The 57,455-nt window shown below is 72.1% G+C and carries 47 protein-coding genes and 1 tRNA gene (1 of these 48 running past the window's edge); 27 read left to right on the top strand and 21 right to left on the bottom strand.

Annotated features, from left to right (window positions below; translation table 11 throughout):
- The 4 genes from ACFXOA_RS26775 to ACFXOA_RS26760 all read right to left on the bottom strand — a co-directional run.
- Positions 1-1,194: the 5' end (the start) of an AAA family ATPase gene (locus ACFXOA_RS26775; protein ID WP_385033597.1), read on the bottom strand. 1,722 nt of this gene lie to the left of the window's left edge; the window shows 1,194 of its 2,916 coding nt (coding positions 1-1,194); its start codon is at positions 1,192-1,194; its stop codon lies off the left edge, out of view.
- 79 nt (positions 1,195-1,273) lie between these two features.
- On the bottom strand, positions 1,274-1,468 hold the full coding sequence (locus tag ACFXOA_RS26770) for a hypothetical protein (RefSeq protein WP_385033595.1): 195 nt from the start codon (positions 1,466-1,468) through the stop codon (positions 1,274-1,276).
- An 11-nt stretch (positions 1,469-1,479) separates the two neighbouring features.
- Positions 1,480-4,623 carry a type 2 lanthipeptide synthetase LanM family protein gene (locus ACFXOA_RS26765; RefSeq protein WP_385033592.1) on the bottom strand — a complete coding sequence of 1,048 codons (3,144 nt, stop codon included), beginning with the start codon at positions 4,621-4,623 and terminating at the stop codon, positions 1,480-1,482.
- Positions 4,624-4,683: 60 nt separating this feature from the next.
- Entirely contained in the window at positions 4,684-5,748 is a 1,065-nt protein-coding gene (locus tag ACFXOA_RS26760) for a LacI family DNA-binding transcriptional regulator (protein WP_385033589.1), read from the bottom strand.
- A 110-nt stretch (positions 5,749-5,858) separates the two neighbouring features.
- Here ACFXOA_RS26760 and ACFXOA_RS26755 point away from each other — a divergent pair, with 110 nt between their 5' ends.
- The 3 genes from ACFXOA_RS26755 to ACFXOA_RS26745 are packed head-to-tail and all read left to right on the top strand — an operon-like array spanning position 5,859 to position 8,979.
- A complete protein-coding gene (locus ACFXOA_RS26755; RefSeq protein ID WP_385033586.1) occupies positions 5,859-7,010 on the top strand; it encodes a Gfo/Idh/MocA family protein in 1,152 nt (383 codons plus the stop codon).
- Entirely contained in the window at positions 7,007-8,149 is a 1,143-nt protein-coding gene (locus ACFXOA_RS26750) for a dihydrodipicolinate synthase family protein (RefSeq protein ID WP_385033583.1), read from the top strand. Before ACFXOA_RS26755 ends, ACFXOA_RS26750 begins: the two co-directional genes overlap by 4 nt.
- Positions 8,146-8,979 (top strand): sugar phosphate isomerase/epimerase family protein, encoded by an 834-nt coding sequence (locus ACFXOA_RS26745; protein WP_385033580.1) that lies wholly within the window; start codon positions 8,146-8,148, stop codon positions 8,977-8,979. The genes ACFXOA_RS26750 and ACFXOA_RS26745 overlap by 4 nt, the downstream gene beginning before the upstream one ends.
- A gap of 251 nt (positions 8,980-9,230) precedes the next feature.
- On the opposite strand, the gene ACFXOA_RS26740 is transcribed toward ACFXOA_RS26745, so the two are convergent.
- The 4 genes from ACFXOA_RS26740 to ACFXOA_RS26725 form a co-directional block, all read right to left on the bottom strand.
- Positions 9,231-10,166, bottom strand: a complete 936-nt coding sequence (locus ACFXOA_RS26740) for an SRPBCC family protein (RefSeq protein WP_385033577.1) — start codon at positions 10,164-10,166, stop codon at positions 9,231-9,233.
- Between the two features lie 6 nt (positions 10,167-10,172).
- Complete coding sequence (locus ACFXOA_RS26735) at positions 10,173-10,832, bottom strand: histone protein (protein WP_385033574.1); 660 nt, start codon at positions 10,830-10,832, stop codon at positions 10,173-10,175.
- A 386-nt stretch (positions 10,833-11,218) separates the two neighbouring features.
- Positions 11,219-12,388, bottom strand: a complete 1,170-nt coding sequence (locus tag ACFXOA_RS26730; RefSeq protein WP_385033571.1) for a hypothetical protein — start codon at positions 12,386-12,388, stop codon at positions 11,219-11,221.
- A gap of 232 nt (positions 12,389-12,620) precedes the next feature.
- On the bottom strand, positions 12,621-13,028 hold the full coding sequence (locus ACFXOA_RS26725; RefSeq protein WP_385033568.1) for a winged helix-turn-helix transcriptional regulator: 408 nt from the start codon (positions 13,026-13,028) through the stop codon (positions 12,621-12,623).
- Positions 13,029-13,150: 122 nt separating this feature from the next.
- On the opposite strand from ACFXOA_RS26725, the gene ACFXOA_RS26720 reads away from it, so the two are divergent.
- Complete coding sequence (locus ACFXOA_RS26720) at positions 13,151-13,558, top strand: RidA family protein (protein ID WP_385033565.1); 408 nt, start codon at positions 13,151-13,153, stop codon at positions 13,556-13,558.
- 80 nt (positions 13,559-13,638) lie between these two features.
- Here ACFXOA_RS26720 and ACFXOA_RS26715 read toward each other — a convergent pair whose 3' ends face one another.
- A complete protein-coding gene (locus ACFXOA_RS26715) occupies positions 13,639-13,974 on the bottom strand; it encodes a hypothetical protein (protein WP_385033563.1) in 336 nt (111 codons plus the stop codon).
- Positions 13,975-14,274: 300 nt separating this feature from the next.
- On the opposite strand from ACFXOA_RS26715, the gene ACFXOA_RS26710 reads away from it, so the two are divergent.
- The 3 genes from ACFXOA_RS26710 to ACFXOA_RS26700 all read left to right on the top strand — a co-directional run bounded on the left by ACFXOA_RS26710 (position 14,275) and on the right by ACFXOA_RS26700 (position 19,260).
- On the top strand, positions 14,275-15,429 hold the full coding sequence (locus ACFXOA_RS26710) for a serine hydrolase domain-containing protein (protein ID WP_385033560.1): 1,155 nt from the start codon (positions 14,275-14,277) through the stop codon (positions 15,427-15,429).
- Between the two features lie 104 nt (positions 15,430-15,533).
- Positions 15,534-17,765, top strand: a complete 2,232-nt coding sequence (locus tag ACFXOA_RS26705) for an ATP-dependent RecD-like DNA helicase (protein WP_385033557.1) — start codon at positions 15,534-15,536, stop codon at positions 17,763-17,765.
- Positions 17,766-17,964: 199 nt separating this feature from the next.
- On the top strand, positions 17,965-19,260 hold the full coding sequence (locus ACFXOA_RS26700) for a citrate synthase (protein ID WP_362549545.1): 1,296 nt from the start codon (positions 17,965-17,967) through the stop codon (positions 19,258-19,260).
- Between the two features lie 557 nt (positions 19,261-19,817).
- On the opposite strand, the gene ACFXOA_RS26695 is transcribed toward ACFXOA_RS26700, so the two are convergent.
- Together ACFXOA_RS26695 and ACFXOA_RS26690 are read right to left on the bottom strand one after the other, a co-directional pair.
- Complete coding sequence (locus tag ACFXOA_RS26695) at positions 19,818-22,211, bottom strand: heavy metal translocating P-type ATPase (RefSeq protein ID WP_385033553.1); 2,394 nt, start codon at positions 22,209-22,211, stop codon at positions 19,818-19,820.
- A gap of 70 nt (positions 22,212-22,281) precedes the next feature.
- The gene (locus ACFXOA_RS26690; RefSeq protein ID WP_385033550.1) at positions 22,282-22,587 is read right to left on the bottom strand and encodes a heavy-metal-associated domain-containing protein; all 306 of its coding nucleotides are present in this window, start codon (positions 22,585-22,587) and stop codon (positions 22,282-22,284) included.
- Positions 22,588-22,905: 318 nt separating this feature from the next.
- On the opposite strand from ACFXOA_RS26690, the gene ACFXOA_RS26685 reads away from it, so the two are divergent.
- On the top strand, positions 22,906-23,958 hold the full coding sequence (locus tag ACFXOA_RS26685; RefSeq protein WP_385033547.1) for an alcohol dehydrogenase catalytic domain-containing protein: 1,053 nt from the start codon (positions 22,906-22,908) through the stop codon (positions 23,956-23,958).
- Between the two features lie 181 nt (positions 23,959-24,139).
- Here ACFXOA_RS26685 and ACFXOA_RS26680 read toward each other — a convergent pair whose 3' ends face one another.
- Positions 24,140-25,066 carry a sugar phosphate isomerase/epimerase family protein gene (locus ACFXOA_RS26680; protein ID WP_385033544.1) on the bottom strand — a complete coding sequence of 309 codons (927 nt, stop codon included), beginning with the start codon at positions 25,064-25,066 and terminating at the stop codon, positions 24,140-24,142.
- A 304-nt stretch (positions 25,067-25,370) separates the two neighbouring features.
- Between ACFXOA_RS26680 and iolC the strand changes: the two genes are divergently transcribed.
- From iolC to ACFXOA_RS26655, 5 genes are read left to right on the top strand one after another with little or no spacing between them, the layout of a single operon-like run.
- Positions 25,371-26,423 carry a 5-dehydro-2-deoxygluconokinase gene (iolC, locus tag ACFXOA_RS26675; protein WP_385033541.1) on the top strand — a complete coding sequence of 351 codons (1,053 nt, stop codon included), beginning with the start codon at positions 25,371-25,373 and terminating at the stop codon, positions 26,421-26,423.
- 57 nt (positions 26,424-26,480) lie between these two features.
- Complete coding sequence (locus ACFXOA_RS26670) at positions 26,481-27,371, top strand: deoxyribose-phosphate aldolase (RefSeq protein ID WP_385033538.1); 891 nt, start codon at positions 26,481-26,483, stop codon at positions 27,369-27,371.
- A 31-nt stretch (positions 27,372-27,402) separates the two neighbouring features.
- The gene (iolB, locus tag ACFXOA_RS26665) at positions 27,403-28,320 is read left to right on the top strand and encodes a 5-deoxy-glucuronate isomerase (RefSeq protein WP_385033534.1); all 918 of its coding nucleotides are present in this window, start codon (positions 27,403-27,405) and stop codon (positions 28,318-28,320) included.
- Positions 28,317-30,230, top strand: coding sequence for a 3D-(3,5/4)-trihydroxycyclohexane-1,2-dione acylhydrolase (decyclizing) (gene iolD, locus ACFXOA_RS26660; protein ID WP_385033531.1), 1,914 nt, complete (start codon positions 28,317-28,319; stop codon positions 30,228-30,230). Before iolB ends, iolD begins: the two co-directional genes overlap by 4 nt.
- 13 nt (positions 30,231-30,243) lie before the next feature.
- Entirely contained in the window at positions 30,244-31,743 is a 1,500-nt protein-coding gene (locus tag ACFXOA_RS26655) for a CoA-acylating methylmalonate-semialdehyde dehydrogenase (RefSeq protein ID WP_385033528.1), read from the top strand.
- 138 nt (positions 31,744-31,881) lie between these two features.
- Here the strand turns inward: ACFXOA_RS26655 and ACFXOA_RS26650 are convergent, their stop codons facing one another.
- On the bottom strand, positions 31,882-32,196 hold the full coding sequence (locus ACFXOA_RS26650; RefSeq protein ID WP_385033525.1) for a hypothetical protein: 315 nt from the start codon (positions 32,194-32,196) through the stop codon (positions 31,882-31,884).
- A gap of 355 nt (positions 32,197-32,551) precedes the next feature.
- On the opposite strand from ACFXOA_RS26650, the gene ACFXOA_RS26645 reads away from it, so the two are divergent.
- Positions 32,552-33,142, top strand: coding sequence for a DUF4291 domain-containing protein (locus tag ACFXOA_RS26645; protein ID WP_385033522.1), 591 nt, complete (start codon positions 32,552-32,554; stop codon positions 33,140-33,142).
- A gap of 17 nt (positions 33,143-33,159) precedes the next feature.
- Here the strand turns inward: ACFXOA_RS26645 and ACFXOA_RS26640 are convergent, their stop codons facing one another.
- Together ACFXOA_RS26640 and ACFXOA_RS26635 are read right to left on the bottom strand one after the other, a co-directional pair.
- Positions 33,160-35,226: a restriction endonuclease gene (locus ACFXOA_RS26640; RefSeq protein WP_385033519.1), complete on the bottom strand. Its 2,067-nt coding sequence runs from the start codon at positions 35,224-35,226 to the stop codon at positions 33,160-33,162.
- Positions 35,227-35,382: 156 nt separating this feature from the next.
- Entirely contained in the window at positions 35,383-35,802 is a 420-nt protein-coding gene (locus ACFXOA_RS26635; RefSeq protein WP_385033516.1) for a GNAT family N-acetyltransferase, read from the bottom strand.
- 130 nt (positions 35,803-35,932) lie between these two features.
- Here ACFXOA_RS26635 and ACFXOA_RS26630 point away from each other — a divergent pair, with 130 nt between their 5' ends.
- The 3 genes from ACFXOA_RS26630 (at position 35,933) to ACFXOA_RS26620 (ending at position 41,355) form a co-directional block, all read left to right on the top strand.
- Entirely contained in the window at positions 35,933-38,755 is a 2,823-nt protein-coding gene (locus tag ACFXOA_RS26630; RefSeq protein WP_385033513.1) for an alpha/beta fold hydrolase, read from the top strand.
- The gene (locus ACFXOA_RS26625) at positions 38,752-39,645 is read left to right on the top strand and encodes an ABC transporter permease (RefSeq protein WP_385033510.1); all 894 of its coding nucleotides are present in this window, start codon (positions 38,752-38,754) and stop codon (positions 39,643-39,645) included. Before ACFXOA_RS26630 ends, ACFXOA_RS26625 begins: the two co-directional genes overlap by 4 nt.
- Before the next feature lie 126 nt (positions 39,646-39,771).
- The gene (locus ACFXOA_RS26620; RefSeq protein WP_385033615.1) at positions 39,772-41,355 is read left to right on the top strand and encodes a von Willebrand factor type A domain-containing protein; all 1,584 of its coding nucleotides are present in this window, start codon (positions 39,772-39,774) and stop codon (positions 41,353-41,355) included.
- Positions 41,356-41,423: 68 nt separating this feature from the next.
- On the opposite strand, the gene ACFXOA_RS26615 is transcribed toward ACFXOA_RS26620, so the two are convergent.
- Both ACFXOA_RS26615 and ACFXOA_RS26610 read right to left on the bottom strand, forming a co-directional pair.
- Positions 41,424-41,738, bottom strand: a complete 315-nt coding sequence (locus ACFXOA_RS26615; protein ID WP_385033507.1) for an L-rhamnose mutarotase — start codon at positions 41,736-41,738, stop codon at positions 41,424-41,426.
- 252 nt (positions 41,739-41,990) lie between these two features.
- Positions 41,991-43,289 (bottom strand): phosphoribosyltransferase family protein, encoded by a 1,299-nt coding sequence (locus ACFXOA_RS26610; protein WP_385033504.1) that lies wholly within the window; start codon positions 43,287-43,289, stop codon positions 41,991-41,993.
- Positions 43,290-43,689: 400 nt separating this feature from the next.
- Between ACFXOA_RS26610 and manD the strand changes: the two genes are divergently transcribed.
- Positions 43,690-44,904 carry a D-mannonate dehydratase ManD gene (manD, locus tag ACFXOA_RS26605; protein ID WP_385033501.1) on the top strand — a complete coding sequence of 405 codons (1,215 nt, stop codon included), beginning with the start codon at positions 43,690-43,692 and terminating at the stop codon, positions 44,902-44,904.
- 27 nt (positions 44,905-44,931) lie between these two features.
- Here manD and ACFXOA_RS26600 read toward each other — a convergent pair whose 3' ends face one another.
- A complete protein-coding gene (locus ACFXOA_RS26600) occupies positions 44,932-45,792 on the bottom strand; it encodes an SDR family oxidoreductase (RefSeq protein ID WP_385033498.1) in 861 nt (286 codons plus the stop codon).
- A gap of 122 nt (positions 45,793-45,914) precedes the next feature.
- Between ACFXOA_RS26600 and ACFXOA_RS26595 the strand changes: the two genes are divergently transcribed.
- On the top strand, positions 45,915-46,652 hold the full coding sequence (locus ACFXOA_RS26595; protein ID WP_385033495.1) for a TetR/AcrR family transcriptional regulator: 738 nt from the start codon (positions 45,915-45,917) through the stop codon (positions 46,650-46,652).
- A gap of 75 nt (positions 46,653-46,727) precedes the next feature.
- Here the strand turns inward: ACFXOA_RS26595 and ACFXOA_RS26590 are convergent, their stop codons facing one another.
- Both ACFXOA_RS26590 and ACFXOA_RS26585 read right to left on the bottom strand, forming a co-directional pair.
- Positions 46,728-46,874 (bottom strand): hypothetical protein, encoded by a 147-nt coding sequence (locus tag ACFXOA_RS26590; RefSeq protein WP_385033492.1) that lies wholly within the window; start codon positions 46,872-46,874, stop codon positions 46,728-46,730.
- Between the two features lie 447 nt (positions 46,875-47,321).
- Positions 47,322-47,394: transfer RNA gene (locus ACFXOA_RS26585), tRNA-Arg, on the bottom strand.
- Between the two features lie 318 nt (positions 47,395-47,712).
- Between ACFXOA_RS26585 and ACFXOA_RS26580 the strand changes: the two genes are divergently transcribed.
- The 7 genes from ACFXOA_RS26580 to ACFXOA_RS26550 all read left to right on the top strand — a co-directional run bounded on the left by ACFXOA_RS26580 (position 47,713) and on the right by ACFXOA_RS26550 (position 56,645).
- A complete protein-coding gene (locus tag ACFXOA_RS26580) occupies positions 47,713-49,356 on the top strand; it encodes a dynamin family protein (RefSeq protein WP_385033489.1) in 1,644 nt (547 codons plus the stop codon).
- Positions 49,353-51,299 (top strand): GTPase, encoded by a 1,947-nt coding sequence (locus ACFXOA_RS26575; protein ID WP_385033486.1) that lies wholly within the window; start codon positions 49,353-49,355, stop codon positions 51,297-51,299. The genes ACFXOA_RS26580 and ACFXOA_RS26575 overlap by 4 nt, the downstream gene beginning before the upstream one ends.
- 151 nt (positions 51,300-51,450) lie before the next feature.
- Positions 51,451-51,876, top strand: coding sequence for a single-stranded DNA-binding protein (locus tag ACFXOA_RS26570; RefSeq protein WP_385033483.1), 426 nt, complete (start codon positions 51,451-51,453; stop codon positions 51,874-51,876).
- A 188-nt stretch (positions 51,877-52,064) separates the two neighbouring features.
- Positions 52,065-53,588 carry an LAETG motif-containing sortase-dependent surface protein gene (locus ACFXOA_RS26565; protein WP_385033481.1) on the top strand — a complete coding sequence of 508 codons (1,524 nt, stop codon included), beginning with the start codon at positions 52,065-52,067 and terminating at the stop codon, positions 53,586-53,588.
- A 266-nt stretch (positions 53,589-53,854) separates the two neighbouring features.
- A complete protein-coding gene (ettA, locus tag ACFXOA_RS26560; protein ID WP_385033478.1) occupies positions 53,855-55,519 on the top strand; it encodes an energy-dependent translational throttle protein EttA in 1,665 nt (554 codons plus the stop codon).
- A 5-nt stretch (positions 55,520-55,524) separates the two neighbouring features.
- Complete coding sequence (locus ACFXOA_RS26555; RefSeq protein ID WP_362549642.1) at positions 55,525-55,950, top strand: thioesterase family protein; 426 nt, start codon at positions 55,525-55,527, stop codon at positions 55,948-55,950.
- Positions 55,947-56,645, top strand: a complete 699-nt coding sequence (locus tag ACFXOA_RS26550; protein WP_385033475.1) for a hypothetical protein — start codon at positions 55,947-55,949, stop codon at positions 56,643-56,645. The genes ACFXOA_RS26555 and ACFXOA_RS26550 overlap by 4 nt, the downstream gene beginning before the upstream one ends.
- Positions 56,646-56,870: 225 nt before the next feature.
- On the opposite strand, the gene tnpA is transcribed toward ACFXOA_RS26550, so the two are convergent.
- On the bottom strand, positions 56,871-57,308 hold the full coding sequence (gene tnpA / locus ACFXOA_RS26545; protein WP_385033612.1) for an IS200/IS605 family transposase: 438 nt from the start codon (positions 57,306-57,308) through the stop codon (positions 56,871-56,873).
- 3 nt (positions 57,309-57,311) lie between these two features.
- Here tnpA and ACFXOA_RS26540 point away from each other — a divergent pair.
- The coding region (locus tag ACFXOA_RS26540; protein WP_385033609.1) for a helix-turn-helix domain-containing protein at positions 57,312-57,455 on the top strand (144 nt) is incomplete at its 3' end.

Here is a 57,455-nt window from a genome sequence, read left to right as displayed (position 1 = left end):
TTCCAGCGACGCCACGAGCTGGCGCCGGTCCTCGTCCAGCGGTTCACCGGACCGCTCCACGGCAGAGGCGGCGCGGCGGGCCAGGGCCGCGCGCTCCGCAGGCGCGAGTGAGGAGACCAGGGCCTCCGCGGTGAGTGTGTGCCGGAAGGTGTAGCGGTCGGGCGCCGCGCCGTCGGGGGCGATGACACCGGTCTCGACCGCGGACCGCAGATGGGTGAAGAGTGCCCGGTCCTCCAGACCGGTGACGGTCTGCAGAACGCTGACGGAGAACTGCCCGCCCAGCGTCGCCGCCGTCAGCAGGAGGTCCCTGACCGGTTCGTCCATCCTGTCGAGCCGGTGGGTCCAGCTGCGCAGGATGCGTGACGGAAGGGCCCCGTCCGGCTGGGCCGCCGCCTCCCAGCCGTCCTCGGTGCGCCGCAGCCTGCCCGTTTCGAGCAGGTCGTCCAGCAGTACCTCGACCAGATACGGGTTTCCCGCCGCGCGTTCGATCAGCCTCCGCTGGACCGCCTCGGGTATCTGCTCGGGGGGCGTCTCCAGACAGGCCCCGGTCAGCGCCCGCACCTCGGCGTCGCCGAGCCCGCGTAAGTCCACCACCGCGGCGGTGTGCCGCTGTTCGGCGGAGCGTACGAGGTCCAGCGCGGCCCCGGGCTCGGGGCGCAGGGTGCCGAGCAGCAGGACCGGCAGGCCGGCCAGGTTGTCGACGACGTACTCCACGACCGCGACGGTCTCCCGGTCGCAGTCGTGCAGGTCCTCCAGCAGCATCACGCAGCCCGACTCCCGGCCGAGCACCGACAGCAGCCGCAGCAGGGCCTCCGCCAGCTCGACCACGGTCTCGGAGTGGCCGGGGTGGGTCGCACCCCGCCACTCGGGCACCAGACGGGCCAACGCCGGGTGATAGGGCACGAGTTCGGGATCGGTCGGGGTGCCCGCCGCCCGGAAGTGGGACGACAGCGCCTCCATCAGCGGCCGGAACGGCACGATCAGGCCGGTCGAGCCGGCCCGCCCGCGCAGCACGGGCAGGCCCAGCCCGTAGGCCTGGTACGCGCATTCACCCACCAGCCGGGACTTGCCGACACCCGCTTCGCCGACCAGGAACAGCGCGCGCCCCGAACGCCGTCGTGCGGCGTCCAGGGCGCTGCTCAGCAGGCCGATCTCCGCGTCCCGGCCCACGACGACCGGCGAATTCGCACGCATGGCCGCAGGCTACTCGAGCGGGACAGAGTGCGGGAGTGGGCACATTCCCCCGCAGGACGGTGCGCCCTGTCCGAAAGTGCTACATCGGAACGGTGAAGGTGGTCCAGGGGAGTTCGGGGCCGTTCATCTCCCCGTCCGACGCGCTGAGCAGCCTGCTGCGCAGCCCGAGCCCTCCGACCGCCCCGAGGGAGATCCTGCCGGCGGGGTGCTCCAGGGCCCCCTCGCGTGCCGTGGTGACGTCCGCGTACCCGGCCGAATCGCTGATCTGCGTCATCTCTGCCTCATCTACTGGTGGTGGGTGGTCATCACGGGACGTGCGGGGGACCGGTCGGCCCCCGTGGAGTGGCGCATGAGCAGTGCGGAGCCGATGCGGTCGGGGAACCCCGCGCGCAGCAGCCCGTGTCCGATGCCCGACAGGCCGGTGAGCAGCCCCGGGTGAGGCGTGTGTCCGGGTGTCCCGCAACGCGACCGCGCCCGGTCGGCGGCGGCCAGCAGGGTGCCGGTCCTGCGGAGCCAGTGCGGGCGCAGCCCGGGAAGGGCGGCGTGACCCAGCAGTTCGAGTACGCCCAGCTCGCCGTGGCAGAGGCTGTCGTCCCCGGGCGGTACGTCCCGGGCCACCTCGCCGGCCCGGGAGGCCAGCCATCCGGAGAGTTCCGGGTCGGCCAGCGCCTGAGGGCTGTCCGCGACGGCGAGCGCGACGCCCGCCACACCCTCGCACCAGGTCCGGGCCCCGTCCGTGCCGCGCACCGCGGTGCGCAGCGCGTCCAGCCCGGCGTCCCGGCAGGGCGAACGGTCGTCGTCCGCGGAGAGGCGCAGCAGCGCCCACCCGATCCCGGCCGCGCCGTCCGCGAAGCCCGCTCGGGCGGGCAGCGGCGCGGCGACGATCCGGGCGGCGCACTGAGCGGCGCCGCCGAGGGCCTCCGCCCTGCCGGTGGCGCGGTGCACGGCGAGCAGTGCGGCCAGTCCGCCGGCCGCCCCGCCGCGTACCCCGAGCTCCGCCTCGGCGGTGCTGGCCGCACGGCACAGCCGGGTGGCGGGCCCCGCCAGGTCGCTGATCCGCGTGTCGTCCAGCAGCGCCCCGACCTCGGCCACGGCGTACGCGATCCCGCCGAGTCCGGCGAAGGCGCCGGAGCCCAGCGCCCCGAGCTCCTCGTCACGCCGGTGCAGGGCGTCCAGCAGGCCCGGCACGGGAGCGAGCGCGGCGCGCGCCGCGTCGGCGTACCGGGCGGCGCCGGTCAGTGACGCCAGCTGGGCGAGGAACAGCGCCGGTCCGGTGTAGCCGCCCGCGAGGTCCGCCGCCAGCGGGGTGAGCCGCCAGTAGCGCTCGCCCAGGAGCTCCAGACCGATCCAGTTCGCCCGGCCGCCACCGTGGTAGGCGAGCGAGACGAGCTGGTCACCGACCGACCGTGCGGCGGCGAGCAGCCGCTCCGGCTCCGGTGCGCTCGCCTCGGTCCGCGGCCTGCCGTCCCCGGAGGCGCGGTGCGGGTGCCCGGCCGATGTGCTGACCATGGCGGTACGGATGATCCGCTCCTGGTCCTGCCGGTCGACGGTGTCCAGTGCGCGGATCTTCGTCTCCACCCGTGCCAGGCCGGTGGGCCCGGTGACGCCGGGCACCGGCCGCCCGGTTCCGCTCCACACGTCAGCGGTGCCCGGCCGGGTGGTGAACACCGGTACGTCGCCCCGCCACAGCTCGGCGATCTCCTCGTCCTCCAGCCCCGGCAGCGCGGGGACGCCGAGGACCCCGGTGCGCAGCAGCGCGAACACCTGCTGCCGCTCCGCGGCGTCCCGCATCAGGTCCGGGTGGGTCGACTCGTGCAGCAGCGTGGCGTACGTGAAGGTCGGGCGGGGCACGAAGCGGATCTCGTCCCCCGCGAACAGGCGCAGCAGACCCTTCGGGCCGAGCAGATCCCCGCGTGCGTCGCCGACGGCCGTGTAGCCGGCGCGGAATCCCTCGCACAGCGCGTCGGTGAAACGGAACGGATCGGCCCGGACCCCGTCCACGGTGGGGGCGTTGGCCGACTCGCCGAACCGTCCCGCCGCCCGCACCAGGCGCATGGTGTCGGTGCCCGCCGCAGCCCAGGACGCGGTCTCCAGGGGCGAGGGAGCCGCCCGTCCGCCGCCCACGGCGGACATGTCGAGCGCGGTCGTGTCACCGACCAGCAACTGGGGGAGCAGACCGACGCGGTGGACGGACGACTGCAGGGCCCGCGCGGCCGGATCGGCGGGCGGGACGGGTGACAGGGGCCGGTGGAACAGCGTCTCCACGTCGACCAGGACCGGATGGGGTCCGCAGGCGATGAGGTTCTCGTGATGCAGGTCCGTGCCGTCCAGCACGTGCAGCAGTGCCAGCAGCGCCCCCAGGCGCCGGTAGAAGAGCGCGGTCGCGGCCGTCGAGCGGCAGGGGCCGTCCTCGATGAACTCCACCCATCCGTACGTCCCGCGGTCGTGGACCTCGGGTGCTCGCAGGCCGGGCGTGCCGGGAAGGGAGTTGAACCACTCCACGAGTGTGCCGAAGTGCTGTTCGGCGGCGAGCGGGCGCGGCTTGTAGACGAGCCGGGCGCCGTCGGCGAACCGCAGCAGCATCACCGACCGGCCCCCGCGGTGGCTGTCGCCCGTGCCGGCCGTGACCCCGGTCAGCGTGTGCGGCCCCCGGGCGGCGGGACCGCCGCCCGCCGCCCCGGAGCCGGACACGGTCGAGGAGGACAGGAGTTCGCCGTCGGCCGCGAGCCTGTCGAGCATCTCGGCGAACGCGTCGGCCGAGTTCATCGCCGACTGCGCGAGGACCCGGGCGAGGACGGGATACCTGGTGACCAGCGCGGCGAGGCCCGTACGGCCCCCGGTCAGCCGCAGGAAGTCCCGGAAGCGGTCACGCGGTCCCGCCCCTTCGAGCCTGCCGTCGTTCCGGGCCTCGTGCAGTTCCGAGACGAGGGTCCGCGCGGCCAGCCGGGCCAGATCGCGGGTGACGTGGTGCAGGAAGCCCTCCAGTACGGCGGCGCAGGGGGTCCGGTGCCGGAGCGAGGCCCCCGGACCGGACGGCTCCGGGGACAGCGGGCCCGTCAGCCGTGCCGCTGCCCGGGCCGCGAAGGGCGCCATGACGACCTCGAAGCCGGTCAGCTCCGGATAGTCCCGGTCCGCGACGCGCGCCTCCTCAGGCGCGTCCGCCACGGTCTCCCGGACGAACAGGGCCCAAGCGGGTTCCGTGTTGGGGTGCGGTCCGGCCGTGCCGGGCACCCACCAGGAGGCGTCGAGTCCGGGACCGCCGGATTCCCGGGAGCGCGCACCGGCGCCGGCCGCCGATCCCTGCGGGACGCCCGGACGGTCCACGCCGCCGGCCGTGTCCTTGATGACCACCGCGTCCACCTCCCCCGGCCGGGGAAGCCCGGTGGCTCCCCCGCGCCCATCCTGTGGGGAGGCCACCGTCCGGCACATGGGGGAGTGGCCCCCATCTTTCCGCCGGCGGCGACGCGTCCGTGCGGGGGCGTTCCCGCCTCAGCGCGAGGGCGCGGCCGTCGATCCCCGCTCCATCAGCTCCGCGGCGATGATCGCCGTACCGCCCGGAGGCGGCGTCTCCTTGCCCATCGCCAGCCGCCCGGCCCGCGCACCGGCCTCGAACAGGGGGAGGCGTACGGTCGTCAGGGCGGGTACGGCGTCGACCGAGAAGGGCAGGTCGTCGAAGCCCGCGACCGAGACGTCCTCCGGGATGCGCAGCCCCTGGTCCCTGACCGCCGCGCAGGCTCCCAGTGCCACCGTGTCGTTCGCCGCGACGATCGCCGTCACCTCCGGTTCACGGCGCAGGAGTTCGAGCGTGGCGTCGTAGCCGGAGCGCCGGTCGTAGTGGCCGTGCAGGGTGACGTTCTCCTCACCCCCGTGGAGCCCCGCCGCCTTCATCGCCTCGCGGTGCCCCTCCAGCCGGTGCCGGGTCGTGGTGCGTTCGACCGGCCCGGCGACGTAACCGATCCGCCGGTGCCCGAGCCCGATCAGGTGCTCGGTCAGGCGCCGGGCGCCGCCCCGGTTGTCGAACGCCAGCGCCGCGACCACCGCGTCGCTCTCCGGCAGGGGAGGGCGGCCGCAGAAGACGATCCGGGTGCCGGCGTCGGCGAGCCTGCCCAGTTTCACCGCCATCGCCGCCTGGTGCGCCGGGTCCTCCAGGGCGCCTCCGGTCAGGACGACGGCAGCCGCGCGCTGGCGCTGGAGCAGTGTGAGATAGGTGAGCTCCCGCTCGGGGGAGCCGCCGGTGTTGCAGACCACGGCGAGCTTCTCGCCGCCCCCTCGGCCCGATCCGTCACCCGGGCCCCCGATCTCGGTCTGCGCGGCCCCGGCCATGATGCCGAAGAACGGGTCGGCGATGTCGTTGACGAGGATGCCCACCAGATCCGATGTGGCGGCGGCGAGCGAACTCGCGGGCCCGTTCAGCACGTAGTCCAGGTCGTCGACAGCGCGCAGGACCCGCTCCCGGGTGGACGCGGCCACCGGGTAGTTGCCGTTCAGGACGCGGGACACGGTGGCCGGGGACACCCGGGCGCGGGCCGCGACGTCCGCCAGGGTGACTGTCATGGCTGTCCTCCGAGGAGTTCTGGAGCGGCACCCCTTGTCCGGGCCGCTGTCGGCAGGCTAGCGTCATACCGCATAGAAAGCGCTTGCTACGGCTGTATGGAGGGAACTTCGTGACACGCAGGACAGTGCGCATCGCCATGAACGGCGTCACGGGACGCATGGGGTACCGGCAGCACCTGGTGCGCTCGATCCTCGCGATCCGCGAGCAGGGCGGCATCGATCTCGGTGGCGGGGAGGTGCTGTGGCCCGAACCCGTGCTCGTCGGCCGCCGCGCCCACGCGCTGGAGGCACTCGCGGCGCAGCACGGCCTCACCGAGTGGTCGACCGACCTGGACGCCGTCCTCGCCGACGAGTCCGTCGAGATCTACTTCGACGCCCAGGTCACCTCGGCCCGCGTCGAGGCGATCAAGAAGGCGATCGCCGCCGGCAAGCACATCTACACCGAGAAGCCGACCGCCACCGACGTGGAGGGCGCGCTCGAACTGGCCCGCCTCGCCCGCGACGCCGGAATCAAGCACGGCGTCGTCCAGGACAAGATCTTCCTCCCCGGCCTGCTCAAGCTGAAGCGCCTCATCGACGGCGGCTTCTTCGGCGAGATCCTCTCCGTCCGGGGCGAGTTCGGCTACTGGGTCTTCGAGGGTGACTGGCAGGAGGCCCAGCGCCCGTCCTGGAACTACCGCGCGGAGGACGGCGGCGGCATCGTCGTCGACATGTTCCCGCACTGGGAGTACGTCCTGCACGAGCTGTTCGGCAAGGTCACGAGCGTCTCCGCACACGTGCAGACGCACATCCCGCAGCGCTGGGACGAGCAGGGCAAGCCCTACCCGGCCACCGCCGACGACGCCGCCTACGGCATCTTCCAGCTGGAGGGCGGCGCCGTCGCCCAGATCAACTCCTCCTGGGCGGTCCGCGTCAACCGCGACGAACTCGTCGAGTTCCAGGTCGACGGCACGCACGGATCCGCCGTCGCCGGGCTGCGCAACTGCCGTGTGCAGCACCGCTCGGCCACCCCCAAGCCCGTCTGGAACCCGGACCTCCCCGTCACCGAGTCCTTCCGCGACCAGTGGCAGGAAGTCCCCGACAACGCCGAGTTCGACAACGGCTTCAAGGCCCAGTGGGAGCTCTTCCTGCGCCACATCGTCCTCGACGAGCCCTACACCTGGGACCTGATGGCCGGTGCCCGCGGCGTCCAGCTCGCCGAGCTCGGCCTCAAGTCCGCCGCCGAGGGCCGGCGCTTCGACGTACCGGAGCTGGGCCTGTGACCATCCACCTGCCGCAGGGTCCGTACGAGCCCCGCGCCACCCCGCTCGACCTGGCGCCGGACGGGGCGCCGCTCGCCTCCCGTACGGTCTTCTCCGCCGCCCACGTCGTCGCCGACCCGTACGCCGACGTCAGCCCCGACGACCCCGTCGCCGTGGACTGGGACGCCACCCTCGCCTTCCGCCGCCACCTGTGGTCGCACGGGCTGGGCGTGGCCGAGGCCATGGACACCGCCCAGCGCGGCATGGGCCTGGACTGGGCCGGTGCCGCCGAGCTGATCCGCCGCTCGGCCGCCGAGGCGAAGGCCGTGGGCGGCCGGATCGCCTGCGGTGTCGGCACCGACCAGCTCACCGGACCCGCGACCCTGGCCGAGGTGCGCGCCGCGTACGAGGAGCAGCTCGCCCTCGTCGAGGCGAGCGGCGCGCAGGCCATCCTGATGGCCTCCCGCGCCCTCGCCGCCGCGGCCAGGGGCCCCGAGGACTACCTGGAGACCTACGCGCACCTCCTGCGCCAGGCCACCGAGCCGGTCGTCCTGCACTGGCTCGGCCCGATGTTCGACCCGGCTCTGGACGGCTACTGGGGCAGCGCGGACCTCGACGAGGCCACCGACACCTTCCTGAAGGTCATCGCCGAGCACCCGGACAAGGTCGACGGCATCAAGATCTCGCTCCTGGACGCCGAGCGCGAGATCGACGTACGGCGCCGCCTCCCCAGCGGGGTGCGCTGCTACACCGGCGACGACTTCAACTACCCGGAACTGATCGCCGGCGACGACCGCGGCTTCAGTCACGCGCTGCTCGGCATCTTCGACCCGCTCGGCCCTCTCGCGGCCCACGCCGTGCGGGTCCTGGACACGGGTGACGTGGCCGGCTTCCGCGAACTGCTCGACCCCACGGTGGAGTTGTCGCGCCATCTCTTCCAGGCGCCGACCCGCTTCTACAAGACCGGCGTGGTCTTCCTGGCCTGGCTGGCCGGCCACCAGGACCACTTCACGATGGTCGGCGGACTGCAGTCCGCCCGCTCGCTGCCGCACCTGGCGAAGGCGTACGAACTGGCCGACCGCCTCGGGCTGTTCCCCGACCCGGAGCTGGCGGAGTCCCGGATGCGCGCGCTGCTGACCGTCCACGGAGGAAGCCGATGAGCGCCGACCTCTCCCGTCTCTCCATCAACCAGGAGACCGTCCGGCAGCTCTCGCTCCCCGAGCTCGTCGAAGGGTGCGCCAAGGCCGGCATCGGCCAGGTCGGCCTCTGGCGGGCGCCCGTGCAGGCGTACGGGGTCGAGCGCGCCGGGCAGTTGATGAAGGACGCCGGGCTCACCGTCACCAGCCTGTGCCGCGGCGGATTCCTCACCGCGTCGGACCCGGCGGAGCGCGCCCGCGCCCTCGACGACAACCGGGCCGCCGTCGACGAGGCCGCAGGAGTGCGCACCGACACCCTGGTCCTCGTCTCCGGCGGACTCCCCGAAGGGGACAAGGACCTGCACGGCGCCCGCGAGCGGATCGCCGACGCGCTGGGCGAGCTCGCCCCGTACGCACGCGAGCGGGGCGTACGCCTCGCGATCGAGCCGCTGCACCCGATGTACGCCTCGGACCGCTGTGTCGTCTCCACGCTGTCCCAGGCGCTGGACCTCGCCGAACGCTTCCCCGCCGAGGAGGTCGGCGTGGTCGTGGACAGCTACCACATCTGGTGGGACGACCGGGTGGCAGCCGACATCGCACGGGCGGGCGCGGGCGGCCGGATCCACTCCTTCCAGCTGGCCGACTGGATCACCCCGCTCCCGGCGGGAGTTCTTGTGGGCCGGGGTCAACTCGGCGACGGCAGCGTCGACTTCCGCGCGATGCGCCGCGAGGTCGAGGCGACGGGCTTCGACGGACCGATCGAGGTGGAGATCTTCAACGAGGGTCTCTGGGCCAGGGACGGCGTCGAAGTGATCGCCGAGGTCGCCGCGCGCTACCTGGAACACGCCTGCTGAGAGCGCCCGGCCGGGGCTGAGTAAAGAGATCGCAAAGGCGTGCAACCTTTGCGTACCTTCCCCGGTCGTACTCTGCGTCGGGACTTCCGGGGAGGGGTCCGGGGGGATCGGGAAGCCCGACGGAGGGGGAAAGCGAGGGGGGTCCGGCCTGTGGGCCGGGCCCCATTCCGCGTTCCGGGGCCTGGGCCGCACCCGTGCGGACCGCAGCCGCCAGGGCGCGCCGGCCGTCGGGTCGGCAGCCGGCCCGGGGCCTACCGTCCCTCGCTCCCGTCCTCCTCCTCCACTTCCTCGGCGTCCTCGTCCGCGCCGGTCTCGTCGGCAGCGGGTTCGGTTTCGTCCCCGGTCTCCTCGCCGTCCTCCCCGCCCTCTTCCTCCTCCATGGCCTCCTCGTGCGTGCGGACGACCTCACCGTCGCGGATCTCGCCGCGCCAGCCCTCGACCTCCTCGTCGGTGAGCGTCACATGACGCTGGAAGTTCTTGAAGTCCAGGCGCAGGCGGCGGCCTTGGGCGCGCCAGAGGTTGCCGGTCTTCTCGAAGAAGCCGGACGGGTAGTACTCCACGACGAGGACGATGCGGGTCAGGTTGGGAGCCAGTTCGTGGAAGCTGACCGCACCCTGCGTGGTGCCCTTGGAGCCGTCGGAGGTCCAGACGATGCGGTCGTCAGGGATCTGCTCCTGGATGGTCGCCTCGAAACTCCGCGTGGAGGGGCCGACCTTGGTCTTCCAGGTGGTCGTCGCGTCGTCCTCCGTGGACACGCTCTGCACACCCTTGGCGAAGCCGCTGAAGTCCTCGTACTGCGTCCACTTGTCGTAGGCCACGCGCAGGGGCACCCCGACGTCCAGCACCTCGATCATGTTGGTGACCTTGGGGCCGCCGGGCTTGCCTCCGCCACCGCCGCCGAAGGCGTCCTTCACCTTGTCCGCGACTCCGCTCGCCGCCGACTTCGCCTTCTCCGAGACGAGAGCCCGCACCGGTGACTCGCCCTGCAGCAGACGAGATCCGATTCCGGGCAACTCGCCACCGTTCTCGGTGACATCGGTGAGCCGGCCGGTGAGGTCGGTGACCTTCTGTCCCACCGTCTCGGCGGCCCGATCGAGACGCGCGCCCATGTAGTTGGCCATCTCCTCGCGGAGATGGTCGATCGCTGACTTCTCGTCCTGCTTCGGGGCGTCATCTGTCTTCGTCATGACGTGCTACCTCCGGCCCTGGGCGCGGCTGGACGTGTTCTTCGAAGCCCTGCCGGACGACGGCTCGTCCGCCGTCTTCTTCTGGGCGGTCGTACGCCTTGCTCCCGCTTTCCTGGCCGGAGCCTGGGAGGCCTTCTTCTTCGCCGGTGCGGTCTTCTTGGCGGGAGGAGCCTTCCGGCGGCCGGCGGACTCGGTGGAGTCCTTCCCCGGCCCTCGGCGTCCACGGCCTGCCGGCGAAGCTCCCTCGTCCTCGGCTTCCTCTTCCTCGTCCTCGCCCTGCTCGGCGTCTTCAACGTCTTCGGTGTCCTCGGCGCCGGCCTCCGCGTCGTCCGCGGAGCCGTCCTCCTCGCCCTTGCTCCTGAGGTCGAGGGCACGCTTGCCGATGGCGTCGGCCAACGAGCCGACACCGCGGTTGGCGACGGCGGTCACGGCACCGCGGGCCGCGTCCACCCCCTCGGCGCGGATCTGCTTCTGAACTCCGGCGACCTGAGGCATCTCCCCGAGGCGCCGGACCGCCTGAGCGGCCAGCTGCCGCGGCTCCAGGCTGATGTTCCTGCCCGCCAGGAACATCGCGACGCTCAACGCCAGCTTGCCCTTCTTGGTCCGTCCCAGTACGTAGCCGCCTGCCAGCCCTGAGGCCAGTGCGGCTTTCGTCTTCTCATCCATGGGTCCACCACCTCGACGGCTCGTCCGCGGATCAGCTGACGCCGGGGCCGTCAGGACCCGCCGACGGCCGAGGAGCTTCACTCCACGATCACCGCTGTCCGGTGACGACCGAGGAAACCAGCCGTCTCACTTGGAGTTCTTCCCCCGGGAAGGCTTTCGCGCGAGCGCCGGGCGCTGGTTCCAGAAACGGGATACCCGGGGTCCCGGAGCGCCTCGCCGCCCTTCGTTACCCACTCTCCGCCCCTTGCCCCGGCTACGCCATTCGAGTGGGCGCGCCGCCCACGGAGGGTGACGGAAGGGCACTTCCAGGTGCCGCCCCCGGGGCGCCGGCCGGCGAGAGCCCTTCCGGCCCGGCAACCCCGACGCCGCACCCGTACCTGGCGGCGTCAGCCCTTCCGGCGACGCACCGGGCGACGGGCCTTGACCGGCTCCCGCCCGTGGTGCGCGCGCCCGCTTCCCGACCTGACCTCCGGCGCGCGGGCGGACTTCCTCCCGCCCCTGTGCGGGTCGGACGTATCCTCGCGCTTCGCCCTCGGGGTGCCCTCGGCCCCTTCCAGCTCTTCCGTATCGTCCTTCGCGCCGGTCCCCGCCCGGTCCCCGCCGTCGCCGTCCTGCTCGACGCCCTCGACGCCCTCGTCGAGCGCTTCCCCCGCGGCGTCCGCCGCACCGCCCGACACCTCACCGGCGCTCCGGGAGGCCTTCCGCGCGACGTCTCCCACGTTCTCGCCCGCTCCACCGGTCGCCTCCCCGGCGCCTTCGCCCACCGTCTCCGTCGCCTCGCCGGCGCCTTCGCCGAGCTGCTTCGCCGCGTCTGCCGCGCCCTCGCCCACGTCCCCGGCAGCCTTTCCCGCACCCTGACCGACCTGTTTCGCAGCCTCGCCGGTGCCCTGCCCGACCTGTTCGGTGGCGGCTCCCGCGCCCCGGCCGACCTGTTCGGTGGCGGCTCCCGCGCCCTCCCCGACGTCCTCCACGGCGGCACCGGCACCCCGGCCGACATCCTCGACGGCTCCGCCCGCACCCTCGCCCACGTCCTCCACCGCGGAGCCCGCGCCCTCGCCCACGTCCTCCACCGCGGAGCCCGCGCCCCTGCCGACGTCCTCCACCGCCGCACTCGCGCCCTCACCGAGCTCTCCGACGGCCTTGCCCGCGCCGCCGCCGATCTCCTCGGCCGCCGAGCCCAGCCCGCGAGTCAGCTGTTCGAGGATCTGAGGATTCCGGTCGACGGTCTCCAGCACCCGCGCGAGAATCCTCGCCACGTTCTGCAGCCTCACCTTCAGCTGCGCCTGGACGTCGACCCCCTTGATGTCCAGTTGCACGCGCCCGAGTTGGACGTCGGCTCCCACATTGAGCTTCAGCAGATCGAGCACTTCGGCCTGCAGCGAGACCCGAGCCCGGAGATCCTCGACCTCCAGGCCGAGCTCGTCGAGATGCAGTGCGGGAACATCGAGAAAGACGTCCGACGGCCCCTCGGGGCTCCCGGCTTCCTCCGGGAGGGCCGGTCCGTCGTACCGGTCCTGCTCAGGTTCCTGGTCGTTCGTGCTGTCGGTGTCGGCCATTCCGGGTGCACATCCTCGATCGGCACGTCACCCCCCACACAGCCCCCTGACCAGTGTTGAACGGGGGAAGCGGCTCCGCAATCGCCGAGAAGGCCCGCCGGGCCGCAGGACCGGCCGGGGCCGGGGCGAACGGAAGGGCGCCGGGCCCGTACGCCTCGCCCGGTGTCCCGGCCGGGCCCACGGGCGCGGGCAGCGATCGCAGGACGGCCGAGCCCGCTCCGGGGCCCGGCGCTCACGCCTCGAGATCGGCCGCCCGGATGCCGAATCCGCGTCGCGAGGACTCGACATGGCGGATGTGCCGCCGGGTCCAGTCGCACATCATGTCGACCGTCCGCCGCAGATCCCTGGCCGGTTCGGTGAGCCGGTACTCCACGCGCGGAGGCACCGTCGGATACACGGTCCGCTCGACCAGCCCGTTGCGCTCCAGCATGCGCAGGTTCTGCGTGAGCATCTTGTGGCTGATGCCCTCGACCGCGTCACGGACCTGGCTGAAGCGCAGGGTGCGGTCACCCACGGCCTCGATGATCAGCAGCGTCCACTTGTTGGCCACGTCCGAGAAGATCTCCCGCGCGAGTGAATCCGCGCGTCGCAGATCGTCGTTCTCCTCGCCGGACGCACCACTGACCTGCTTGGTCACCATCGGGTTCCCCCGTCACCGAAAAGTGCCTTCTTCCACGTCAGGCCTCACTCTCCTACGGTTCCCCGGTGACCACAAGAGAGCCGGAGCCCGGGCCGTGGGCCCGCGGCAAGGAGGCGAACAGCATGCCCGTCACACTGATCGACCCCGAGGGACTACCGGTGGTCGGCGCCTACCGTCAGGTGTCGATCGCCACCGGAACGAGGACCGTCCACGTCGCGGGGCAGGTCTCCTGGGACGCCGACGGTGCCACGGTCGGCGAAGGCGATCTGGCGGCCCAGGTCGAACAGTCCTACCTGAACGTCGCCACCGCCCTGGCCGGAGCAGGGGCGTCCTTCGACGACGTCGTGAGACTGACCGTGTACGTCGTCGACTGGACCCCCGACAGGATGCCCCAACTGCTGGACGGCATCGCCCGGGCCTCGGCCCGCCTGGGCACCACCCCGGTACCGCCCGCCACGCTGCTGGGCGTCGCCGCACTGGACATCCCGGAACACCTGGTCGAGGTCGAGGCGACCGCGGTCACCGGCTGAGCGTTCGCGGTCCGGCCGGCGCTCTTCACCGGGAGCCGAGGAGGAGCCCACCTCTCACGACGCCAACGGGGCGCCCCCACTCACCACTTGTCGCCGACGCGCACCTTGTCCCACTTGCTCTTCGCGATGCACAGCTCGTGCGCGTCGTCGTCGAGTTCGATCTGCCAGCACTCCGGCTCCCGGTGGGAGACGCGCTTGGTGCCGGTCTTCACCGACCGGCACGACTGCTTGGACTTGCCGTCCTTCCTGGTCGTGGTGCACTGCCGTTTCGTGACCGGCTCGGTGGACCAGGTGGTGCGGGCGGCCTTGTGCTCCTTCTCCGTGATCGTCCCGTGCACCTCGTCGCTGCCGCAGGCGGTCAGCAGAAGAGCGGCGACGGGTATGGCGACGAGGGCGGAGACGCGGTGTGCGGACATGGACTTCCCCTTGGGGCACGGTGCGGTGCCGGGCCGGACGGGGGCTGGGCGACGGCGTGGACGACTCGCAGCATAGATACCGGGCCCGGCGTACGCCAGGGGTTCGGGGCGGTGGCGCCGAACGGCCCCTGCGGCAGGGCTCGGTGAGGGTCCCCGGAAGCGCTTCGACAGCGTCCCACCTGCTAGCCTCCGCGCTCAGCGGGACCGACGATGTGCAGGTGTCGAGGCGTCGGCAATGCCTCCGCGACCACCCGGCAGAGCCGAGCGACCGCATCCGCATGGTGACGACAGGGGAGAGACATGTTGGCGAGCGACCGCGAGACCGGCGAGGCCACGGTGCACGGGGAGGTGCGCCCCGGTTTCGAAGGCGTACGGGAGGCCTTCGAGCAGGTGGTGCGGCAGCAGCCGCGGCCGACCGGATTGCAGGTGGCCGTCCACCACGACGGGGCGCGTGTCGTGGACCTCTGGGCAGGACCGGGGGTCGAGGGCGACACCGTGACCGGTGTGTTCTCGATCAGCAAGGGCGCCGCCTACATCGTCGTGGCCCTGCTCGTCCAGGACGGGATACTCGACCTCGACCGTACGGTCGCCTCGTACTGGCCGGAGTTCGCCCAGGCGGGCAAGGAGGCCGTCACGCTGCGGCAGTTGCTCGCCCACCAGGCGGGCGTGATCGGTGTCGACGAAGCCCTCACGATCGAGGAGCTGGCCGACGAAGCGGTCATCGCGGAGCGCCTCGCCGCACAGGCCCCGTACTGGACCCCCGGCGAGGGGTTCGGCTACCACGGGCTCGTGATCTCCGCCCTCCTCTGCGAGGTCGTCCGCAGGGCCACCGGGCGGAGCCTGCAGGACTGGTGGGAGCAGCGGGTGCGCGGACCGCGTGACCTCGGCTTCTACCTCGGGCTCCCCGAGGAACTGGACTCCCTGTACCTGGACGTCACCCCCGCGGTGCCCGGCCCGGACGACGAAGTGCCGCCGGAGCCGGGGAAGCTGGAGGCGATAGCGTTCAGCAGGACCCATATGCCGGACCTCTCCGTCTTCCCCAACTTCCGGCTCACCAGGGCTCTGGGCCAGGGCTCGGCCGGCGGAGTGGCCTCCGCCAGGGGCGCGGCGGCCGCCTACGCCGCCGTCATCGGAGTCCTGGACGGCAGTCCCGCACTGCTCGACCCGGACACGACCGAGGAGTTCACCCGGATCCATTCGGAGGGCATCGACCTGGTCGGCAACTGCGAGAGCCGGTTCGCCCTGGGGTTCCAGACCCTCGACAACCGTTACTCGGCGCTCGGCCCGGACGCCTTCGGCCACGGGGGCGCCGCGGGCGCCATGGCGTTCGCCAGCCCCTCCGACCGCCTGGCCTATGCCTACATCCGCAGCCGGTTCGCGCTGGGGGACAGCGCGGACAGGGAGAACACCCTGCTGATCGAGGCGATGCTCGCCGCGGTACGCGGCAGCCGTTAGCCGGAGAGAGCCCGGGAGCGCGGAGGGCAGGCACACGGCCCTCCCGCCCCGGTTCTCCCGCACCGGCCCGCGCGGTGTCGGTGCCACCCGATAGCGTCTGCCCCATGTCCCACACCGCCGTGCTCGAAGGCGTCCTGGAGCGGATCACCTACGCCAACGAGGAGAACGGCTACACCGTCGCCCGTGTCGACACCGGCAGAGGCGCGGGCGATCTGCTCACCGTCGTCGGCTCGCTGCTGGGTGCCCAGCCCGGCGAGTCCCTGCGGATGGAGGGGCGGTGGGGCTCGCACCCGCAGTTCGGCAGGCAGTTCCTCGTCGACAACTACACGACGGTGCTCCCCGCGACCATCCAGGGCATCCGCCGCTACCTCGGCTCCGGCCTGATCAAGGGCATCGGCCCGGTGATGGCCGACCGCATCACCACCCACTTCGGTGTGGACACCCTCGACATCATCGAGCAGCACCCGAAGCGGCTCGTCGAGGTGCCCGGTCTCGGTCCCAAGCGGACGAAGATGATCGCCGCGGCCTGGGAGGAGCAGAAGGCGATCAAGGAGGTCATGGTCTTCCTCCAGAGCGTCGGGGTCTCCACCTCCATCGCCGTGCGGATCTACAAGAAGTACGAGGACGCCTCGATCTCCGTCGTGAGGAACCAGCCCTACCGGCTCGCCGCCGACGTCTGGGGCATCGGGTTCCTCACCGCCGACCGCATCGCCCAGGCCGTCGGCATCCCGCACGACAGCCCGGAACGGGTCAAGGCCGGTCTCCAGTACGCGCTGTCGCAGTCGACCGACCAGGGCCACTGCTTCCTCCCCGAGGAGCGGCTGATCGCCGACGGGGTGAAGCTCCTCCAGGTCGACACCGGGCTGGTGATCGAGTGCCTGGCCGAGCTCGCCGAGGACCCGGAGGGCGTCGTACGGGAGAAGGTGCCCGGGCCCGAGGGCGGGCAGCCCGTCACCGCCGTGTACCTGGTCCCCTTCCACCGTGCGGAGATCTCCCTGGCCTCCCAGGTCCAGCGGCTGCTGCGTACGCCGGAGGACCGGCTGCCCGGCTTCCAGGACGTCGACTGGGACAAGGCGCTCGCCTGGCTCGCGCGGCGTACCGGGGCGACCCTGGCGCCCGAGCAGGAGGCCGCGGTCCGGCTGGCGCTCACCAGGAAGGTCGCCGTCCTCACCGGTGGCCCCGGCTGCGGGAAGTCCTTCACCGTCCGCTCCGTGGTCGAGCTGGCCCGTGCGCGCGACGCGAAGGTGGTCCTGGCCGCTCCGACCGGGCGCGCCGCGAAGCGCCTCGCCGAGCTGACGGGCGCGGAGGCGTCCACCGTGCACCGCCTCCTGGAGCTGAAGCCCGGGGGAGACGCGGCCTGGGACCGCGAACGCCCCCTGGACGCCGATCTGGTCGTCGTCGACGAGGCGTCGATGCTCGATCTGCTGCTCGCCAACAAGCTGGTCAAGGCGGTGGCCCCCGGGGCGCACCTCCTGCTGGTGGGGGACGTGGACCAACTCCCGTCGGTCGGTGCCGGAGAGGTGCTGGGAGATCTGCTCGCCGAAGGCGGCCCCGTGCCGGCGGTGCGGCTGACGACCATCTTCCGGCAGGCCCGGAAGTCCGGGGTGGTCACCAACGCCCACCGGATCAACTCGGGTGTTCCGCCGGTGACCCAGGGCCTGGACGACTTCTTCCTCTTCGTGGAGGACGAGACGGAGGACGCCGGTGTGCTCGCCGTGGACGTCGCGTCCCGCCGCATCCCCGCGAAGTTCGGCATGGACCCGCGCCGCGACGTGCAGGTGCTCGCCCCCATGCACCGCGGTCCGGCGGGCGCCGGACACCTCAACGGGCTGCTCCAGCAGGCCATCACGCCCGGCCGCCCCGGTCTTCCCGAGAAGCGGTTCGGGGGCAGGGTCTTCCGGGTAGGCGACAAGGTGACACAGATCCGTAACAACTACGAAAAAGGGGAGAACGGGGTCTTCAACGGTACGGTCGGCGTCGTCACCGCTCTCGATCCGGACGAGCAGACGCTGACGGTCCTGACCGACGAGGACGAGGAGATCGGCTACGACTTCGACGAACTCGACGAACTGGCGCACGCCTACGCGATGACCATCCACCGCTCCCAGGGCAGCGAGTATCCGGCGGTCGTCATCCCCGTCACCACCAGTGCGTGGATGATGCTGCAGCGCAACCTGCTGTACACGGCGGTGACGAGGGCCAAGAAGCTGGTCGTCCTGGTCGGTTCACGCAAGGCCATCGGGCAGGCGGTGCGCACGGTTTCCGCAGGCAGGCGCTGTACCGGGCTTGATTTCCGGTTGCGTGGAGGCGGCCTCGAAGGCGGTCCGGAAAAATGATCGATCAAAACGGTGGGAAACATCACTGTGCCCTTCCGGAACCGCTGTGCAGGGGGCAGGATGAGAAAGTTGACGGCACTCAGTGCCGCCAGTCGGCCCAATGGGCGACCCCGAGTGCACTCTCCTGAGCCAAATGGGGGAGGGTGGAGTACAAGTCAGGGCACCTCGAAGAAGAGGCACTACGTCGGTGAGGGATGACGTGAGCGAGAGCGACAACTCTGTAGTACTGCGGTACGGCGATGGCGAGTACACCTACCCGGTGATCGACAGCACCGTCGGCGACAAGGGCTTCGACATCGGGAAGCTCCGGGCTCATACGGGCCTGGTGACGCTGGACAGCGGGTACGGCAACACGGCCGCCTACAAATCCGCCATCACCTATCTCGACGGCGAGCAGGGCATCCTGCGGTACCGCGGCTACCCGATCGAGCAGCTCGCCGAGAGCTCCACGTTCCTCGAGGTCGCCTACACGCTGATCAACGGTGACCTTCCCAAGGTCGACGAGCTGTCGGCCTTCAAGAACGAGATCACCCAGCACACGCTGCTGCACGAGGACGTCAAGCGCTTCTTCGACGGCTTCCCGCGCGACGCCCACCCGATGGCCATGCTCTCCTCGGTCGTCAGCGCGCTGTCCACGTTCTACCAGGACAGCCACAACCCGTTCGACGAGGAGCAGCGCCACCTCTCGACGATCCGCCTGCTCGCCAAGCTGCCGACGATCGCGGCGTACGCCTACAAGAAGTCGATCGGGCACCCGTTCGTCTACCCGCGCAACGACCTCGGCTACGTCGAGAACTTCCTGCGCATGACGTTCTCCGTCCCGGCCCAGGAGTACGTGCCGGACCCGGTCGTCGTCTCCGCGCTCGAGAAGCTGCTCATCCTCCACGCGGACCACGAGCAGAACTGTTCGACCTCCACCGTGCGCCTGGTGGGCTCCTCGCAGGCGAACATGTTCGCCTCGATCTCCGCCGGCATCTCGGCCCTGTGGGGCCCGCTGCACGGTGGCGCCAACCAGTCGGTGCTGGAGATGCTCGAAGGCATCCAGGCCAACGGCGGCGACGTCGACTCCTTCATCCAGAAGGTGAAGAACAAGGAGGACGGCGTCCGCCTGATGGGCTTCGGCCACCGGGTGTACAAGTCCTTCGACCCCCGCGCCAAGATCATCAAGGCCGCGGCGCACGATGTGCTCTCCTCGCTCGGCAAGTCCGACGAGCTGCTCGACATCGCGCTCAAGCTGGAGGAGCACGCACTCTCCGACGAGTACTTCGTCTCGCGCAACCTCTACCCCAACGTGGACTTCTACACGGGCCTGATCTACCGCGCCATGGGCTTCCCGACGGAGATGTTCACCGTGCTGTTCGCGCTCGGCCGCCTCCCCGGCTGGATCGCCCAGTGGCACGAGATGATCAAGGAGCCGGGATCCCGCATCGGCCGCCCGCGCCAGATCTACACCGGCGAGGTCCTGCGCGACTTCGTCCCGGTCGAGGGCCGCTGACGCCCGAGGACCGCTGACACACCCCGACCCTCCTTCCGGTCGGCATCCTTCGCCCCGCGTACCGCGCTCGCCCCTGTGGGGGCGCGGTGTCCGGGGCGATTCGGCGTCACGGGGCCTGTGGAGGCGCCCCGGCGCCCCGGGCGCCGGCTGTGGCGCCGCCCGCGCTCCGGCGCGCGCCGGGGGGCCGGGGGGAACGCGAGAAACGCCCCGCCGTCGATCCCCCCACGGGTCGACGGACAGGGCGTTTCCCATATCCCGGAGCGGATTCCCCCCACGGGATCCGGCCGGGCGTCTGAAGGGAGCCTGAACTCCCGTTGTTCTGCGGTGGTGCGTATTCAGTTCGGTACTGCTGTGTGCGGCTCGCCGGGGTACGTACGTACGGGAGGGCCGCTCAAAGCTCCCCGGTGCACGTGCCCCGGCCAACACTTGCCATGGAGCGTCCCCCAAGACACTCCATCGGACGTCCCCCAAGACATCCTTGGCATCGCACTCTTAGACTCACCAACCCATCAGATGGTTACCCTCGAATCGGTGTGATCTAAGTCTCTTTGTAGAAATTATGTGAAGGAGCGCAACCTCAGGCTGTTCGTCACGACGAAGACCGACGAAAACGCCATCGCCGCACCCGCGATCATGGGGCTGAGCAGCCCGAACGCAGCCAAAGGCAGTGCGGCCACGTTGTAGCCGAAGGCCCAGAAGAGGTTGCTTCTGATGGTGGACAGAGTACGCCTTGAGAGGCGGATCGCGTCAGCTGTCACCTTGAGATCTCCACGAACCAGCGTGATGTCCGCCGCTTCGATCGCCGCGTCGGCCCCGGAGCCCATCGAAAGACCCAGATCGGCCGCCGCGAGCGCCGCCGCGTCGTTGACGCCGTCACCGGCCATCGCGACGGACCGGCCCCCGGCCTGGAGACGCCGTACGACCTCGGCCTTCCCCTCCGGGAGGACCTCCGCGTGGATCTCCGTGATGCCCACCGCGCGGGCCACGCTCTCCGCCGCCGCCCGGTTGTCCCCGGTCAGCAGGATCGGTTCGAGCCCCAGGGCGCGGAGCTCGGCGACGGCCTCCGCGCTGCTCTCCTTCACCGTGTCCGCCACCTCCAGCACCCCGTGCGCGGCACCGTCCCAGGCCACGGTCACCGTCGTGGCACCCCGGGCCGCGGCCTCGGCGAGGGCGGTGGCCAGCTGGGGCGGCAGCGCGATCCCGGCGTCGGTGACGAGCCGGTCCCGGCCGGCCAGTACGTCGTGCCCGTCCACGGTGCCCCGCACCCCCAGGCCGGGCAGGTCGGTGAAGCCGTCGGGGGCGGGCAGCGCCCCGCCCGCGCGGGCCGCGGCCCCGGCGGCGACCGCACGCGCCACCGGGTGCCCGGAGGCGTTCTCCAGGGCGCCCGCGAGGCGCAGCACCTCCGCCTCGGTGGAACCGGGCGCGGTGTGCACGCGTACCAGCGTCATCCGGCCGGTGGTGACCGTGCCGGTCTTGTCGAGTACGACCGTGTCGATCCGCCGGGCCGTCTCCAGCACCTCGGGCCCCCTGACGAGGATGCCCAGCTGGGCGCCGCGCCCCGTGCCCGCGAGGAGGGCGGTCGGTGTGGCGAGACCCAGAGCGCAGGGGCAGGCGATGATCAGCACGGCGACGGCCGCGGTGAAGGAGGCGGTGATGTCGTCGGTCGCGAGCAACTGGCCGACCAGCGTCGCGAGGGCGAGCAGCAGCACCACGGGGACGAAGACCGAGGAGATCCGGTCCGCGAGGCGCTGGGCGGCGGCCTTGCCGCTCTGGGCCTCCTCCACGAGGGCGGCGATGCGCGCCAGCTGGGTGTCGGCGCCGACCCTGGTCGCCTCGACGACCAGCCGCCCGGACGTGTTGAGCGTCGCCCCGGCGACGGAGTCCCCGGGGGCGGCGTCCACCGGGACGGACTCCCCGGTGAGCATCGAGGCGTCGACGGCCGAGCGGCCCTCGATCACGACACCGTCCGTGGCGATCTTCTCGCCGGGCCGCACCACGAAGCGGTCGCCCACGAGGAGCCGCTGGACGGGGAGGCGTACCTCCTCGGGCTCCCGACCGGGCGCGGTGGCCGGGCGGAGGACCGAGACGTCCTTCGCGCCGAGGCCGAGCAGGGCCCGCAGGGCCGCGCCGGCCTTCCGCCGGGCCCGTGCCTCCAGGTAACGGCCCAGCAGGATGAAGGCGACGACCCCTGCCGCCACCTCCAGGTAGATGGTGGACGCGGGGGTGGAGCCTGCCGCCGTGACCTCGAACCCGTGCCGCATCGCGGGTGTGCCCGCGTCGCCGAGGAACAGGGCCCACAGCGACCAGCCGAAGGCCGCGAGGGTGCCGATGGACACCAGGGTGTCCATCGTCGCCGCCCCGTGGCGCAGGTTCGTCCACGCGGCCCGATGGAAGGGCAGGCCGCCCCAGACGACGACCGGGGCGGCCAGGGTGAGCGACAGCCACTGCCAGTTGTCGAACTGGAGCGCGGGCACCATGGCCAGAAGGACCACCGGAAGTGCCAGCACCGCCGAGACGGTGAGGCGCCGGCGCAGCGCGGCAAGGGCCTCTTCCGCCGCACGGTCCGCCGCCCCGTGGGAGGTGCCCGGCTCCAGGACTGGGGCGTCCGCGTCCTGGGGCGGGGCGGGGCCGGTGCCCCCCGGGGTCGCGGCCGGTCCGCCCGGCGCCGGGATGTCCTCGGGTGCCCGGGCCGGGGGTGCGGGGCGGACGACGGGCTCGGCCGTGTAGCCCGTTCTCTCCACCGTGGCCACGAGGTCGTCGAGCGTGGTGCCGGCGCCGTAGGAGACGCGGGCCTTCTCGGTCGCGTAGTTGACGGTGGCGGTGACGCCGTCCATCCGGTTGAGCTTCTTCTCCACGCGGGCCGCGCAGGAGGCGCAGGTCATCCCGCCGATCGTCAACTCGGCATCGGAGGTCTCCGCCGCCGGAGCCTCGGCTGCCGTGGTGCTGGCCATGTGTGCGGACTCCTGGGTCGAGCGGTCGGGCTTTCCCCCACCAGTATCGGCGCCCCGGCGGCGGTGCGGGTCAGGCGTGACGGCCGACGAGTTCGTAACCCGCCTCGTCCACGGCGGCCCGGACGGCGTCCTCGGGTAGGGCGGCGGCCGAGCCGACGGTCACCAGGCCAGTGGCGGCCTCCGCCCTCACCGAGGTGACCCCCTCGATCTCCGAGATCTCCTCGGAGACGGCCCCCTCGCAGTGGCCGCAGGTCATGCCCTTCACCTCGTACACGGTGGTCACACCGGCGGCACGCGTCCCGGCGGTCGTGTCCTGGGCGCCGGTGGACGAGCAGCAGGTACCCGCGGCCCGGGGCGTGTCGGTCTCGGCGGTCATGGCGTTCTCCTCTTCGGTGGTGCGAGTGGGCGCGGTGGGCCGTCCGGGAAGCCCGGAGGGTGGCCCGCCCTGATGACAGTATACCCCTAGGGGGTATTGAGGCTCCCGTGCGTCCGCCGGGCGGGCGTGTCGCGGGCCAGGCGCTCCGGGTGGCCGTCCGTCACTGCCCTCGGCTCCCGGTCCTCGGCGACAGGACCCCACCCGGAGCGTAGATTCACCGGACCGAGGGCGAGAACGAGGAAGCCGGGTACGGCCGGGGTGTCCGGCCCGTACCCGGCTTCGAGGGCCGGGGTGCGCCCCGGGCGGAGAGGCGGAGCCGTGCGGGCAGTGGTGTTCGAGGAGTTCGGCCGGGAGGCACGGGTACGCGACCTCCCGGATCCGGCTCCCCCGGCCGGAGGCGTCGTGGTCCGGGTGGAGGCCACCGGTCTCTGCCGGAGCGACTGGCACGGCTGGATGGGGCACGATCCGGGCATCGTCCTCCCGCACGTACCGGGCCACGAGCTCGCGGGAGTGGTCGAGGGCGTGGGATCCGGCGTGCGGAACTGGCGGGCCGGTGACCGGGTCACGGTGCCCTTCGTCTGTGCCTGCGGCCGGTGTGCGGCCTGTGCCTCCGGCGCCCAGCAGGTGTGCGAACGCCAGACCCAGCCCGGCTTCACCCACTGGGGCTCGTTCGCCGAGTACGTGGCGTTGGAGGAGGCCGACGTCAACCTCGTACATGTTCCCGAGGGGCTGTCTCCGGCGACGGCCGCCGCGCTCGGCTGCCGCTTCGCCACGGCGTTCCGCGCCGTGGTGGGGCAGGGCCGGGTCGCGGCGGGGGAGTGGGTCGCCGTCCACGGCTGCGGCGGTGTCGGGCTGTCGGCCGTCATGATCGCGGTGGCGTGCGGTGCCCGGGTGGTGGCCGTGGACGTGTCGCCGCGGGCCCTGGAACTGGCGCGCGCCTTCGGGGCGTACGCGTGCGTGGACGCCTCGGAGCACCCGGACGGCGCGGACGAGGCCGTGCGCGAGCTGACCGGTGGCGGGGCGCACCTGTCGCTCGACGCCCTGGGCTCCCCCGTCACCTGCGCCGCCTCGGTGCGCGGCCTGAGATGGCGGGGCCGGCACGTCCAGGTGGGGCTGCTGCCGTCGGCGGCCGGTGACCCCGTGGTTCCCATGGCGAGGGTGATCGGGCTGGAGCTGGAGATCCTCGGCAGCCATGGGATGGCCGCCCACGACTACCCGCGGATGATGGGCATGGTCCGGGACGGCACGCTGCGGCCGGACCGTCTGGTGACCTCCCTCATCGGCCTGGACGCCGCGCCCGCCGCACTCGCGGCGATGGGCGCCGCACCGGGAGCGGGTGTCACCGTGATCGAACCGTCGAAGCGCGCCTGAGCGCCCGGGGCGGACCGCACGCCCCGCCGAGGGGCGCGCCCGTACTCGACGGCCCCTGTCGCCGGGGCGGGAGGCGATCCGGGCGAGGGCCGTGTGCCGGTCGGGCGTGCGTGGCCGGGGAGGGGCCGGCGGCCCGAGGGGCGGCCGTCTCGCGGCCGCCGGGCGGATCGGGAGGCCGGGTTCAGGAGGCGGGCCGCGCGGGCCCGCAGATGCGGAGGAACTCCCGGGTGCGGCGGGCGATGGGGAGAGGCCTGTCGGGCGGGCAGGGATACATGTCCTGCTCGACGACGGCGAACAGATCCCTGCCCAGGGCTCGCGCGGCGTCCAGCACGGGCTCCAGCGCCGGTACGCCGCCCGGCGGCTCGCACATCACCCCGCGTGCGACCGCCGGACCGAACGGCACCTCGTTCGCGACGACATCGGCGAGCACCTCGGGGTCGACCTGCTTCAGGTGCAGGTAACCGATCCGCTCCCCGTACGTCCTGATGAGCTTCACGCTGTCCCCGCCGCAGTACGCGTAGTGGCCGGTGTCGAGGCAGAGGGATACGAGATCCGGGTCGGTGGCGTCGAGGAAGCGTTCGACGTTCTCCTCGCTGTCGATGTGCGTGTCGGCATGCGGATGTACGACGATCCCGAGCCCGTAGCGGTCACGGACCTCCCGTGCCAGGCGCTCCGTCTGCGAGGTCAGGTCGCGCCACTGCTCCGCGGTGAGCGTGCGGTCCTCCAGGACCTCGCCCGTCCTGTCGTCCCGCCAGAAGGACGGGATGACCACCAGATGCCCGGCGCCCATCGCCCGGGTGAGTGCCGCGATGTCCGCGACATGCTCCCAGGTCCGGTCCCAGACCGAGGGGCCGTGGTGCAATCCCGTGAAGACGGTGCCCGCCGAGACCGCGAGGTTCCGGCGCGCGGTCTCGTCCGCGAGCCGGGCCGGGTCGGTCGGCAGATAGCCGTACGGCCCGAGTTCGATCCACTCGTAGCCCGCCTCGGACACCTCGTCCAGGAAGCGTTCCCAGGGCACCTGTTGTGGATCGTCCGGGAACCACACCCCCCACGAGTCAGGTGCCGAACCGATGCGGATGCGGGCCGGAGATGGTACGGAGGAGGTCATATCGCCCACCCTCCAGTTCCCCGGGAAGGGTGTCAAGGGTTCGTCCGAATGTCCGGACAAAGTGTTGACAGGGTCCCCTGCGAGGGCTAGGAAGAGTCCTCGGAGGACCGTCTCCCGCCGGCCGGGAGCCGGTGGCCGGGAAGGACCGGACGGAGCGGCCCGGTGCGGTGTCGGCACCGGCATCGGACGCTCCGCTGTCCGCACCTGACGGGACGTCCGAGGACACGACGACCCGCACCCGGGCCGGGAGTTCCCTGCCCCGGGGTGACGCGCCGGGCCGGAGCGCCGGGTGGAAGGGATGCGTATGCGTGAGCCGTACGACGTGATCACCATGGGGCGTATCGGGGTGGACATCTACCCGCTGCAGACCGGTGTACCGCTCGCCCGTGTCGAGACCTTCGGGAAGTTCCTCGGCGGCTCACCGTCCAACGTGGCGGTCGCCGCGGCCCGCCTGGGCCGCCGCACGGCGGTCGTCACCCGGACCGGCGAGGACGGTTTCGGCGACTACCTCCACCAGGCGCTGCGGGAGTTCGGGGTGGACGACAGATGGGTCGGCGCCGTCGCCGAGTACCCGACTCCCGTGACCTTCTGCGAGCTCTTCCCGCCGGACGACTTCCCCCTCTACTTCTACCGGCAGCCCAAGGCCCCCGACCTGGAGATCCGCACCGGGGAACTCGACCTGGACGCGATCCGGGACGCCCGGGTGTTCTGGATGACCGGCACCGGGCTCTGCGCCGAGCCCAGCCGCTCCGCGACCCTCGCCGCCCTAGGGGCGCGCGGCGCCCACCCGGGAACCCCGGCCTCCCCGCGCGCCACCGTCTTCGACCTGGACTGGCGGCCCATGTTCTGGGGCGACGGCCACGGCGCGGGAGGCGGCGCGGACGGGGGCGGGAAGGACCAGGACGGCATCCGCTACGCGCGCACCCACTACCGCCAGGCGCTCGCCCACGCCACGGTCGCCGTCGGCAACCTCGACGAGTGCGAGGTCGCCACCGGCGAACGCGAACCGCACGCGGCGGCCCGCGCCCTGCTCGACGCCGGACCCGAACTCGCCGTCGTCAAACAGGGGCCGGCGGGTGTCCTCGCGGTCCACCGGGACGGCACCACGGCCGAGATCCCTCCCCTGCCCGTCGATGTCGTCAACGGTCTGGGCGCGGGGGACGCCTTCGGCGGCGCCCTCTGCCACGGGCTTCTCGCCGGCTGGAGGACCCCCGAGATCATGCGCTACGCGAACGCGGCAGGGGCCGTCGTCGCCTCGCGGCTGGCCTGCTCCTCCGCGATGCCGTATCCGTACGAGGTCGAACAGGCCGTCAGGGACGGTGCTGTGGCGCCCGCGAACGCGGAACGGACCCGATGACGGCCGGGCCCGCCGGGGAGGGAGCCCCATGACCGCCGGCCCCGCCTGAGGGGCGCGATGACCACGCCCGCCGCGGCCGGCCCCGCCGACCTCGTACGCCTGCGTGCCCAACGGCCCGAGGCGGTGGCCGAGGCGGCGGGCGCCCGCCGCCGGCGGCCCCTGGTCGGCCCCACCGGACGGCTGATGATCGTCGCGGCCGACCACCCTGCCCGGGGCGCCCTCGCGGTCGGGGACGACGACCTCGCGATGGCCGACCGCTTCGACCTGCTGGAGCGGCTCCGCACCGCACTCGCCCGCCCCGGTGTCGACGGGGTACTGGCGGGCGCGGACGTACTGGAGGACCTGCTGCTCCTCGGCGCGCTGGACGACAAGGTCGTCCTCGGCTCGATGAACCGCGGCGGACTCGCCGGAGCGGCGTTCGAGCTCGACGACCGCTTCACCGGCCACCGTCCCGCCGACCTCGCCCGGCACGGATACGACGCGGGCAAACTCCTGCTGAGGATCGATCACGACGACCCCGGCTCCCTGGACACCCTGCACACCGCCGCACGCACCGTCGACGAGATGGCGGCCCTCAGGCTGCCGGTCTTCATCGAGCCCTTCCTCTGCCACCGCACCCGCGACGGGCTGCGCACCGACCTGGGTGCCACCGCCGTCACCACCTCCATCGCGATCGCCTCCGGGCTCGGCGGCACATCCGCGTACACCTGGCTGAAGGTCCCCGTCACCGAGAACCCCGACGACATGGAACGGGTCATGCGCGCCTCGACCCTGCCCGCCGTACTGCTGGGAGGTGAGGTCAGGGAGGACCCGGACGGCGCCTACGAGCGGTGGCGCGCCGCGCTGCGGCTGCCGACCGTGCAGGGCCTGGTGGTCGGGCGTTCGCTCCTCTACCCGGCGGACGGGGACGTGGCGGCCGCGGTCGACACGGCCGTCGGGCTCCTGTGAGCCGGACCGGACGCCGGGTAGGGATGGAGCCATGACGACGTCCGACGAGCAGCGCGACCACCACCTGAAGGCGGGCCGTGCGTCACGCGCCCCGTACGCCCTCGACATCGACCCGGAGCGAGCCGGGTGGGAGCGGTCGAGTCTGCGTGTGCTGGAGCTGGAGCCGGGTGGTGTTCACACCCTGGTAACCGGGGGGAGCGAATGGATCGTCCTGCCGTTGTCCGGCTCCTGTACGGTGCGGACGGCAGGTGAGATCTTTGAACTGCTGGGCAGGAAAGACGTGTTCGGTGCGGTGAGCGACTTCGCCTATGTCCCACGCGACGCCCGCGCCCAGATCGCCTCCGGCGCAGGAGGCCGCTTCGCCCTGGCAGGAGCGAAGTGCGAGCGACAACTCCCCGCTCGCTACGGCCCCGCGCCGGAGGTACCGGTGGAACTCCGCGGCGCCGGCGCGTGCTCGCGCCAGGTGAACAACTTCGCCGCCGCCGACACGTTCGAGTGCGACCGGCTGATCGCCGTCGAGGTCCTCACCCCCGGGGGCAACTGGTCCTCGTACCCGCCGCACAAGCACGACGAGCACCGCCCGGGCGAGGAGTCCGTCCTGGAGGAGATCTACTACTTCGAGGTGGAGGGCGACGGGCTCGGCTACCACCGGGTGTCCCCGTCCCGCCCCGGCGGGACGGACGTCCTCGCCGAGGTCGCCACCGGAGACGCCGTCCTCATCCCCGACGGGTGGCACGGCCCGTCCATCGCCCCGCCCGGCCGGACCCTGTACTACCTGAACGTGATGGCGGGCCCGGGGGAGCGCGAGTGGCTGATCCGGGACCACCCGGACCACCGCTGGATCCGGGAGACCTGGCCGGACCAGCCCGTCGACCCCCGGCTCCCGCTCGACGGCCGGTCCCCGCTCGACGGCCGGTCCCCGCTCGACGCCCCGGAGGAGGCCCCGTGACCGGATCCCGCACCGCGTCCACGCGCACCGCGTCCACCCGCAGGCTCACCACCGCCCAGGCGCTGATCGCCTTCCTCTCCCGCCAGTACACCGAACGCGACGGCCACAGACACCGTCTGATCGGCGCCACCTGGGGCATCTTCGGGCACGGCAACGTCGCGGGGATCGGGCAGGCCCTCGTCGAAGCCGGGCCCGCGATGCCCTTCCACCAGGGCCGCAGCGAACAGGCGATGGTGCACGCCGCCGTCGGATACGCACGCCAGTCGGGACGGATGTCCGCACACGCGGTGACCACCTCCATCGGCCCCGGCGCCACCAACCTGGTCACCGGCGCCGCCCTCGCCACCGTCAACCACCTGCCCGTACTCCTCCTCCCCGGGGACACCTTCGCGACCCGTCCGGCGGACCCGGTCCTCCAGCAGCTCGAAGTGCCCCACGAGGGCGACGTGTCGGTGAACGACTGCCTGCGCCCGGTCTCCCGCTACTTCGACCGGATCACCCGCCCCGAGGCGCTGATCCCCGCCGCCCTCCAGGCGATGCGCACCCTCGCCGACCCGGAGGCCACGGGCGCCGTCACCCTCGCGCTGCCCCAGGACGTGCAGGCCGAGGCCTACGACTGGCCGGAGGAGTTCTTCGCGACCCGCGTCTGGAACGTGCGCCGGCAGGCCCCCGACCCGGACGAACTCGAACGTGCCGTCCAGGCCGTGCGCGCCGCGCGCCGCCCGCTGATCGTCGCCGGCGGCGGGGTCCACCACAGCGCCGCCGAGGACACCCTGGCCGCCTTCGCCGCGGCCACCCGTATCCCCGTCGCCTCCACACAGGCCGGCAAGGGTTCGCTCCGCCACGACCACCCCGCCGACGTCGGCGGGATCGGCCACACCGGCACCGCCACCGCCGACGCGCTCGCCCGCGAGGCCGACCTGGTCATCGGCGTCGGCACCCGCTACACCGACTTCACGACCGCGTCCGGCACCCTCTTCGCCGACCCGGCCGTCCGCTTCCTCAACCTCAACGTGGCGGGCTTCGACGCCCACAAGCTCTCCGCCCTGACCCTCGTCGGCGACGCCCGCACCTCCCTCGCGGCCCTCGGGGAGGCGCTGCGCGCGCGGGGCCACCGCGTCGAGGCCGGCTACGAGAGCGAGTACACCGAGGCCAAGGCCCGCTGGGAGCGGCGCGTCGACGCCGCGTACGCCACCCCCGACCCGGACGCCCGGCCCACCCAGGCGCAGGTCCTCGGGGCGCTGGACGAGCTGGTCACCGAGGACGACATCCTCATCAACGCGGCCGGTTCCCTCCCCGGCGACCTCCACAAGCTCTGGCGGACCCGCTCCCCGAGGCAGTACCACGTGGAGTACGGCTACTCCTGCATGGGATACGAGATCCCCGCCGCCCTCGGGGTCCAGCTCGCCGCGCCCGACCGGCCGGTGTGGGCGCTGGTCGGCGACGGCACGTACCTGATGAACCCGACCGAGATCGTCACCGCCGTGCAGGAGGGCCTGCCCGTCAAGCTCGTCATCCTGCAGAACCACGGCTACGCGTCCATCGGCGGCCTCTCCGAGTCCGTCGGCGCCGAACGCTTCGCCACCGCCTACCGCCACCGCACAGGCGACGGTGCCTACACCGGCGCCCCGCTCCCCGTCGACCTCGCCGCGAACGCAGCCTCCCTCGGCATGCGGGTCCTGCGTGCGGTGACCGTGGGGGAGCTGCGCTCCGCCCTCGCCGAGGCGAGGGGCTCGGACCGTCCCACTTGTGTCTACGTCGAGACCGAAACGCCCGACACAGTGTCGGGCCCCCCTCCCGCACAGGCGTGGTGGGATGTTCCCGTGGCCGAGACCGCGACCCGCTCGTCGGCGGTCGAGGCCAGGAAAGAGTACGACCGGCAGATCGCAGCCCGACGCCGCCACCTGTGAAGGAGACCCCGTCATGAAGACCGTCAACCACTGGATCGGTGGCAAGACCGTCGAGGGCACCTCGGGCAACCACGGCGAGGTCACCGACCCCGCCACCGGCGCCGTCACCACCCGCGTCGCGCTCGCCTCGACCGAGGAGGTCGACGCCGCGGTGACCGCCGCGAAGGCCGCCTACGAGACCTGGGGCACCTCCTCGCTCGCCGCGCGTACCGCCGTCCTCTTCCGCTACCGCGCCCTGCTGGACGCCCACCGCGACGAGATCGCCGCGCTGATCACGGCCGAGCACGGCAAGGTGCACTCCGACGCGCTGGGCGAGGTCGCCCGCGGTCTGGAGATCGTCGAGCTGGCCTGCGGCATCACCACCCAGCTCAAGGGCGAGCTGTCGACCCAGGTCTCCAGCCGGGTCGACGTCTCCTCGATCCGCCAGCCGCTCGGTGTCGTCGCGGGCATCACCCCGTTCAACTTCCCGGCCATGGTGCCGATGTGGATGTTCCCGCTGGCCATCGCCTGCGGGAACACCTTCGTCCTGAAGCCCAGCGAGAAGGACCCCTCGGCCGCGAACCGGCTGGCCGAGCTCGCCGCCGAGGCCGGACTGCCCGACGGCGTGCTGAACGTGCTCCACGGCGACAAGGTCGCCGTGGACGGCCTCCTCGCCCACCCGGACGTCGCCGCCGTCTCCTTCGTCGGCTCCACCCCCATCGCGAAGTACATCCACGCCACGGCCTCCGCCAACGGCAAGCGCGTACAGGCCCTCGGCGGCGCGAAGAACCACATGCTGGTCCTCCCCGACGCCGACCTCGACGCGGCTGCCGACGCCGCGGTCTCCGCCGCGTACGGCTCCGCCGGTGAGCGCTGCATGGCCATCTCCGCCGTCGTCGCGGTCGGTTCCATCGGGGACGAACTGGTCGCGAAGATCCGTGAGCGCGCCGAGAAGATCAAGATCGGCCCCGGCGACGACCCGGCCTCCGAGATGGGTCCGCTGATCACCGCCGCCCACCGCGACAAGGTCGCCTCCTACGTCACCGGCGCCGCCGCGCAGGGAGCAGACGTCGTCCTGGACGGCACCGGCCACACCGTCGAGGGCTTCGAGAACGGCCACTGGATCGGGCTGTCCCTCCTGGACAACGTCTCCACCGACTCCGACGCCTACCGCGACGAGATCTTCGGCCCGGTGCTCTGCGTCCTGCGCGTCGGCACCTACGAGGACGGCGTCGCCCTGATGAACGCCTCGCCGTTCGGCAACGGCACCGCGATCTTCACCCGCGACGGCGGCGCGGCCCGCCGCTTCCAGCTGGAGATCGAGGCCGGCATGGTCGGCGTCAACGTCCCGATCCCGGTGCCGGTGGGCTACCACTCCTTCGGCGGCTGGAAGGACTCCCTCTTCGGCGACCACCACATCTACGGCAACGACGGAGTGCACTTCTACACCCGCGGCAAGGTCGTCACCACCCGCTGGCCGGACCCGGCCGACGCCCCGGCCGGCGTGGACCTGGGCTTCCCGCGCAACCACTGATCCGTCCCCTGGGGTTGCCCCGCCCCAGGACCCACCCCCTCACCCCGCCCTCCACGAGGGCGGGGTGAGGGAGTCGTCCCGAATCGAGCTTCCGCACCGCACGAATCCCGGTCGATGAACGAATTGCCGGGCGGTATCTCAACCGACCAGGGCAAGCGATGTGATGGCGATCAGATACGGGACCGGAATGACGAGCATCCCGAGCAGCCACGGTCGGATCCGATGCCCGTAGGCCGCGGGGAAGACCACGTCAATGGCTACGACCAGCAACAAACCAAGCCCGCCGAGAACAACGACGCCGGCCCTGGCCCACCCGGCCCCTTCGATGACGTCGAAACTTCCACAGTCGCTCTCGAATCCTGCGCTGTTGAACGCGCAGGAGCGGTACTCGGTCAGCAGCAACCAGGCCGAGTGCAAGGGCACCACGGCGGGCAGCCCGATGATGAAGTTCACCCACACCGGCGCCAGTTGCCTCCACCACGACAAGCCCTCAGGCCTCGGCGTGTCGATGCTCCCTAACGCATCCTGCCCTGTGCCCCCCATGGCCGCAGGCTATCTGACCGGGGAAGCATGGTCCTCCGATCAGAGCTGACGCACCTGCGCCGTCTCGCGGCGGAGCTGCGCCGCGCCGTGCTCCGCCTCACCCCGACACCGCGAGGAGTGCCGACGCGACGGCCCTGACCCTCCCGTCCGGCCGCGAACGCGCCGGCCCCGGGCAGCTCGTGGCCGGACGGGGCCGCACACCGACAGCTCCGGACTTACCCAAAACCCGTGGCAGGGAGCCTGACACCCGGGCCATCCTGGGGCCATGACCGCACCGCAGCACGAGATCCGGGCCCGGCACACCGCCACCACCGTCACCGTCTACCAGGCCTACTCGCCGCTCATCGGTCTGCCCGCCGCCCGCGACGGGCGCTTCCCGGCCGCCTGGAAGCGCGACCGCATGACCTGGATCAAGCCGAGCTTCCTCTGGATGATGTACCGCTGCGGATGGGGCACCAAGGAGGGCCAGGAGACCGTCCTCGCCGTGGAGATCAGCCGCGAGGGCTTCGGTTGGGCCCTGGAGAACGCCGAACTCTCCCACTACGTAAGGGGAGTGCACCCCGACCGGGCCACCTGGCAGCGCAACCTGCGCCGCAGCCCCGCGCGCGTCCAGTGGGACCCGGAACGCGACCTCCACCTCAACCCGCTGCCCCATCGGTCGCTCCAGCTCGGGCTGAGTGGCGAGGCCGCCAGGCGGTACGCGGACGAGTGGCTCGTCTCCGTCACCGACGTCACCCCGCTCGCGCACGAGGTCCACCGGCTCGTCAGGGCCGGCGAACAGGACCGCGCCATGGCACTCCTGCCCGTCGAGGAACCTCTGTCGGGCGTCAGACCTCCAGTGCCGGCCGGCAGGTGAGCGGGCTCGTCCGAGGACTACTCCACCTCGATGCCGAAGTCCTGCACGAGCTCTTCGAGCCCGCCGGTGTAGCCCTTGCCGCCCAGTACGAAGTCCCAGTCCCCGTTCGGTCTCCGGCGGAAGGAGCCGAGCACCAACGCCGTCTCCCGTGGCCGGCCGTCCGACACCTCGAGCACGCCCAGCTCAGCCATACCCGGGTCGAGCAGGCGGATGCGGGCGTCCGTGAAGCCGGCGAGATCGGCCTCGGGGTTGATCTCCGGATCGACGGCCGCCACGAGAACGAGCCGGTCGGCCTCCTCCGGCAGCGCATCGAACGACACGCAGATCGCGGACCTGTCGGGTGCGTCCGCGGGGAGAGTCCGCACCGACCCGTCCGCCAACCGCGGGTTGTTGAAGAAGACGAAGTGGTCCTCGCTGAGCACCCGGTCGCCACGGCAGACGAGAGCGCACACGTCCAGCGCAGTGCTGCCCTTCCACGAGATTCCCAGGATGTTGTAGTCGTCAGGCGGCGGAGTGTCCGGAGCCGCGGCGGGCTGGGGCCGGTGGCCCGGCGTCTGCGGGCTTCCGTCGCCGAGCCGCCCCCGCAGACCGTGACGGTGCAACAGATCGACGAGTTCCGGACCGGAGATGAGCTCCAGTGGCTTGCCGTTGGCGAAGGTGTGTGATCCGGGCCCGAATCCTGAGGTCGTGACGAGAACGCCCTTGTTCGCACCGGCGTCCTGCACCGTCCCGTACAGATCGCGGACGGCGGTGGGCGGCACCGTTCTGCGGTAGCGCTTCACCTGTACGACGATCTTTCCGCCACGGATCGGTGCCGGATCCAACGCGTCGACGTCCACGCCGCCGTCGTTGGAGCGTTGGGTGGTCACTGCCTGCATTCCCATCGCCCGGAAGAGCTCGGCCACGAGGTTCTCGAAGGCGATCGGGTCCATGGCGAAGAGGTCGGGGTCCTCGTCATCGCCGTGTGAGACAACGCCGTTTCCGACGTCCGCGGGGCGCCTGCCCGGCCGTACGGGGGCGAGCTGGTCCGGTCGGGGCGAGAGCTGCCCGCGCAGTGCGTCGGTCAGGCAGCTGCCCGGGTCCACCTGCGACAAGTGCAAATCACGGAACGAGGAGCGCGCGGCCATCACCGTCGCGAGAACGATGTGACCAGGTCGTCCGGTGGACGGGTCGTGCCCGTCGACGAATCCGTTCAGGGCGACCGACTCGAGGGCCCCCTGCTCGTCCGCCGCGAACAACTCGTGCAGGACGAGAAGCACGCACTGAGCCAGGATCTCTCCGTAGACGGTTCGGCGCTGGGTCAGTGGGCGAGGGATCTCCTTGTCCTGACCGACACCCGACATGTACCGGACGGACTTCACCTCCGGCACGATATCGAAGGCGGGCAGCTCCCAGTCCAGTACCAGCTGCCCGGCGGAGGAGTCGTAGGCAGCCGCCAGTCGGCGCGGAAATCCTTCCGGCCACACGGTCGAGGCGTAGAGCGCGGCGGAGAAGTACTCGATCACCGCGTCCGGGTTTCGCTGCCTCATACCCTCGGTCACCGCTGCGACGCCGGCGTTGTGGCGCCGTACCTCGGCCAACCGGCCATCGGCCCACTGCTGATACTGCCGCTGGTAGGACGCCAGCTCCTGCTGCCGCCGGGCCTCCGCCGCCTGTGCCGCCTGCCAGTCCCGCTCGAACCGCGCCCTGGCCTCCGTCTGAGCCTGGGCTCGACGGCCGGCGGTCCAACCCCCCTGACTCTGGTAGTGGTTGAAATCAGGCATGGGTACCGGCTGGGCCAACGCCCCCGGTGCGAAAGGCTGCACCTCCTCGGCCCGCATCAAGGAGGCGGCCCTGAAGGCCGGAGCCCGGCACCCTGATGCCAGCAGTCCCCGCAGCGAGGCGACCTGCGCGTCCAGTTCCTCGGTGCGTCGCAGCGCCTCTGCCTGCCTGTACTCCCGGTGGCTCTGCGCGGCGCGGCGCTGGTAGGCCCGCGCTTGCTGTTCCTGCTGCCTCTGCCGCCTGGCTTCGGCTTCCAGCTGCCGCTGCTGCTGCCTCTGCGCCTCGGCCCAGACGCCGACCAGACCACCAGACCTACGACTCATATGATGCACGCCCTCCCCGAGGCACCGGCTGTCCCCACAACCAGCTGTAACCAGACGACTCTAGTCAGCAATTGCCGCATGCACATCCACTCACCGAAGAAGGGACGACGTACCCGCAGGGTCGGCACTCTCGAGACCGGGCAGCGGTCGTCCTTCTCACCCCGCCCCGCCGAACTCCCACACCAGCATGGTGAAGTCCCCGTCGTCCGAAGCCCCCGCCGAGCGGTACGTGGCGAGCGCCGCGTCGTTGTCGCGGTCCACGCCCACCCACATGCCGTAGCAGCCGCGCCGCCGCGCCTCGGCCGCCAGCGCCTCGGTCAGCGCGCGGCCGACACCGCGCCGGCGGAAGGGTTCGTCGACGGAGAGCTCGTACAGGCACATCTCCGTGCCCTTGTCCGGGTGGAGCATCTCGATGCCCGAGACGAAACCCGCCGGGGCGCCGTCCACGTACGCGATCAGCATCAGATGGCCGCCCGCCGCGAGGAAGCGGGCCGCCCACTCGGGGCGGGGCGGGGCGTCGTAGAGGCGTACGGCGGCGAGGAGCTCCGACGTGGTGGTCGCGGGGCGGATGTCCATGTAAGGGCCCTTCGACGGGTGGCGTACCGCGTCCGCAGTACGGGGTGGGGTGGGCGTACCTCTCGGGGATGCGGGACACCTCACCCTGGCGGCACCGGGGCCCCGGATGCGAGCCCTTTAGGGTCGAGTCATGCAGAAACCGACTTCCCGGTGGCGGCACCGGCTGCCCCGCACCCCAGGCCGGTGGGCCGCGGTCGTCGCCGCCCTCGCCGTGCTCGCGGGTGCCGGTACCTGGACCGCCGTCGCCGACGACAGCGCCCCCACCGTGCACCGGCAGGACCGGATGATGAAGATGAACGGGGTGTCGGTCGACACCTCCTACTTCACGTCCGGGGGCTCGCGGCGCAGGCCCGCCGTCCTCATCGGGCACGGCTTCGGCGGCAGCAAGAACGACGTGCGCGCCCAGGCCGAGAAGCTCGCCGCCGACGGGTACGCCGTCATGACCTGGTCCGCCCGCGGATTCGGGAGGACCACGGGGGAGATCACCCTCAACGCCCCCGACGCCGAGGTGAAGGACGTCTCCGGGCTCATCGACTGGCTGGCTGACCGGCCCGAGGTGGAGCTCGACGCGAAGGGCGACCCCCGGGTCGGTGTCACCGGCGCCTCGTACGGGGGTGCCATCTCGCTGCTCGCCGCCGGCTACGACAAGCGGGTCGACGCCATCGCCCCGGTGATCAGCTACTGGAACCTCGCCGACGCGCTCTTCCCCGACGGGGTCTTCAAGAAGCTCTGGGCGGGGATCTTCGTCAGTTCCGGCGGTGGCTGCGAGAGGTTCTCGAAGCAGCTGTGCGAGATGTACGAGCGGGTCGCCGTGAACGGCAAGCCGGACGCCGCCGCCCGCGAGCTCCTGACGGAACGTTCCCCCGAGGCCGTCTCCGACCGGATCGACGTACCCGCGCTGATCATGCAGGGCCAGAGCGACTCGCTCTTCCCGCTCGGCCAGGCCGACGCCATGGCCAAGGCGATCGAGGGCAACGGCGCCCCCGTGTCGGTCGACTGGATCGCAGGGGGCCACGACGGCGGGGACGACGAGGGCGACCGGATCCAGGGCAGGGTCGGTGCCTGGTTCGACCGGTACCTGAAGAAGGACAAGGGCGCCGACACCGGGCCGGGCTTCCGCGTGACCCGGACCGGCGGTGTCGACTCCACCGACGGCGCCGCACTGAAGCGCGGCGCGAGCAGTGACTCCTACCCCGGGCTGAACAGCGGCGGACGGAAGATCGCCCTCACGGGCGTCCGGCAGCAGACCGCACCGGGCGCCGGCGCCGGCGGACAGGGCGCACCGGGGATGACCGGCGGGCAGGGAGCCGGCGGGCGGGACACCCCCGCGACCGGTGGCACCGGCGGGCGGGACACTCCCGCGACCGGTGGCACCGGAGGAAGCGGGCGCACGGCGGCGGACGGCCTCACCCAGACCTTCCGCAACCCCGCCGGAGCCAACCCGCCCTCCGTCTCCGCCGTCCCCGGCATCGGGGGCGGGCTCTCCCAGCTGTCCTCGCTCGGTGTCGGGCTCTCACTCGACTTCCCCGGGCAGTACGCGGGCTTCGAGTCTGCCCCGCTCGACCGCCCCGTGCACGTCACCGGATCGCCCACCGTCACCGTGAACGTCAAGGCGGACCAGGGCGACGCGGTCCTGTTCGGCAAGGTCTACGACGTCTCCCCGGACGGGAAGCAGCAGGTCCTGCCCTCCCAGCTCGTCGCCCCCTACCGGATCACCCCCGCCGAGCAGGGCAGGCCCGTCGAGCTGACCCTGCCCGCCGTCGACCACGAGGTCGACGCCGGGCACCGGCTCCGCCTGGTGCTCTCCGCGACCGACCTCGCCTATGCCTCACCCGCCGAGCCCGCGACGTACACCGTCACCCTCGACGGGGCGCTCACCGTGCCCACCGCGCCCGGTGTGAAGACCGCCGCGGCGGCCCTGCCCTGGTGGACCTGGGGGCTCCCGGCCGCCGGGGCCGTCATCGCGGCGGTCCTGCTGCTCACCGCGCGCCGGCGCACCGCGACGCCCGCGCCCGACCCGGCACTCGCCGACGTACCGCTGCGGATCACGGACCTGTCCAAGAAGTACTCCGGGTCCACCGACCGGTACGCCGTACGCGACCTCGGCTTCCGGGTCGAGAAGGGGCAGGTACTCGGCCTCCTCGGGCCGAACGGGGCGGGCAAGACCACCACCCTGCGCATGCTGATGGGCCTGATCACCCCGGACGCCGGTGAGATCCGGGTCTTCGGGCACGCCATCCGCCCCGGAGCGCCCGTACTCTCCCGTGTGGGCTCGTTCGTCGAGGGCGCGGGCTTCCTCCCGCACCTCTCGGGCCGCTCCAACCTGGAGCTGTACTGGCAGGCCACCGGGCGTCCCGCCGAGGACGCCCACATCGACGAGGCACTGGAGATCGCGGGGCTCGGCGACGCCCTCGCCCGGGCCGTACGCACCTACTCCCAGGGCATGCGGCAGCGCCTGGCCATCGCCCAGGCCATGCTCGGCATGCCCGACCTCCTCATCCTCGACGAGCCGACCAACGGGCTCGACCCGCCCCAGATCCGCGAGATGCGCGACGTGATGATCCGGTACGCGGCCGGCGGACGCACGGTGATCGTCTCCAGCCACCTCCTCTCCGAGGTGGAACAGTCCTGTACCCACCTGGCCGTCATGGACCGGGGCCGGCTCGTCCAGGCCGGACCGGTCGCCGAGATCACCGGCTCCGGCGACATGCTGCTCGTCACGACCGCGAGCGAGGTGGCCGAGCCGCTCGTGGAGAAGGTGGCCGCCCTGCCCGGCGTCGGATCCGCCGTACGCACGGACGACGGCCACGGGCTGCTCGTCCGCCTCGACGGCGCGGGCGCGGAACAACTCGTCGCCGACCTGGTGCGTCTGGACGTGCCGGTGACGGGAGTCGGACCGCACCGCCGCCTGGAGGACGCCTTCCTGACCCTCATCTCCCAAGGATCCGCATGAGCTCCGCAACAGAGATCCGGGCCCTCGCAGAAGCGCCCGGCTACCAGGCCAGCCGCACCCTGCCGCTGCGCGTGGAGGCGATGAGGCAGCTGCGCAGGCGCCGCACCCTGCTCATGGGCGGGGTGCTCGCCGCGCTGCCGTTCATCCTGGTCATCGCGTTCGCCATCGGCGGCACCCCCGGTGGCGGGGACGGCGGGGGAGGGGGAGGCGGCGGTTCGCGGATCAACCTCATGGACGTCGCCACGGAGTCCGCCGCGAACTTCGCCGCGACCGCACTCTTCGTCTCCGCCGGTTTCCTGCTGGTCGTCCCGGTCGCCCTGTTCTGCGGGGACACCGTGGCGTCCGAGGCGAGCTGGTCCTCGCTGCGCTACCTCCTCGCCGCACCCGTGCCCCGCTCACGGCTGCTGTGGAGCAAGCTCGTCGTGGCGCTGGGCTTCAGCCTGGCCGCGATGGTGCTGCTGCCGCTGGTGGCTCTGGGGGCCGGGGCCGCCGCCTACGGCTGGGGGCCGCTGAAACTGCCCACCGGGGGTGCGCTCGCCACCTCCGACACGGTGCCCCGGCTCGCGCTCGTCGTCGCCTTCGTCTTCGTCTCCCAACTCGTCACCGCCGGGCTGGCGTTCTGGCTGTCCACGAAGACGGACGCGCCGCTCGGCGCCGTGGGCGGGGCGGTCGGCCTCACCATCGTCGGCAATGTGCTGGACGCCGTCACGGCCCTCGGCAGCTGGCGTGAATTCCTGCCCGCGCACTGGCAGTTCGCCTGGGCCGACGCACTGCAGCCCGATCTCGAATGGGGAGGGATGGCCAAGGGCGCGGCCGTATCGGTGACCTATGCCCTGATCCTCTTCGCCCTCGCCTTCCGGGGGTTCAGTCGTAAGGACATCGTGTCCTGACCTTGACGTTCCGCCGCCCCGCCGCCCGCCGTTGCGCCATCGAGACTGTTCCGCAACGCTTCCGACGACTCCGCCCGGCCCCCTCGCGCGTCACATTCACAGATGTCCACGACGTGGGGGGTACGGATGGAACGCGGGACGAGCACCTACCGGGCGGCAGTCGCCCTGTTGCTGGGCGGACTTCTGATCACCGGCTGCGGGGCGTCGGGCGACGGCGCGCACTCGTCGGCCGACCGGGGGGTCGCCGGCAACGGCGGTCCCGCCGGGGGGAAGCAACCGCCCGCCCCGGGACAGCGTGAGGGCGCGGCTGTCGAGGAGCGGGACGAGGCGGGGCAGGAGAGCGCGGCGCCCGACTACCTGTCGACGTTCGCGCTGGACGTGGACACCGCGAGCTACGGATACGCCCGCCGCACCCTGGGCGACGGGCGCCTGCCGGACGCCGGCACGGTACGCCCGGAGGAGTTCGTCAACAGCTTCCGCCAGGGCTACGAGCAGCCCGAGGGCAACGGCTTCTCCGTGCACGTCGACGGCGCCCGCCCCGGTGCCGGAGCCTCCGACTGGTCGCTCCTGCGCGTGGGACTGGCCACCAGGGCCGAGGCGAAGACCGGCGAACGGCCGCCCGCGGCGCTGACGTTCGTCGTCGACATCTCGGGCTCGATGGCCGAACCGGGCAGGCTCGACCTGGCGAAGACCTCGCTGGGCATCCTGGCGGACGAACTCCGCGACGACGACTCCGTCTCCCTGGTGACCTTCAGCGACGAGGCCGAGACCCTGCTGCCGATGACCCGTCTCCAGGGCAACCGGACCAAGGTCCGGGACGCGATCGACGAGATGGAACCCACCGACTCCACCAACCTGGGGGCGGGTATCGAGCAGGGCTACCGGGAGGCGGCAGCGGGGCACCGCAAGGGCGCCAACAACAGGGTCGTCCTGCTCTCCGACGCACTCGCCAACACCGGGGAGACCGAGGCGGACGCGATCCTGGAGCGCATCGGGGACGCCCGCGAGGAGTACGGCATCACCTTGTTCGGCGTCGGCGTCGGCAGCGACTACGGCGACGAGCTGATGGAGCGCCTCACCAACAAGGGTGACGGCAACACCACCTACATCTCCGACGAGGACCAGGCCAGGAAGGTCTTCGTCGACCAGTTGCCCGCCCACGTCGAACTCCGCGCCCGGGACGCCAAGGCGCAGGTGGAATTCGACCGGAAGAACGTCAAGCAGTTCAAGCTGATCGGCTACGAGGACCGCAAGGTCGCCGACGACGACTTCCGCGACGACTCCGTGGACGGCGGCGAGGTCGGCCCGGGCCACACCGTGACCGCGCTCTACGCCGTACGCCTCCGGGAGGGCGCCTCCGGGCGTGTGGCCACGGCGACCGTGCGCTGGCTGGACCCGAAGACCCGCAAGGCCCACGAGGAGAGCGGATCGGTGGATACCGGAGCCGTTGACGGCCGCCTCTGGGACGGCGCGGGCGCCCGGCTCCAGGTGACGGCGGTCGCCGCGTACTTCGCGGACACCCTGCGCGGAGGCGATCTCCCCGGAACACCTTCCCTCGGTGAACTCGCCTCCCGGGCGAGGAAACTGGCCGTCTCCACCGAGGACGGCTCGGTGGAGAAGCTCGCCACGGCGATCGAGCAGGCCGACCGGCTCAGGAACGGCGCGGGATCGGAGCGGCCCGGCTCGTCCGGTGAGGGCGAACTCGACTGAGACCCGGCCTCGGGCCCGGCAGGACCCCCTGCCGGGCCCGAGGCGCGTCGACGGACCGCCCTGGTGTCTCAGGCCAGGTGGAAGACCTCGGTCAGCGGGACCATCGCCTCGTCGGCGGCCTCGGACTGCTCGAAGAACTCCCCCATCTCCCGCTGCCACCGGGCGTTGACCTCCGTCGCGGCCATGGCCTCCCGGGCGGCGTCGAAGTCCTCCGTCTCCAGGTAACCGACGAGCAGACCGTCCTCGCGGAGGAAGAGCGAGTAGTTGTGCCAGCCCGCCTCCGACAGTGCGGCGAGCATCTCCGGCCACACCGCGGCGTGACGTTCGCGGTACTCGTCCTTGCGGTCCTCGCGGACCTGGAGCAGGAAGCAGACGCGCTGCATGGGCTGTTCCTCCGATCAGAAGCCGGACGTGCCGATGGTGCCGGCGCCGCGCGGCGAGGCGATGAAAGGTTTCAATCGAGTGGTTGGGAAGCTAGACGGGGTACGGCCGTGGGGTCAATGGGCTGAGCTCGGGCGGCTGTGGATCGATTCATCCCCGCAGAGCCACACAGGCCCACTGCCCGGACCCACTTCCCCTGTCCGGCCCGCGCCCGTGCCCGGCCGGAAGTCACCCGCCCCGTGGGCGGCGTGAAGTCAGAACTCCCCGCGCTGTGCCGCCGGTTGCCCGTCGCCGGGGAGGAGGTGGGCGGTGAACCAGTCCCGGGCGAGGTCCGACACCCGGTCCAGGGCGCCCGGTTCCTCGAAGAGGTGCGTGGCGCCGGGGACGGTCGCCAGCTCGTTCTCGCAGTGGAGCGCCGCCTGTGCCTGGCGGTTGAGATCCACCACGGTGGTGTCGTCACCGCCCACGATCAGCAGGGTCGGCGCCCGGACCCCGGACAGGTCGGCTCCGGCCAGGTCGGGGCGCCCTCCCCGGGATACCACGGCGCGGATCCGCGAGTCCGTCGCGGCCGCTGCCCGCAGCGCGGCCGCGGCCCCCGTGCTCGCCCCGAAGACGCCCACGGGCAGCGGGACGAGGGTGCCCAGCCATCGTGTGGTGTCCGTCAGGCGCCCGGCGAGCAGAGCGATGTCGAATACGTTGGCGCGGTAGACCTCCTCGCCGGGAGTGAGCAGGTCGAACAGCAGGGTGCCGAGCCCCGCGCCGTTCAGGGCCGACGCCACCGAGCGGTTACGCGGACTGTGGCGGCTGCTGCCCGAGCCGTGGGCGAACACCACCACCGCCTCCGCGCCCGGCGGCAGAGTGAGGTCCCCGGCGAGCGGGACCCCGCCCGCGTCCACATCGACGGCCTCGGCCGTGCCGCCTCCCGAGGACCGCCCCAGGAGCGCGACGACCTCCTCGTCGGAGGTCTGGGAGAAGTCGCGGTACCACTCGCCGACGGCCGAGAACAGGGCCGGGGTGGAGAGGCACACGACCTCGTCCACGGCCCCCCGCAGCCGGGCCACGGCGTCCGGGGCGGCCACCGGTACGGCGAGTGCGACGTACGCGGCGCCCTGGGCCCGGGCCACCTGGCAGGCCGCCCCGGCCGTGGCCCCGGTGGCGACCCCGTCGTCCACCACGACCACCGTGCGCCCGGTCAGCGGCTGGCGGGGACGCCCTGCCCGGTACGCGCCCGCCCGCCGCCGGAGCTCCGCCCCCTCCGCGCGCTCCACGGCCACCCGCTTCTCGTCCCTCACGCCGGCGTGGCGGACGATGTCGTCACTGATGACCCGGGCCCCGCCCTCGCCGATGGCGCCGAAGCCCAGCTCCGGGTGGTGCGGGACCCCGAGCTTGCGGACCACGATCACGTCGAGCGGTGCGCCGAGCGCCCGTGCCACCTCGTACGCGACGGGAACCCCGCCCCGTGGCAGACCCAGGACGACCGGGTCGCGCGGCGCCAGGTGTCGCACGGCCCCGCCGAGCCGGCGTCCGGCTTCCTTGCGGTCGGTGAACAGCACTGGGGCTCGCCTCCGGGGACCTGGACAGCAGACACCGGCGTGCGGGGCGGACCGGCCGTCGCCGCATGCCCTACCCCTCCAAACAAACCAATGGCCGGTGCCCCGGCAACCTGGAGCGCGGTCCGGGACGGAGGGAACGGGCGCCGCCGGGGCGGAGCGGACCGGGGAGGTGGTGCGGGGCCGTACCCCCGCGGCCTCCTTCGTTCCGCGGCCACCCAGGGATGTGTGGACGGTGGCGTGAGCGAGCGGCCACGGGGAGGGGGCTGTCCGGACCACCGGGGCCCCGGACAGAATTGCCCGGTGGCCGGGCCCGAACCGGTCACCCTGGGGAGCGGTGCACCCGACGTCCGGTCCACCACGCCCCTCCAGCCTCCCGAGCCACCGGAAAGAGCGCACCCGCATGAAGATCGTCGACGCGAAGGTCGTCGTCACGAGCCCCGGCCGCAACTTCGTCACTCTCAAGGTGACCACCGACGAAGGACTGACCGGCCTCGGTGACGCGACGCTCAACGGCCGTGAACTCGCCGTCGCCGGCTACCTCGCCGACCATGTCGCGCCGCTCCTCACCGGCCTCGACCCGCACCGGATCGAGGACACCTGGCAGTACCTGTACCGAGGCGCCTACTGGCGCCGCGGCCCGGTGACCATGGCCGCGATCGCAGCCGTGGACACGGCGCTCTGGGACATCAAGGCCAAGGCCGCGGGCCTCCCGCTGTACCAGCTCCTCGGCGGAGCGAGCAGGGAACGCGTACGCACCTACGGCCACGCCAACGGCCGCGACATCCCCGAACTCCTCGACTCCGTACGGGCCAGACTCGCCCAGGGCTACCCCGCCGTCCGCATCCAGACCGGCATCCCCGGCCTGAAGGCCGTCTACGGCGTCCACAGCACCGACGGTGAGGGTGCGCCCGTCCTCCACCAGCAGGCCCGGCCCCTGGTCGAGGACTGGGACACCGACGCCTATCTGCGCCACATCCCGTCGGTGTTCGAGGCGGTCCGCGCCGAGTTCGGTGACGAACTGCCCCTGCTCCACGACGCGCACCACCGCCTCACCCCGATCCAGGCGGCCCGGCTCGGCAAGGACCTGGAGCCCTACCGGCCCTTCTGGCTGGAGGACTGCACCCCGGCGGAGAACCAGGAGGCGCTGCGCCTCGTCCGCCGCCACACCACCACCCCGCTGGCCATCGGCGAGGTCTTCAACACGGTGCAGGACTACCAGACCCTGATCACCGAGCAGTTGATCGACTACGTGCGCTCCGCCGTCACCCACTTCGGAGGCGTCACCCCGCTGCGCAAGCTCTTCGACCTCGCCGGCCTCTACCAGATCAAGAGCGCCGTGCACGGCCCCGAGGACATCTCCCCGGTCGGCATGGCCGCGGCGATCCATCTCGACCTCGCCGTCCACAACTTCGGGATCCAGGAGTACTCCGGCCACTCGGCTCTCACCGACGAGGTGTTCCGGCACGCGTACACCTTCACGGACGGGCACCTGCACCCGGGCGAGGCGGCGGGCATCGGCGTGGAGCTGGACGAGGAACTCGCCGCCGCCCACCCGTACGAAGCGGCCTACCTCCCGGTCAACCGCCTCCAGGACGGCACCGTCCACGACTGGTGACCGCCACCCGCGCCGCGGTTCGGGGCACTACCGCGCCCAGGCTTCCTCCAGCAGCTCGCGGAAACCGGCGGGCTCCCGCCCGATGAGCCCGGCCAGAGTGGGATCCACAGCGGTGAACTCGCCGTGCCGGGCCGCCGCGAAGATGCTCAGCACCAGGTCGGCGGCCGGTGCGGGGGCGCCGTGTGCCAGGAACTGCTCGCGGAAGGCGCCATCGGGGACGACGGTACGGGTGAAGGGGCGCCCTGTCGCCAGGGAGGCGATCCCGGCGACGGCGTCGAAGTCGAGGGCCGCCGTTCCGGTCAGCGGCGGGGTGGGCCCCTCGAACCGGCCCTCCTCCGTGAGGATCACCGCGGTGGCCTCGGCGAGATCGTCATGGCCGGTCCAGGCGACGGGACCGTCGGCGGGGAGGACGATGCCGCCCGTGTGGCGCGAGGGCTCCAGGAACTGCAGGGCACTGGCCGCGTAGAAGCCGTTGCGCAGGGCGGTCCACGGCAGCCCCGAGGAACGCAGCATCTCCTCCGTGACGGCGTGGTCGCGGCACGCCTGGAAGCGGGAGTCGTGGGCGGCGCCCATCTGACTGGTGTAGAGGATGCGGCCGACGCCCGCCTTCACCGCCGCGTCGACGGCGGTGCGGTGACCGGCGACGCACTCCTCGCCCACACGGTCGAGAGAGACGAGCAGCAGTTGCTCGGCCCCCTCGAAGGCGTGCACGAGCGAGGCGGGGTCGTCGAAGTCGCCCTGCCGGACGCGGACACCGCGGTCCGCGAGGGCCCGCGCCTTGTGCGGGTCCCGCACGCTGACGCCGACCCGGTCGGCGGGAACGCGCTCCAGAAGGCGCTCGACCGTACGGCGGCCGAGCTTTCCGGTGGCTCCGGTCACGATGATCATGAAGTACTCCCGGATGTTTCCAGTGAAGCTTCCATTGCTTCCAGCGGGTGTTTCCATTGGAATCACGTCAACGGTAACACTGGAACTAACGATGGAATCATCATTCCGATATCATCGATTACATGCCGCCACGTGAGACCCCCGACTCGCCCCGCCGCCGCATCGTCGAAGCGGCCGTCGAACTGTTGGAGCAAGGAGGGGCGGCGGCGGTGAGCACCCGCGCGGTCGCCGCGGCCGCCGGGGTGCAGCCGCCGGCGATCTACCGCCATTTCGGCGACAAGGAAGGACTCCTGGAGGCGGTGGCCGAGTACGGCTACGCGCGGTTCCTGGAGAGCAAGCGCGCGCAGTTGAAGCCGGCTCCGGAGGATCCGGTGGAGGAGCTCCGTCGCGGCTGGGACTCGGTGGTGGAGTTCGGGATCTCGCGGCCCGAGCTGTTCGAGGTGATGAACAGGGCCTCCGGCCGCGGCGCGGACATGGCGCATCGTGCCGGTCTGGAGATCCTCCACCGCCGGGTGCGCCGACTGGCGGCAGGCGGGTGGTTGCGGGTCGACGAGGAACTGGCGGCCCAGATCATCCAGGCCACCGGCCGGGGTGCGGTCATCGCCTGGTGCTCCACCCCGGCGGAACGCCGCGATCCGGCGCTGCTGAGCATTCTCCGCGAGTCCATGGTCGCCGCCGTCACCCGTACCGAACCGACGCTCTCCGCCACCGAGTCCGGCCCCGCCCCGGCGGCCCGCGCGCTGCGGGCCGCACTCCTCGACGTCTCCGGCGAGGCGGTGCCCCTGAGCGACGCCGAACAGCGCCTGCTGCGCGAATGGCTGGACCGCCTGGCCGCGGACGGAAGTGCGCCGACCGGCTGACCTCACGTCATGTCGAGGGCGGCCGGCCGACATCATCTCTCGCGAGTCCGCTCGCGCCGGGTTGAGATGAGGCCTCTATCGCTTCGACGTGCCGAGCCTGCGGATCGCGACGGCGATCAGCCCGATGGCTGACACCGTCGCGACGGCCATGGCGATCTTTTCGCCCGTTCCCAGCACTCCGATGATGTTCGCCCCGTCTCGATCACGTGCGCGTCCGTCCACGAGCGTGAAGTCCTGCCGCAGCGTGGGATGACCATTCCACGACCGTCAGTTCGACGGCACTCGCGATGAGAGGTCTTGAGCAACTTCTGAGGCTTCGTGAGTCCCGGCGCCGACCTCTGTCGGTCGATTCTTTGAGGGATGCGGTTGGAGCGAGCCGCCGTGGGGCGGGGGCGCCGCTGTTCGTCAAGCCACGGGCTCCGGGGGATGTGTTCGTGCGGTCGCCCGTCCAGGGAGCCCGGGTGGGCTCGTACGGGCTGCCTGCGCGGTTCCCAGGCCCGCGTGATCGCGGGGGCACACCGTCACCGAAGAGGCCGACACCGGACCGCCCTCGTGCTCGCACGGGGCCGGTCCGGCGCTTACGTCCCCGCTACGCCCCGCCCGCTAACGTGCCCCTGACCAGCAGAAAGGCCCCCCGGGACGGAGGGCCTCACAGTGGTGCGCGATGTGCGCCCCCGGCAGGACTCGAACCTGCGGCCAAGCGCTTAGAAGGCGCCTGCTCTATCCACTGAGCTACGGGGGCCGGGTGCCGGCCTGGTGTCCCGGAAGGCGCTGGTTCAGGCCATCCGCGACGGTGCCGGGACAAGGATAGGGCTCCGATCGCCCAGTCCCGGTTGCTTCACCTGCGTGGCACGATGTGGAGGTTCGGTGAAGCGAACCGATAATCGCAGGTGGGTGCGATTCGTGCATCGCTTTTGGCGCCTCGCGCCCCGGGTGTTGTGCACTCGTTATGCCTGCGTCCCACTCGTCCGCTCTGTCCCCGGGGTGGATTCGCCGCGCAGAGAGGGCCCATACGCTTCAAAAAGGCTCCAAAATTGGGCATTCTTCGCATGTGGTAACCATGGATGTACGGCCCCAGCTCATCGACGCACTTTCCGCCCTGCGCGACCGTGTCGCTGCCGTGCGTCTTCCACTCCCGCTCCCCGGCGCCCCGCGCGCCCGCCGGACGCGGACCGAACTGCTCGCCCAGCTCGACGACTACCTCGTGCCCCGGCTGAGGGATCCCGACGCGCCGCTGCTCGCGGTGATCGGAGGATCCACCGGCGCCGGCAAGTCGACACTCGTCAACTCGCTGGTGGGGTGCCGCGTCAGCGAGGCCGGTGTGCTGCGGCCCACCACCCGGACGCCCGTACTCGTGTGCCACCCGGACGACCACCACTGGTTCGCCGGAGCCAGGGTGCTGCCTCAGCTCACCCGCGTATGGCTGCCGCCGGGGCAGAGCCAGGACCCCGACGGCCTCGACCAGCTCGGCGCCGAGGGCGACCGGGACGACACCGTGCTGAGGGTGGAGACCGCCGCGACCCTGCCCCGTGGACTGGCACTCCTGGACGCCCCGGACATCGACTCGCTCGTCGTGGGCAACCGGTTCCTGGCCGCGGAACTCATCTGCGCCGCCGACGTGTGGGTGATGGTCACCACGGCCTCCCGATACGCCGACGCCGTGCCGTGGCATCTGCTGCGCACGGCCAAGGAGTACGACGTCTCGCTGGTCACCGTCCTCGACCGGGTGCCGCACCAGGTGATCGCCGAGGTCTCCCGGCAGTACGCCGCGCTGCTCACCAGGGCCGGACTGGGCGAGGTGCCCCGCTTCACCATCCCCGAACTGCCGGAGTCCGCCGGAGGCGGCAGCGGTCTGCTGCCGACCACCGCCGTCACGCCTCTGAAGGCCTGGCTCACCCATCGCGCGCAGGATCCGGCCGCCCGTCAGCAGGCCGTGGGGCGTACGGCGTCCGGGGTCATCGACTCGCTCAACGTACGGATGCCCGAACTCGCCGCCGCCGTGGCCGCGCAGTACGCCGCGGCGGTCCGGCTCACCGGAGTGGTCGAGGACGCCTACGGCACGGAGCTGTCGCGGGTACGCCGACGGCTCCGGGACGGCGCGGTGCTCGCGGGCGGCGCCCGCACCCGCTGGCGCGGATACCCGCTCTACAGCACCGCCGGGGAACTGCTCGACGCCCTCGTGGAGAGCCTGGCCGCCCTGCTGCAGTGCGCCGTGGCCGCGTCCGACGAACGGATCCGCACCACCTGGCAGCGCGAACCCGCCGCCGGGAACTTCCGGTTCGAGGACGCCGGACGGGAGGACGGGGGATGGGGACCGGCCGAGGACGTCCAAGGCCGGATCGGCATGGCCGTACGGCGCTGGCGGCGGGTCCTGGAGGAGCTGGCGGAGGAGGAGACGAGGCTCCTCGAACGCAACGCCGCCCCCGACGCCGAGACCGTCTCCGCGCTCCTCGCGGCGGCGCTGCTCGGGGGGCGCCGAGCCAGAGGTGCCGGGGAACAGCTCGCCGAACGGATCGGCGCCCAGGGGGCGCTGAGGCTCCGGGACAAGGGCGGGGCGCTGCTCACCGAGTGCCTCGACCAGGTCATGCACGGCGAGCGCGACCGGAGGCTCGCCCCGCTGGACGCGCTCGAAGTCGCCCCGGAGCCGCAGGCCGAGCTCATCGCGGCACTGTCCGTACTGCAGAAGGAGAGGTGGCAGCGATGACTGCCGTCACTGACCAGGGCCGGGACCCCGGGAAGGCGCCGGAGTCCGGGAAGGCGCCGGAGTCCGGAGCGGCCGAGGGGTCCGGGCAGGACGGCGGGCGGGGCTGGGACGACGGGCTGATCGCCCGCCGGGCCACCGACGCCGCGAAGAACGCCGCCGGGCGCGAGCGTCAGGGAGAGACGGAGTCCGGGCCCGAGGTCGAGGCGTACGGCCCGCCCGGAAGCCCGCTGCGCCCGCGCCTGGACGCGCTCCGCGAACTGGTCGGCCTGTCCCGCGCCCGTCTCGACGCGGACACCCTCGCCGAGGCCGGCCGGGTCCTCGACGAGGCGTCCGCCCGCCGGCGGCTCTCCTCCCGGCACACGGTCGTCGCCATCGCCGGGGCCACCGGAAGCGGGAAGTCCACCCTCTTCAACGCCCTCGCGGGCATCCAGATCTCCGACACGGGGCTGCGCAGGCCGACCACCTCCGCCCCGATCGCCTGCAGCTGGACCGACGGCGCCGCGGGCCTCCTCGACCGGCTGGCCATCCCCGGCCGGCTGCGCCGCAGGCCCGTGCAGCAGGGGACAGCCGCCGACGAGGCGCTTCAAGGGCTCGTCCTCGTGGACCTGCCCGACCACGACTCGGCGGCCACCGGCCACCGTGAACAGGTCGACCGGGTGCTCGCCCTGGTCGACGCGGTGATCTGGGTCGTCGACCCGGAGAAGTACGCGGACGCGGCCCTGCACGAGCGCTATCTGCGGCCGCTCGCCGGCCACGCCGAGATCTCCTTCGTGGTGCTCAACCAGATCGACCGGCTCCCCGGCGAGGCGGCCGACCTGGTCCTGGACGACCTGCGAAGGCTGCTCGACGAGGACGGCATGGCCGTGGGGGAGCACGGTGAGCCGGGCGCCACGGTCATGTCCCTGTCCGCTCTCACCGGCGCCGGAGTGAGCGACCTGCGGGAGATGCTGGGCACCTTCGTCCAGGCCCGTACGGCGGCGGCCCGCCGGCTCTCCGCCGACCTGGACGCCGCAGCCGAGCGCCTCCGCCCCGTCTACGTCACCGAGGGCCGTCCGGGGCTGGGGGAGCGGGCCCGCGAGCAGTTCACCGACCGGCTCGCCGAGGCAGTCGGCGCGACCGCGGCCGGGGAGGCGGCGGAACGCGAGTGGCGCAGGAACGCCGGACGGGCCTGCGGGACGCCCTGGCTGCGGCTGTGGCGCTGGTACGAGTCCACCCGGCAACTCGGCGGCGGCCTCGACCTGATGGCCCAGGTGCTCACACCGCCTGAGGAGGAGCTGACGGCCCGGCAACGGGTGGAGCAGGCCGTCCGGAAACTGGCGGACGACGCGGCCGGCGGACTGCCGGCTCCATGGGCGCTGGCAGTCCGCGAGGCAGCCGTGAACGGCGCGGAGGGACTGCCCGAGGCGCTGGACGAACTGTCGAGGAACGTGCAGGCGGGAGCCGCGGGGCGGGGCCGCGGTGACACCGCGGCCACCCCGGCGGTGGCGGGCGAACGCGCCGCTGCGGACCCGGGCACCCGCGGCCCGGCGGTGCCGGACAAGCGCGCCGCGAAGACCAGGGCAGGACGCGGAGCCAAGCCGCCGCGCCCCGCGTGGTGGCCGGCGGCCGTCCTCGCGCAGGCATCGATGACGCTGCTCCAGATCTTCGGCGGACTGTGGCTGCTCGGGCAGATCGTCGGAGTGCTCGAACCCGGGCTGCTCACCCCCGCCCTGCTGATGCTCGCCGGGGTCGTCGGCGGTCCGCTCGTCGAATGGGCGTGCGCGGCTGCGGCCCGGGGGCCTGCCCGACGGTACGGGCAGGAGGCGGAACGCCGGCTCCGGGAGGCCGCGGCCGGCTGCGGAAGGGCCAGGGTCCTCGACCCGGTCGCCGCCGAGCTCGCGCGCTACCGCGAGGTCCGGGAGCGGTACGTGGCGGTGACGGAGTTCTCCACAACCGGCCGGTAATCCACAGGCCCCGCGCGATTCCCGTTTTACGCCCAGGATGGTGTGCGGGGGTCGGACGAAGGCACCGGCCCGCATGTCGTCACCCCGCACCGGCCCGAGGAGGACGCGGGCGGACGGCGGCACAGCACAGCGGGGAATCGGGGGACGGGAAATGAACGAGACCGTGGTGACACTGGTGGGAAACGCCGCGACGGCGGTGGACTTCCGGGAGACGGCGGCAGGGGCGACGGCGCGATTCCGTCTGGCGGTGACACCCCGGCGATGGGACCGGGAGCAGCAGAACTGGACGGACGGCCGCACGAGTTTCTACACGGTGTGGGCGCGCCGGACGCTGGCGGCCAACCTGTCCGGTTCGGTCTCGGTCGGGGAGCCGCTCGTCGTGCACGGCCGCCTCAAGGTGCGTGAGGAGGAGCGGGGCGGGGTGTGGCGGACCTTCGTCGACATCGAGGCGGTGGCGGTGGGCCATGACCTGACGAGGGGGACGGCTGCCTTCCGGAGGGTGGCCAGAGCCGATCCCTCTCTCACCGCGCCTACGCATCGTCAGAAACCGGCCACGGAAATGGCATCGGTGTCCTGAACAGCAGGGGACACGCCGAACTCGGCGATAACGATTACGAGTCGGAATGGTTGTCGGACGGTATGACAGGGGATTCCTCTACGCTCGCTCCATACGATTCCTCCGTACTCATGCGGCACTTGAGTTTGCTGGCGAGGCACCTCCCACACGCGCCCCAAGCGTGAAGGCCTCGCCCGGAGGGGAATTCTGTGTTTTCTGTGTCTTCAGCATCCACTTCGTCGTCCACGGCGGCGACGGAGGGCTCCATAGGGAGCCGGAGCGGGAGCAGGCGGTATCAGGAGCAGGGTGGGACGCGGCGGGGCCACGGCCTCGTCCGCGCGGCGGCGGCGATGCTCGCCGCGGGCCTCGTGGCCGCGGGAACCCTGGTGGGAGCCTCGGCGGCGAGCGCCGCCCCGGCGGACGAGACGGGCCAGCACCAGGGCGGGGCGACCGCCGTGCTGGACGGACTGAAGACCTGGGACAGCGCCGTGCTGCACACCGGCGGCCAGGGTGGCGAGAAGGCCGGCACGAAGGAACTGCCCGCCGGCCTGTTCGAGCTCGACGTCGACGGCGGCGGCCAGCTGAAGACGTACTGCATCGACATCCACAACCCCACCCAGGAGCGGGCGAAGTACCTGGAGACCCCCTGGGACCAGACCTCGCTCGGGGCCAACGAGAACGCCGGCAAGATCCGCTGGATCCTGCAGCACTCCTTCCCGCAGGTCGACGACCTCGCGGCGCTCGCGAAGGAGGCGGGCAGCGGTCCGCTGACCGCGAAGACCGCGGCCGCGGGCACCCAGGTCGCCATCTGGCGCTTCTCCGACAAGGCCGAGGTCGAGGCCAAGGACGAGCACGCCGAGAAGCTGGCCGACTGGCTCGAGAAGTCCGCGCAGAGCCTCGCGGAGCCGAAGGCCTCCGTGGCCCTGGAGCCCGCGGCCGTATCCGGCAAGGCCGGTGAGCGGGTCGGCCCCGTCACCGTCCGCACCGACGCCGGCCAGGTCTCCGTGACGCCGCCCGCGGACGCCGCGGCCGGCGGCGTCACCGTCACCGACAAGGACGGAAAGCCCGTCACCGAGGCCACCGACGGCACCGGCCTCTACTTCGACATCCCCGAGGACGCGGCCGACGGCTCCGCCTCGCTGACCGTCCAGGCGAACACTTCCGTGCCGGTCGGCCGGGTCTTCGCCGGGCTCACCAAGAGCCAGACCATGATCCTCGCCGGCTCCAGCGAGTCCACGGTCACCGCGGCGGCGACCGCGACCTGGGCCGACAAGGGTCCGGTCCCCGCGATCACCGCGGAGAAGAACTGCGCCAAGGGCGGCGTCGACATCACGGCGAGCAACGAGGGCGACGAGGACTTCACCTTCGAGCTGGCCGGTACCAAGCACACCATCGCCGCAGGTGAGACCCGCACGGTGACGGTCCCGGTCGCCGAGGACCAGCCGTACGACTTCACGATCACCGGCCCCGGCGGCTTCAGCAAGAACTTCAAGGGCGTCCTGGACTGCGCCACCGCGGGCACCCCCGCCCCGGGTGACGACACCACGACCCAGAGCGGCGCCCAGCCCACCCCCGCCCAGACCGGCACCACCGGTGGCCAGGGCGACCTCGCCGAGACCGGCGGCTCCAGCGCCACCCCCGTGATCGCGGGTGTCGCCATCGCCCTCGTCGTCCTCGGCGGCGGCGCGGTCTTCCTGCTCCGCCGGAAGAAGCCGCAGAGCAGCGGTGAGTGAGTGACCACAGGTGCGCGAAGCGCGCACCTGTGAGGCGCCCGGCACGGATCTCCGTGCCGGGCGCTTCGCGCTCCCGGCCGGACGCGCCGGCCCCTTCCCGGGCCGGCGCGGACGCCGCGGGGCCGCGCGTCCCGACGTGCGTGCGGCGCCGCACCCTCCCGACGTGCGGGACCGTACCGGGGAGCGGACTGGTTTCCTTCCGGGCGCCCACGTCAGGCAAGATGGGTGTATCTGCCCACACCTCTATTGCTGCCGGACGGTTTCTCTTGGCTGAGTTCATCTACACCATGCGCAAGGCGCGCAAGGCGCACGGCGACAAGGTGATTCTCGACGACGTCACCCTGAACTTCCTGCCCGGCGCGAAGATCGGTGTCGTGGGACCCAACGGCGCCGGTAAGTCCACGGTGCTGAAGATCATGGCGGGCCTGGAGCAGCCGTCCAACGGTGACGCGTTCCTGTCGCCCGGGTTCAGCGTCGGCATCCTCATGCAGGAGCCGGAGCTCGACGAGGCGAAGACCGTCCTGGAGAACGTCCAGGACGGCGCCGCCGAGATCATGGGCAAGCTCAAGCGCTTCAACGAGGTCGCCGAGCTCATGGCGACCGACTACTCCGACGCGCTGATGGAGGAGATGGGCAAGCTCCAGGAGGACCTGGACCACGCCAACGCCTGGGACCTCGACGCCCAGCTGGAGCAGGCCATGGACGCCCTGGGCTGCCCGCCCGGCGACTGGCCGGTCACCAACCTCTCCGGTGGCGAGAAGCGCCGCGTGGCGCTCTGCAAACTCCTCATCGAGGCCCCGGACCTCCTCCTCCTCGACGAGCCCACCAACCACCTCGACGCCGAGTCGGTGAACTGGCTGGAGCAGCACCTCTCGAAGTACGCGGGTGCGGTCGTCGCCGTCACCCACGACCGGTACTTCCTGAACAACGTCGCCGAGTGGATCCTCGAGCTCGACCGCGGCCGCGCGATCCCCTACGAGGGCAACTACTCCACCTACCTCGACAAGAAGGCCGCCCGCCTCAAGGTCGAGGGCCGCAAGGACGAGAAGCGCCAGAAGCGCCTCAAGGAGGAGCTGGAGTGGGTGCGGTCGAACGCCAAGGGGCGTCAGACCAAGTCCAAGGCCCGTCTCGCCCGGTACGAGGAGATGGCGGCCGAGGCCGACAAGATGCGGAAGCTGGACTTCGAGGAGATCCAGATCCCGCCGGGCCCCCGTCTCGGTTCCATCGTCGTCGAGGTCGAGCACCTCTCGAAGGCCTTCGGCGACAAGGTCCTCATCGACGACCTGTCGTTCACGCTGCCCCGTAACGGCATCGTCGGCGTCATCGGTCCGAACGGCGCGGGCAAGACCACGCTGTTCAAGATGATCCAGGGCCTGGAGACGCCGGACAGCGGTTCGGTCAAGATCGGTGACACGGTCAAGATCTCCTACGTCGACCAGTCCCGCGCCAACATCGACCCCAAGAAGACCCTCTGGGCGGTCGTCTCGGACGAGCTGGACTACATCAACGTCGGCCAGGTCGAGATGCCCTCGCGGGCGTACGTCTCCGCGTTCGGCTTCAAGGGCCCGGACCAGCAGAAGCCGGCCGGTGTCCTCTCCGGTGGTGAGCGCAACCGCCTCAACCTGGCGCTGACGCTCAAGGAGGGCGGCAACCTGCTGCTCCTCGACGAGCCCACCAACGACCTCGACGTCGAGACCCTGTCCTCGCTCGAGAACGCACTCCTGGAGTTCCCGGGTGCGGCCGTGGTCATCTCCCACGACCGCTGGTTCCTGGACCGCGTCGCCACGCACATCCTGGCGTACGAGGGCGACTCCAAGTGGTACTGGTTCGAGGGCAACTTCGAGTCGTACGAGAAGAACAAGGTCGAGCGCCTCGGTGCGGACGCGGCCCGCCCGCACCGCGCCACGTACAAGAAGCTCACGCGAGGCTGATCGAATTGGCCCGTCACATCTACGACTGCCCGCTGCGCTGGTCGGACATGGATGCCTTCGGCCACGTGAACAACGTGGTCTTCCTCCGCTACCTGGAGGAGGCGCGCATCGACTTCATGTTCCGGCTGGCGCCCGGGGACGGCTCGCCGTCCTTCTCGGGCGGCTCCGTGGTGGCCCGCCACGAGATCGACTACGTGCGCCCGCTGGTCCACCGCCACAAGCCGGTGACCATCGAGTCCTGGGTCACGAAGATCACCGCGGCGTCGCTGACGATCGCCTACGAGGTCAAGGACCCCGAGCAGGTCTACGTACGGGCGTCGACGGTCGTCGTGCCCTACAACCTGGCGGAGGAGCGTCCCCGGCGGATCACCGCCGAGGAGAAGCTCTTCCTCCAGGAGTACCTCGACGACCAGGAGCCCGCCGCCGCATGAGCGTGCCAGTGCGGTCGGCGGAGTTCGCCGACGTGAGGGAGGCGGCGGATCTCGCCGCCTTCCTCGGACGGCTCCTGCACTACGACCGGGCCGCCGCCGTCCGCCTCCAGGCGGGCGGCGGGGCGCTTGCCGTCTTCGGACGGCCGCCCTCCTTCGAGGTCCTCGCGATCCGCACGGTCCGGCTGTCCGAGGTCCACGAGTTCGACGTCACGGTCTCGGCCGGTGAGCTCCTCGAAGCCCTGGACACGGACGGCTCCGGGGGAGCGCCCGGAGTGCGTTCGCTCCCCGCACCGGTCACCGGTCCGCCGTGGGCCGGGATGCTGCCCCCGCGCGGCGGGTGGCGGGAACGCCCCGGACTTCCGGGCCCCCTCGACCTGAGGGACGAACTCACCGCCGCGGTGGCCGAGTTCCGCACCCGTGACGCCGCCCTGCCCCAGGACCTGCGTACCAGGGCGGAACGCGACCGGATCGGCCGGGACATCTGGTCCCGGACGGTGGGCGGCACCGAGCTGCCGCTGCGCGCCGTGCACGCCGCCCAGTCCCTCGGCTTCCTGCGCGCGGCGCCCGGATTCCCCGTCGCCCTGCTGGCGGCGGGATCCTGGCTGCGGCTGCGCACGCCCTACGGATCGGTTGCGCTGCGGGGCACCGCCGGAGGCGGCCTCGGCACGCTGGCCGTGACGGTCGGGACCGCCTGAGTCCGGTCGTCCGGCGGGCGGCCGGGCGCGGAGTGCCCGAGCGAGCCGGCTCGCTCGGGAGGGCGCGAGCCGGCTCGCGGCGCGTGCGGTGAGCGCGCCCCCGGCAGGCGGTGCTACCGGGACTATTCGCAGTGCACCGGGCTTCAGCCCGGTGGTGAAGCGAATCTGAGAGCCGCTCTGACCTCGGCTGTGTGCACGGATCCGCACTGTTCACCTCAGCTCAGGTCAGAGCGGCCGGCTCTGCTGCTCGATGTACTGCTTCACGATGCTGAGCGGTGCGCCGCCGACGGACCCGGCGAAGTACGAGCCGGACCAGAGTCGTTGTGCCCGCCAGTAGTGGCGGACGAGGTCGGGGAACTCTTGGCGCAGCCGCCGGGAGGAGACGCCTTTGAGGCTGTTGACCAGTTTGGACACGGCGACCTTCGGCGGGACGTTCACGAGCAGGTGGACGTGGTTGTTCTCGCCGTTGAACTCGACCAGCTCGGCCTCGAAGTCCTCGCACACGGCCCGCATGGCCTTCTCGCACCGCGTCGGGTGTCGGTCGGCGAGGACCAGGTGCCGGTACTTCGTCAGGGAAGCCAGGTGGACGTGCGTCCGGAGAGCGCGGTGGCGGCCCGTACGAATGTTCGCGTCGACGTTCGTAACCTCACTGCGTAGCGTGATCTTGTGCAGCTTCGGTACAGCTTCCGTCTGTACCCGAGCGCCGGGCAGCGCACAGCGTTGGCGAAGGCGTTCGGGTGTGTGCGGGTGGTCTACAACGACGGGCTCCGCGTCCGGGAGACCGCCCGCAGCCAGGGCATGCCGTTCCCG

The sequence above is a fragment of the Streptomyces sp. NPDC059166 genome (assembly GCF_042755185.1).
Classification (GTDB): domain Bacteria; phylum Actinomycetota; class Actinomycetes; order Streptomycetales; family Streptomycetaceae; genus Streptomyces.
Note: the sequence above shows the minus strand (reverse complement) of the source record. Positions and strands in the feature narration are given on the sequence as shown.

Coding starts and splice junctions, on each gene's coding strand:
- ACFXOA_RS26730 (WP_385033571.1), bottom strand. CDS start 12,388: ATGGCCGACACCGACAGCACGAACGACCAGGAACCTGAGCAGGACCGG.
- ACFXOA_RS26710 (WP_385033560.1), top strand. CDS start 14,275: ATGTTGGCGAGCGACCGCGAGACCGGCGAGGCCACGGTGCACGGGGAG.
- ACFXOA_RS26720 (WP_385033565.1), top strand. CDS start 13,151: ATGCCCGTCACACTGATCGACCCCGAGGGACTACCGGTGGTCGGCGCC.
- ACFXOA_RS26740 (WP_385033577.1), bottom strand. CDS start 10,166: ATGACGAAGACAGATGACGCCCCGAAGCAGGACGAGAAGTCAGCGATC.
- ACFXOA_RS26635 (WP_385033516.1), bottom strand. CDS start 35,802: ATGGACATCCGCCCCGCGACCACCACGTCGGAGCTCCTCGCCGCCGTA.
- ACFXOA_RS26735 (WP_385033574.1), bottom strand. CDS start 10,832: ATGGATGAGAAGACGAAAGCCGCACTGGCCTCAGGGCTGGCAGGCGGC.
- ACFXOA_RS26765 (WP_385033592.1), bottom strand. CDS start 4,623: ATGTGCCGGACGGTGGCCTCCCCACAGGATGGGCGCGGGGGAGCCACC.
- ACFXOA_RS26625 (WP_385033510.1), top strand. CDS start 38,752: ATGAGCTCCGCAACAGAGATCCGGGCCCTCGCAGAAGCGCCCGGCTAC.
- ACFXOA_RS26670 (WP_385033538.1), top strand. CDS start 26,481: ATGACCACGCCCGCCGCGGCCGGCCCCGCCGACCTCGTACGCCTGCGT.
- iolC (WP_385033541.1), top strand. CDS start 25,371: ATGCGTGAGCCGTACGACGTGATCACCATGGGGCGTATCGGGGTGGAC.
- ACFXOA_RS26680 (WP_385033544.1), bottom strand. CDS start 25,066: ATGACCTCCTCCGTACCATCTCCGGCCCGCATCCGCATCGGTTCGGCA.
- ACFXOA_RS26655 (WP_385033528.1), top strand. CDS start 30,244: ATGAAGACCGTCAACCACTGGATCGGTGGCAAGACCGTCGAGGGCACC.
- ACFXOA_RS26705 (WP_385033557.1), top strand. CDS start 15,534: ATGTCCCACACCGCCGTGCTCGAAGGCGTCCTGGAGCGGATCACCTAC.
- ACFXOA_RS26630 (WP_385033513.1), top strand. CDS start 35,933: ATGCAGAAACCGACTTCCCGGTGGCGGCACCGGCTGCCCCGCACCCCA.
- ACFXOA_RS26745 (WP_385033580.1), top strand. CDS start 8,146: ATGAGCGCCGACCTCTCCCGTCTCTCCATCAACCAGGAGACCGTCCGG.
- ACFXOA_RS26640 (WP_385033519.1), bottom strand. CDS start 35,226: ATGAGTCGTAGGTCTGGTGGTCTGGTCGGCGTCTGGGCCGAGGCGCAG.
- manD (WP_385033501.1), top strand. CDS start 43,690: ATGAAGATCGTCGACGCGAAGGTCGTCGTCACGAGCCCCGGCCGCAAC.
- ACFXOA_RS26690 (WP_385033550.1), bottom strand. CDS start 22,587: ATGACCGCCGAGACCGACACGCCCCGGGCCGCGGGTACCTGCTGCTCG.
- ACFXOA_RS26570 (WP_385033483.1), top strand. CDS start 51,451: ATGAACGAGACCGTGGTGACACTGGTGGGAAACGCCGCGACGGCGGTG.
- ACFXOA_RS26550 (WP_385033475.1), top strand. CDS start 55,947: ATGAGCGTGCCAGTGCGGTCGGCGGAGTTCGCCGACGTGAGGGAGGCG.
- ACFXOA_RS26770 (WP_385033595.1), bottom strand. CDS start 1,468: ATGACGCAGATCAGCGATTCGGCCGGGTACGCGGACGTCACCACGGCA.
- ACFXOA_RS26615 (WP_385033507.1), bottom strand. CDS start 41,738: ATGCAGCGCGTCTGCTTCCTGCTCCAGGTCCGCGAGGACCGCAAGGAC.
- ACFXOA_RS26725 (WP_385033568.1), bottom strand. CDS start 13,028: ATGGTGACCAAGCAGGTCAGTGGTGCGTCCGGCGAGGAGAACGACGAT.
- ACFXOA_RS26645 (WP_385033522.1), top strand. CDS start 32,552: ATGACCGCACCGCAGCACGAGATCCGGGCCCGGCACACCGCCACCACC.
- ACFXOA_RS26715 (WP_385033563.1), bottom strand. CDS start 13,974: ATGTCCGCACACCGCGTCTCCGCCCTCGTCGCCATACCCGTCGCCGCT.
- ACFXOA_RS26620 (WP_385033615.1), top strand. CDS start 39,772: ATGGAACGCGGGACGAGCACCTACCGGGCGGCAGTCGCCCTGTTGCTG.
- ACFXOA_RS26575 (WP_385033486.1), top strand. CDS start 49,353: ATGACTGCCGTCACTGACCAGGGCCGGGACCCCGGGAAGGCGCCGGAG.
- ACFXOA_RS26760 (WP_385033589.1), bottom strand. CDS start 5,748: ATGACAGTCACCCTGGCGGACGTCGCGGCCCGCGCCCGGGTGTCCCCG.
- ACFXOA_RS26580 (WP_385033489.1), top strand. CDS start 47,713: ATGGATGTACGGCCCCAGCTCATCGACGCACTTTCCGCCCTGCGCGAC.
- ACFXOA_RS26695 (WP_385033553.1), bottom strand. CDS start 22,211: ATGGCCAGCACCACGGCAGCCGAGGCTCCGGCGGCGGAGACCTCCGAT.
- iolB (WP_385033534.1), top strand. CDS start 27,403: ATGACGACGTCCGACGAGCAGCGCGACCACCACCTGAAGGCGGGCCGT.
- ACFXOA_RS26595 (WP_385033495.1), top strand. CDS start 45,915: ATGCCGCCACGTGAGACCCCCGACTCGCCCCGCCGCCGCATCGTCGAA.
- ACFXOA_RS26600 (WP_385033498.1), bottom strand. CDS start 45,792: ATGATCATCGTGACCGGAGCCACCGGAAAGCTCGGCCGCCGTACGGTC.